The sequence below is a fragment of the Cohnella lupini genome (genome assembly GCF_003386205.1).
In the GTDB taxonomy this organism is placed as follows: domain Bacteria; phylum Bacillota; class Bacilli; order Paenibacillales; family Paenibacillaceae; genus Cohnella; species Cohnella lupini.
In genome coordinates, this window is sequence record NZ_QRDY01000007.1 from 57,015 (window position 1) to 114,685 (window position 57,671).

General features: G+C 48.7%; 56 protein-coding genes and 1 tRNA gene (2 of these 57 cut by a window edge). 44 read left to right on the forward strand and 13 right to left on the reverse strand.

Features of this window, described 5'->3' with window-relative positions; all coding sequences use genetic code 11:
* From DFP95_RS14060 to DFP95_RS14085, 4 genes are all read left to right on the forward strand, one after another.
* A protein-coding gene (locus DFP95_RS14060) for a TVP38/TMEM64 family protein (protein WP_115993277.1) crosses the window boundary here: on the forward strand, window positions 1-512 show its 3' portion. Its footprint begins 106 nt before the window's first position; only the last 512 of its 618 coding nucleotides appear in the window; its start codon lies off the left edge, out of view; it ends in the stop codon at window positions 510-512.
* Window positions 513-588: 76 nt separating this feature from the next.
* Complete coding sequence (locus DFP95_RS14065; protein WP_115993278.1) at window positions 589-2,049, forward strand: amidase family protein; 1,461 nt, start codon at window positions 589-591, stop codon at window positions 2,047-2,049.
* A 284-nt stretch (window positions 2,050-2,333) separates the two neighbouring features.
* The gene (locus DFP95_RS29390) at window positions 2,334-6,281 is read left to right on the forward strand and encodes a fibronectin type III domain-containing protein (protein WP_245987657.1); all 3,948 of its coding nucleotides are present in this window, start codon (window positions 2,334-2,336) and stop codon (window positions 6,279-6,281) included.
* Between the two features lie 213 nt (window positions 6,282-6,494).
* Complete coding sequence (locus DFP95_RS14085; protein ID WP_115993279.1) at window positions 6,495-6,719, forward strand: hypothetical protein; 225 nt, start codon at window positions 6,495-6,497, stop codon at window positions 6,717-6,719.
* 350 nt (window positions 6,720-7,069) lie between these two features.
* Here the strand turns inward: DFP95_RS14085 and DFP95_RS14090 are convergent, their stop codons facing one another.
* Entirely contained in the window at window positions 7,070-8,155 is a 1,086-nt protein-coding gene (locus tag DFP95_RS14090) for a lipocalin family protein (protein ID WP_115993280.1), read from the reverse strand.
* Window positions 8,156-8,322: 167 nt separating this feature from the next.
* On the opposite strand from DFP95_RS14090, the gene DFP95_RS14095 reads away from it, so the two are divergent.
* Both DFP95_RS14095 and DFP95_RS14100 read left to right on the forward strand, forming a co-directional pair.
* Window positions 8,323-8,967, forward strand: coding sequence for a flavin reductase family protein (locus DFP95_RS14095; protein WP_115993281.1), 645 nt, complete (start codon window positions 8,323-8,325; stop codon window positions 8,965-8,967).
* Window positions 8,968-9,076: 109 nt separating this feature from the next.
* Window positions 9,077-10,903: an APC family permease gene (locus DFP95_RS14100; protein ID WP_115993282.1), complete on the forward strand. Its 1,827-nt coding sequence runs from the start codon at window positions 9,077-9,079 to the stop codon at window positions 10,901-10,903.
* A gap of 99 nt (window positions 10,904-11,002) precedes the next feature.
* Here the strand turns inward: DFP95_RS14100 and DFP95_RS14105 are convergent, their stop codons facing one another.
* Window positions 11,003-12,235, reverse strand: coding sequence for an MFS transporter (locus DFP95_RS14105; protein WP_115993283.1), 1,233 nt, complete (start codon window positions 12,233-12,235; stop codon window positions 11,003-11,005).
* 544 nt (window positions 12,236-12,779) lie between these two features.
* Between DFP95_RS14105 and DFP95_RS14110 the strand changes: the two genes are divergently transcribed.
* From DFP95_RS14110 to DFP95_RS14135, 6 genes are all read left to right on the forward strand, one after another.
* On the forward strand, window positions 12,780-13,826 hold the full coding sequence (locus DFP95_RS14110; RefSeq protein ID WP_115993284.1) for a multicopper oxidase domain-containing protein: 1,047 nt from the start codon (window positions 12,780-12,782) through the stop codon (window positions 13,824-13,826).
* A gap of 18 nt (window positions 13,827-13,844) precedes the next feature.
* Window positions 13,845-15,050 (forward strand): ZIP family metal transporter, encoded by a 1,206-nt coding sequence (locus tag DFP95_RS14115; protein WP_115993285.1) that lies wholly within the window; start codon window positions 13,845-13,847, stop codon window positions 15,048-15,050.
* A gap of 30 nt (window positions 15,051-15,080) precedes the next feature.
* On the forward strand, window positions 15,081-15,260 hold the full coding sequence (gene tatA / locus DFP95_RS14120; RefSeq protein ID WP_115993286.1) for a twin-arginine translocase TatA/TatE family subunit: 180 nt from the start codon (window positions 15,081-15,083) through the stop codon (window positions 15,258-15,260).
* 183 nt (window positions 15,261-15,443) lie between these two features.
* The gene (locus tag DFP95_RS14125; RefSeq protein WP_115993287.1) at window positions 15,444-16,010 is read left to right on the forward strand and encodes a cupin domain-containing protein; all 567 of its coding nucleotides are present in this window, start codon (window positions 15,444-15,446) and stop codon (window positions 16,008-16,010) included.
* Complete coding sequence (locus DFP95_RS14130) at window positions 15,989-16,162, forward strand: acetylxylan esterase (protein WP_115993288.1); 174 nt, start codon at window positions 15,989-15,991, stop codon at window positions 16,160-16,162. The genes DFP95_RS14125 and DFP95_RS14130 overlap by 22 nt, the downstream gene beginning before the upstream one ends.
* A gap of 130 nt (window positions 16,163-16,292) precedes the next feature.
* The gene (locus tag DFP95_RS14135) at window positions 16,293-17,582 is read left to right on the forward strand and encodes an ATP-binding protein (RefSeq protein ID WP_342768224.1); all 1,290 of its coding nucleotides are present in this window, start codon (window positions 16,293-16,295) and stop codon (window positions 17,580-17,582) included.
* A 99-nt stretch (window positions 17,583-17,681) separates the two neighbouring features.
* Here DFP95_RS14135 and DFP95_RS14140 read toward each other — a convergent pair.
* Window positions 17,682-17,756: transfer RNA gene (locus tag DFP95_RS14140), tRNA-Lys, on the reverse strand.
* Between the two features lie 170 nt (window positions 17,757-17,926).
* Between DFP95_RS14140 and DFP95_RS14145 the strand changes: the two genes are divergently transcribed.
* The 3 genes from DFP95_RS14145 to bshB2 all read left to right on the forward strand — a co-directional run bounded on the left by DFP95_RS14145 (window position 17,927) and on the right by bshB2 (window position 19,432).
* Window positions 17,927-18,268 carry a hypothetical protein gene (locus DFP95_RS14145; RefSeq protein WP_147304163.1) on the forward strand — a complete coding sequence of 114 codons (342 nt, stop codon included), beginning with the start codon at window positions 17,927-17,929 and terminating at the stop codon, window positions 18,266-18,268.
* A gap of 138 nt (window positions 18,269-18,406) precedes the next feature.
* Window positions 18,407-18,751 carry a YojF family protein gene (locus tag DFP95_RS14150; protein ID WP_115993290.1) on the forward strand — a complete coding sequence of 115 codons (345 nt, stop codon included), beginning with the start codon at window positions 18,407-18,409 and terminating at the stop codon, window positions 18,749-18,751.
* 24 nt (window positions 18,752-18,775) lie between these two features.
* Window positions 18,776-19,432 (forward strand): bacillithiol biosynthesis deacetylase BshB2, encoded by a 657-nt coding sequence (gene bshB2 / locus DFP95_RS14155; protein ID WP_115993291.1) that lies wholly within the window; start codon window positions 18,776-18,778, stop codon window positions 19,430-19,432.
* On the opposite strand, the gene DFP95_RS14160 is transcribed toward bshB2, so the two are convergent.
* From DFP95_RS14160 to DFP95_RS14170, 3 genes are read right to left on the reverse strand one after another with little or no spacing between them, the layout of a single operon-like run.
* Window positions 19,427-20,527, reverse strand: coding sequence for a GerAB/ArcD/ProY family transporter (locus tag DFP95_RS14160; RefSeq protein WP_181907414.1), 1,101 nt, complete (start codon window positions 20,525-20,527; stop codon window positions 19,427-19,429). The genes bshB2 and DFP95_RS14160 overlap by 6 nt on opposite strands.
* Window positions 20,528-20,555: 28 nt before the next feature.
* A complete protein-coding gene (locus tag DFP95_RS14165) occupies window positions 20,556-21,653 on the reverse strand; it encodes a Ger(x)C family spore germination protein (RefSeq protein ID WP_181907415.1) in 1,098 nt (365 codons plus the stop codon).
* Between the two features lie 12 nt (window positions 21,654-21,665).
* Window positions 21,666-23,150, reverse strand: coding sequence for a spore germination protein (locus DFP95_RS14170; protein ID WP_245987659.1), 1,485 nt, complete (start codon window positions 23,148-23,150; stop codon window positions 21,666-21,668).
* 206 nt (window positions 23,151-23,356) lie between these two features.
* On the opposite strand from DFP95_RS14170, the gene DFP95_RS14175 reads away from it, so the two are divergent.
* From DFP95_RS14175 to DFP95_RS14185, 3 genes are all read left to right on the forward strand, one after another.
* Complete coding sequence (locus tag DFP95_RS14175) at window positions 23,357-24,628, forward strand: alkaline phosphatase (RefSeq protein ID WP_115993295.1); 1,272 nt, start codon at window positions 23,357-23,359, stop codon at window positions 24,626-24,628.
* 217 nt (window positions 24,629-24,845) lie between these two features.
* Entirely contained in the window at window positions 24,846-25,217 is a 372-nt protein-coding gene (locus DFP95_RS29630) for a MerR family transcriptional regulator (RefSeq protein ID WP_281273415.1), read from the forward strand.
* Window positions 25,210-26,205 carry an oxidoreductase gene (locus DFP95_RS14185; protein WP_115993297.1) on the forward strand — a complete coding sequence of 332 codons (996 nt, stop codon included), beginning with the start codon at window positions 25,210-25,212 and terminating at the stop codon, window positions 26,203-26,205. Before DFP95_RS29630 ends, DFP95_RS14185 begins: the two co-directional genes overlap by 8 nt.
* A gap of 6 nt (window positions 26,206-26,211) precedes the next feature.
* Here the strand turns inward: DFP95_RS14185 and DFP95_RS14190 are convergent, their stop codons facing one another.
* Both DFP95_RS14190 and DFP95_RS14195 read right to left on the reverse strand, forming a co-directional pair.
* Window positions 26,212-26,820, reverse strand: a complete 609-nt coding sequence (locus DFP95_RS14190) for a LysE/ArgO family amino acid transporter (RefSeq protein ID WP_115993298.1) — start codon at window positions 26,818-26,820, stop codon at window positions 26,212-26,214.
* A gap of 156 nt (window positions 26,821-26,976) precedes the next feature.
* Window positions 26,977-27,345, reverse strand: a complete 369-nt coding sequence (locus DFP95_RS14195; RefSeq protein WP_181907417.1) for a c-type cytochrome — start codon at window positions 27,343-27,345, stop codon at window positions 26,977-26,979.
* Window positions 27,346-27,752: 407 nt separating this feature from the next.
* On the opposite strand from DFP95_RS14195, the gene DFP95_RS14200 reads away from it, so the two are divergent.
* From DFP95_RS14200 to DFP95_RS14215, 4 genes are read left to right on the forward strand one after another with little or no spacing between them, the layout of a single operon-like run.
* Window positions 27,753-27,998, forward strand: a complete 246-nt coding sequence (locus DFP95_RS14200; RefSeq protein ID WP_115993300.1) for a hypothetical protein — start codon at window positions 27,753-27,755, stop codon at window positions 27,996-27,998.
* 56 nt (window positions 27,999-28,054) lie between these two features.
* On the forward strand, window positions 28,055-28,732 hold the full coding sequence (locus DFP95_RS14205) for a DsbA family protein (protein ID WP_181907419.1): 678 nt from the start codon (window positions 28,055-28,057) through the stop codon (window positions 28,730-28,732).
* A 1-nt stretch (window position 28,733) separates the two neighbouring features.
* Window positions 28,734-29,174, forward strand: a complete 441-nt coding sequence (locus tag DFP95_RS14210; protein WP_115993302.1) for a disulfide oxidoreductase — start codon at window positions 28,734-28,736, stop codon at window positions 29,172-29,174.
* Window positions 29,175-29,189: 15 nt separating this feature from the next.
* Complete coding sequence (locus DFP95_RS14215) at window positions 29,190-30,263, forward strand: Gfo/Idh/MocA family protein (RefSeq protein WP_115993303.1); 1,074 nt, start codon at window positions 29,190-29,192, stop codon at window positions 30,261-30,263.
* 66 nt (window positions 30,264-30,329) lie between these two features.
* Here DFP95_RS14215 and DFP95_RS14220 read toward each other — a convergent pair whose 3' ends face one another.
* From DFP95_RS14220 to DFP95_RS14235, 4 genes are all read right to left on the reverse strand, one after another.
* Window positions 30,330-31,232, reverse strand: coding sequence for an NAD-dependent epimerase/dehydratase family protein (locus DFP95_RS14220; RefSeq protein ID WP_115993304.1), 903 nt, complete (start codon window positions 31,230-31,232; stop codon window positions 30,330-30,332).
* On the reverse strand, window positions 31,229-32,368 hold the full coding sequence (locus DFP95_RS14225; protein ID WP_245987663.1) for a glycosyltransferase family 4 protein: 1,140 nt from the start codon (window positions 32,366-32,368) through the stop codon (window positions 31,229-31,231). Before DFP95_RS14225 ends, DFP95_RS14220 begins: the two co-directional genes overlap by 4 nt.
* 114 nt (window positions 32,369-32,482) lie before the next feature.
* Complete coding sequence (locus tag DFP95_RS14230) at window positions 32,483-32,914, reverse strand: hypothetical protein (protein WP_115993306.1); 432 nt, start codon at window positions 32,912-32,914, stop codon at window positions 32,483-32,485.
* Window positions 32,915-33,046: 132 nt separating this feature from the next.
* Window positions 33,047-33,187, reverse strand: a complete 141-nt coding sequence (locus tag DFP95_RS14235; protein ID WP_115993307.1) for a sporulation protein YjcZ — start codon at window positions 33,185-33,187, stop codon at window positions 33,047-33,049.
* Window positions 33,188-33,397: 210 nt separating this feature from the next.
* Between DFP95_RS14235 and DFP95_RS14240 the strand changes: the two genes are divergently transcribed.
* From DFP95_RS14240 to DFP95_RS14275, 8 genes are all read left to right on the forward strand, one after another.
* Complete coding sequence (locus DFP95_RS14240; RefSeq protein WP_115993308.1) at window positions 33,398-34,114, forward strand: MOSC domain-containing protein; 717 nt, start codon at window positions 33,398-33,400, stop codon at window positions 34,112-34,114.
* Between the two features lie 97 nt (window positions 34,115-34,211).
* Entirely contained in the window at window positions 34,212-35,192 is a 981-nt protein-coding gene (locus DFP95_RS14245) for a sensor histidine kinase (RefSeq protein WP_147304164.1), read from the forward strand.
* 140 nt (window positions 35,193-35,332) lie between these two features.
* Window positions 35,333-35,872, forward strand: coding sequence for an NADPH-dependent FMN reductase (locus DFP95_RS14250; RefSeq protein WP_115993310.1), 540 nt, complete (start codon window positions 35,333-35,335; stop codon window positions 35,870-35,872).
* 189 nt (window positions 35,873-36,061) lie between these two features.
* Window positions 36,062-37,024, forward strand: a complete 963-nt coding sequence (locus tag DFP95_RS14255; RefSeq protein ID WP_115993311.1) for an NAD(P)H-dependent glycerol-3-phosphate dehydrogenase — start codon at window positions 36,062-36,064, stop codon at window positions 37,022-37,024.
* A gap of 204 nt (window positions 37,025-37,228) precedes the next feature.
* On the forward strand, window positions 37,229-37,963 hold the full coding sequence (locus tag DFP95_RS14260; protein WP_342768228.1) for a hypothetical protein: 735 nt from the start codon (window positions 37,229-37,231) through the stop codon (window positions 37,961-37,963).
* A 12-nt stretch (window positions 37,964-37,975) separates the two neighbouring features.
* On the forward strand, window positions 37,976-39,664 hold the full coding sequence (locus DFP95_RS14265; protein ID WP_115993313.1) for a vWA domain-containing protein: 1,689 nt from the start codon (window positions 37,976-37,978) through the stop codon (window positions 39,662-39,664).
* A 25-nt stretch (window positions 39,665-39,689) separates the two neighbouring features.
* Window positions 39,690-40,829 carry a toxic anion resistance protein gene (locus tag DFP95_RS14270; RefSeq protein ID WP_115993314.1) on the forward strand — a complete coding sequence of 380 codons (1,140 nt, stop codon included), beginning with the start codon at window positions 39,690-39,692 and terminating at the stop codon, window positions 40,827-40,829.
* A gap of 214 nt (window positions 40,830-41,043) precedes the next feature.
* Window positions 41,044-41,652 carry a YjgB family protein gene (locus DFP95_RS14275; protein WP_115993315.1) on the forward strand — a complete coding sequence of 203 codons (609 nt, stop codon included), beginning with the start codon at window positions 41,044-41,046 and terminating at the stop codon, window positions 41,650-41,652.
* Between the two features lie 64 nt (window positions 41,653-41,716).
* Here the strand turns inward: DFP95_RS14275 and DFP95_RS14280 are convergent, their stop codons facing one another.
* Window positions 41,717-42,718, reverse strand: coding sequence for an ABC transporter substrate-binding protein (locus DFP95_RS14280; RefSeq protein ID WP_115993316.1), 1,002 nt, complete (start codon window positions 42,716-42,718; stop codon window positions 41,717-41,719).
* Between the two features lie 197 nt (window positions 42,719-42,915).
* Here DFP95_RS14280 and DFP95_RS14285 point away from each other — a divergent pair, with 197 nt between their 5' ends.
* From DFP95_RS14285 to DFP95_RS14350, 14 genes are all read left to right on the forward strand, one after another.
* Window positions 42,916-43,932, forward strand: coding sequence for a FecCD family ABC transporter permease (locus DFP95_RS14285; RefSeq protein WP_115993317.1), 1,017 nt, complete (start codon window positions 42,916-42,918; stop codon window positions 43,930-43,932).
* Window positions 43,925-44,968: a FecCD family ABC transporter permease gene (locus DFP95_RS14290; RefSeq protein ID WP_115993318.1), complete on the forward strand. Its 1,044-nt coding sequence runs from the start codon at window positions 43,925-43,927 to the stop codon at window positions 44,966-44,968. The genes DFP95_RS14285 and DFP95_RS14290 overlap by 8 nt, the downstream gene beginning before the upstream one ends.
* Before the next feature lie 17 nt (window positions 44,969-44,985).
* Complete coding sequence (locus tag DFP95_RS14295) at window positions 44,986-45,780, forward strand: ABC transporter ATP-binding protein (RefSeq protein WP_115993319.1); 795 nt, start codon at window positions 44,986-44,988, stop codon at window positions 45,778-45,780.
* 145 nt (window positions 45,781-45,925) lie between these two features.
* Window positions 45,926-47,167 (forward strand): winged helix-turn-helix domain-containing protein, encoded by a 1,242-nt coding sequence (locus tag DFP95_RS14300; protein WP_115993320.1) that lies wholly within the window; start codon window positions 45,926-45,928, stop codon window positions 47,165-47,167.
* 5 nt (window positions 47,168-47,172) lie between these two features.
* Complete coding sequence (locus tag DFP95_RS14305) at window positions 47,173-47,709, forward strand: RDD family protein (protein WP_245987665.1); 537 nt, start codon at window positions 47,173-47,175, stop codon at window positions 47,707-47,709.
* Between the two features lie 214 nt (window positions 47,710-47,923).
* The gene (locus DFP95_RS14310; RefSeq protein WP_245987666.1) at window positions 47,924-48,445 is read left to right on the forward strand and encodes a VanZ family protein; all 522 of its coding nucleotides are present in this window, start codon (window positions 47,924-47,926) and stop codon (window positions 48,443-48,445) included.
* Window positions 48,446-48,468: 23 nt separating this feature from the next.
* Entirely contained in the window at window positions 48,469-49,167 is a 699-nt protein-coding gene (locus tag DFP95_RS14315; protein WP_115993321.1) for a response regulator transcription factor, read from the forward strand.
* Entirely contained in the window at window positions 49,160-50,269 is a 1,110-nt protein-coding gene (locus tag DFP95_RS14320) for a HAMP domain-containing sensor histidine kinase (RefSeq protein WP_115993322.1), read from the forward strand. The genes DFP95_RS14315 and DFP95_RS14320 overlap by 8 nt, the downstream gene beginning before the upstream one ends.
* A gap of 133 nt (window positions 50,270-50,402) precedes the next feature.
* Window positions 50,403-51,275, forward strand: coding sequence for a carbohydrate ABC transporter permease (locus DFP95_RS14325; protein WP_115993461.1), 873 nt, complete (start codon window positions 50,403-50,405; stop codon window positions 51,273-51,275).
* Window positions 51,276-51,288: 13 nt separating this feature from the next.
* The gene (locus DFP95_RS14330) at window positions 51,289-52,164 is read left to right on the forward strand and encodes a carbohydrate ABC transporter permease (RefSeq protein ID WP_115993323.1); all 876 of its coding nucleotides are present in this window, start codon (window positions 51,289-51,291) and stop codon (window positions 52,162-52,164) included.
* 16 nt (window positions 52,165-52,180) lie between these two features.
* On the forward strand, window positions 52,181-53,341 hold the full coding sequence (locus tag DFP95_RS14335) for an efflux RND transporter periplasmic adaptor subunit (protein ID WP_115993324.1): 1,161 nt from the start codon (window positions 52,181-52,183) through the stop codon (window positions 53,339-53,341).
* 40 nt (window positions 53,342-53,381) lie between these two features.
* On the forward strand, window positions 53,382-54,671 hold the full coding sequence (locus DFP95_RS14340) for an ABC transporter substrate-binding protein (protein WP_115993325.1): 1,290 nt from the start codon (window positions 53,382-53,384) through the stop codon (window positions 54,669-54,671).
* 106 nt (window positions 54,672-54,777) lie between these two features.
* A complete protein-coding gene (locus tag DFP95_RS14345) occupies window positions 54,778-55,830 on the forward strand; it encodes an acyltransferase family protein (RefSeq protein WP_181907422.1) in 1,053 nt (350 codons plus the stop codon).
* Between the two features lie 105 nt (window positions 55,831-55,935).
* Window positions 55,936-57,671 carry the 5' portion of a phospholipid carrier-dependent glycosyltransferase gene (locus DFP95_RS14350; protein WP_181907424.1) on the forward strand. Its footprint extends 1,975 nt past the window's final position, so the window shows 1,736 of its 3,711 coding nt (coding positions 1-1,736); its start codon is at window positions 55,936-55,938; its stop codon lies off the right edge, out of view.

Consider the following 57,671-nt stretch of genomic DNA (forward strand, 5'->3'; position numbering starts at 1 on the left):
TGTTCCCCTATACGATTCTGATCGTGCTAAACATTTCGGCTATGGGATTGACGTACGGGCTGCTTACGAGCTGGATTTCCAGCATTATCGTAGCGAATCTCGTTTTTTATTGCTGCAGGTCTTTTTTCTCCGAATGGTTTAACAGCAAGATCAAGAGGAAAGAAGGACGATACGAGAAGTGGCAGAGGTATTTCGAATTGTACGGAGTGTGGACTCTCATCTTGCTGCGGACATTGCCGATTATTCCGAATAACGTCATCTCTCTGATGGCTTCGGTCTCTAGCATTAAGCTGTATGCTTATTTTATGTCGTCCGTCATTGGGAATTTATCGCAAATATGGCTGTATGGAATAATAAGCTCTTCGATCTTGATTCCAGGCCGGGATACCAAATGGTTGATCGGCAGTTACGTGGCATTCTGCATCGTTGTGGTAGTCGCATTCTTCATCAGTCAATTTTTCAAAAAACAAAGAGGAAATAGAATCACCGCGGATAAACAACTGCATTTGTAAGGACCGGGAACGAGGAATGCCGATGAAGGCGTTCCTTTTTGTTCATACGCGGAATTAATGGAGGAGGATGATCGATATGGGATTTGAAATCATCGAAGCGACATTCGCGGACATTCAAGCGGCTTTGACGTCGGGCGAACTGACCTCCAAGAAATTGGTTTTGCAATATTTGAATAGGATAGCCGAACACGACAAGAACGGATTGACGCTGAATTCCGTGCTGGAGATCAACCCGGATGCCTTGTTCATCGCGGATGCGCTGGATTCGGAGAGACTTCGGAGCGGTTCGCGGGGTCCTCTTCACGGCATACCGATCTTATTGAAAGATAATATTAATACCGGAGACATGATGCACACGAGCGCGGGCTCTCTCGCTCTGGCGAACTCTTACGCGAGCGAAGACGCGTTCATCGCGAAGAAACTTCGCGATGCCGGTGCCATTCTTCTTGGTAAGGCCAATATGACCGAGTTCGCTAACATGATGACGGAAGGAATGCCTTCCGGTTACAGCTCTCGAGGCGGACAAGTATTGAATCCGTACAACATCTCAACTCCGACCGGCGGGTCAAGCGCGGGCTCCGGCGTTGCGGTTGCGGCGAATTTCTGCGCGGCGGCTATTGGAACGGAGACGTCGGGCTCCATCTTGAATCCGAGCAATCTAAGCTCGATAGCGGGTATCAAGCCGACCGTAGGATTGATAAGCCGTACGGGAATTCTACCGCTTTCCAATTCACAGGATACGGCAGGTCCGATGGCTAGGACGGTAACCGACGCCGTTCTGTTACTTCAAGGCATGCTCGGACACGATGAGCGGGATGCGGCTATGGGCGGAGGTATTGGCAAGCAATCCAAGGATTATGCTTCTTTCTTGGACAAGGATGGACTAAAGGGGGCGCGAATCGGCATTCCCAGAGACTATTACCAAGAAGAGTTAACGGAGGAGCAGCTAAGCATCTTCAATCGAGCGGTTGAAATCATGAAGGAGCAAGGCGCTACGATCGTTGACCCTGCGAACATTCCGACTGCGCGAAGCATCGTGTATTCCACGGTTATCCTCAACGAATTCAAAGCTTCGATTAATGCGTATTTAGCAAGGCTTGGTCCTCATGCTCCTATGCGCTCGCTGAAGGAGATCATCGAATTCAACAACCGCCACCCGATGGAAACGTTGAAATACGGCCAGAAAACGCTCATCGATACGGAGTACAACACATCCGGCACCTTGACCGAGCCTCGTTATATTCACGATCGCGCTACCGATCTGAAGCTTTGTAAGGAGGACGGAATAGACGCGACTATGCGAGAACATCAATTGGATGCATTGTTATTTCCAGCCGATTTCGGATCCCGAATCACTTCACGCGCCGGATATCCCTCGATCATCGTACCGGCTGGATATACGCAAGCCGGACCTCCGTTCGGCGTAACTTTCTCGGCGCGTGCCTATGAGGAGCCGACGCTGATTAAACTTGCTTATTCATTCGAACAGCATTCCAAGTTCCGCAAGGCTCCTTCCTTGAAAAGCTTTTTAGATTGAAATAATGATTACTGAGGTTAATTGCGGGACATTCGTACGGTGCAACTGCCCGCGAATGTCCTTTTTGATTTGGAAGGATTAGCAATAAAGCTAATCGCAAAATACATAGTCCTAAGCGGATTGTTTCTCGATATGAACAGTAGTCCTCACGGTTATCTCGTGTAAACATGATAGAGGAAAGGAGGTAAACCGCTTATAACCGATTACAAAGAAAGGCAATCCGATCGCAGGGAGGAATTATCGGACAGCTACAAAACCAATCGAGCGAAGGAGATGAAGGATTGATGATGAAAGGAAGAAGAACGAGTGCGAAGAAACGGCTGGTTAGCATTCTGTTCGCAACGGTGATGTTATTGCCGATTATCCCGCTACCCTCGGCTTTCGCGGCGACACTAAATGTAACCGCTTACGGGGCGAACGGGGGAGATACTTCCGACGACTTGCAAGGAATCACGAACGCCATAACGGCGGCTACCAGCGGAGATACGGTTTATTTTCCGGCAGGGACTTATTATATTTCTAGTACTATTGCAGCTAAATCGGGCATTAAGCTGATCGGACAAAGCAAAGATACGACGATTATCAAATATAGCGGAACGACGGACAACAACATGATTACTTTGAGCAATACGACGGGAGTCGAAGTCGCTCAACTGACTTTGGACGGGAACAATAATACCCATGTCGTCTCAGGTATCTGGGGAGAACCTGGCGGCAGCCATAATATCCACCACAACATTATCAAGGATTTGATCAAATCGGATGGATTCGCGCCATTCGGCGTGTTGCTGTCCGCTACGAACAATTCTATCATCGCCGACAATACGTTCACGAACATCGGCGTGAACTCCACTTGGGGCGGCGCGATACGGGCAGGCTGGAATTCCAACAACACGCAGATTCTTCGCAATACGATAACCAACACCGGACGTGGAGGCATCTTTGCGAACGATACGTGCAGCGGCGTCGTAGTCAGAGGCAATACGGTCTTGGGTTCCGGATTGCACGAGCACGGACTAGCGATCGAACTGCATACGGGCTGTAACAATTCCGTCATCGAGGACAATATAACGGATCACTGGATCAGTGCCGTTCGTTCCGCTTATGTCGCGGTGAGAAGGAATACCGTGCACACGACCGATGGAACCGTTCAGGGAATGGGTCTAGAAGTCATGGTCGATCATGGCGTCACGACGGATAACTTGGTAGACGGCGGTCAACAAGTCGGCATGCAGCAATCTCCCGGTACCGGCTATCAATACTGGGGCTACAATACGGTCCAGAACATGGTCATGTGGGGCATGCAGCTTCAAGGCGAAGGCACGGGAGAAATCGAGCAATTCCAATACTTCTATAAGAACATCTTCAAGAACGGAGCGGCCGGACATCCCGCAGCGGCTTATCCCGGATATGACGGAAACGCTATTCGAATTCATGGAAACTCGCAGAACTTAACGTTCGATAGCAACCAAATCATCAACAACGGCAGGAAAGCGATCGAGATCACGAACGCTGCCGGTGTAGATCGTCTTAGTTTTATTAACAACATCATCACCGGTAACGGAGGCCCTTCGATCGATCAATATCCATCCTCCGCATCTCATCTCGAATGGAGCAACAATACGGTAAGCGGCAACGGCACGAACACTCAGTTAACGAGCCGCGGATTCAGCAATCCGAAACCTGTGGCGAATTTCAGCGCGCCGCTTAGCGTGCAGCTCGGTCAACCGATCACGTTCACGAACTCGTCGACGGACAACGGGTCGATCTCAGAGAATCTATGGGATCTTGGCGAAGGGCCGCCGCTGAACACGGTAAGCCCGACGTACACGTATCAGAATCCGGGTATCTACCGGGTAACGCTCGTCGTCTGGGACAATGAGGGACGCGCTCATTTGAAAGAGCAGTCCGTAAACGTGTTCACTGGTCCACCGGATACTCAAGCGCCGACGGCGCCGACGTTAACGTCGCCTTCCAAGTCCAACGTAACCGTTGATCTTGCATGGTCGGGTTCGACCGATAACGTAGGGGTCGTCGGTTACGACATCTACAAGAACGGAACGTTAGCCGGATCCACTACCGGTGCCGGCGCAACGACGTTCACGGTCACGGGGCTTACGCCAAGCACGGCGTATAGCTTCACTGTCAAAGCGAAGGATGCGGCAACCAACGTCTCCGCGGCCAGCAATACCTTGAACGTAACGACGGAAGTCGGCGATACGCAGGCTCCGACGGCTCCGACGAATCTGGCTTCGACAGCCTTTACGGATACGAGCGTGAGCTTGTCCTGGTCGGCTTCATCGGATAACGTTGGCGTAACCGGATACAACGTATTCTACGGAACGACGCTTGCCGGATCCACTACCGGTCCTAGCGCGACGAACTTCAGCGCGAGCGGGCTCACTCCTAACACGGCGTATACGTTTACGGTTAAAGCGAAGGACGCTTCGAATAACGTTTCGTCTGCCAGCAATAGCGTAACCGTGACGACGGATCCTGCCGCGAACTGGGTGTTGTGCGCGGGGGAGAACAATACGTGCAGCTTCTCGGGAACGAAGCAGGTTCGTTTCGGCGCGAACGGTAGCTATGCATACGGGACGTACACGAACTCCGTCATGTGTTCGACGAATCAATTCGGCGATCCGGCTCCGGGGGCATACAAATCCTGCGAAGTTAATCTTGCGGGAACCGGTGGAGGCGGGGATACGCAAGCACCTACGGCGCCTTCGAACTTGACCTCTCCGTCCAAGACGGCGAGCAGCGTGAATTTGTCCTGGTCGGCATCGACCGATAACGTGGCGGTGACGGGCTATAATGTATATAACGGTTCCACGCTTGCGGGAACAGCGATGTCCGGCACCACCTTCACTGTGAGCGGTCTAGCGGAGAATACGGCTTACACGTTTACAGTCAAAGCGAAGGACGCGGCGGGTAACCTGTCCGCGGCCAGCAACTCGCTTAGCGTTACGACCAACAACTCGAGCCAGACCGATAATCAGGCTCCGACCGCTCCATCAAGCCTGACGTCTCCTTCGAAAACGGATACGAGTGTGAATCTGTCGTGGACGGCATCGACGGATAACGTGGCGGTAACCGGCTACGACATCTACAACGGATCGAGTCTTGCCGGTTCAACGACATCCGCTACGACGTTCGCGGTGACAGGTCTTACGGCCAACACCGGGTATGCGTTCACTGTCAAAGCGAAGGATGCGGCTGGCAACGTGTCCGCGTCTAGCAACTCGCTTAGCGTTACGACCAATGCGGCTTCGTCCGCCAATTGGGTATTCTGCGCTGGCGAGAACAATACGTGCAGCTTCTCCGGAACGAAGGAAGTACGTTACGGAGCGAACGGCAGCTATAATTACGGTACTTACACGAATTCGGTTTTCTGCGGAAATAGCACTTTCGGCGATCCTCTAGTCGGAGTCGGGAAATCCTGCGACGTGAACATGGGCGGAAGCGGAGGCGGCGATACGCAAGCTCCAACGGCTCCGGCGGGTTTAACGTCACCTTCGAAGACCAGCACGAGCGTCAGCCTGTCGTGGACCGCGTCAACCGATAACGTTGCCGTTACCGGCTACGACGTCTACAACGGTTCTACGCTTGCGGGTTCCGCGTCGGGCACGACTTTCACGGTGAGCGGGCTAACGGCGAATACTGCGTATTCGTTCACCGTCAAAGCAAAGGATGCGGCGGGCAACTCGTCCGCAGCGAGCAGTGCGCTTAGCGTGACGACGAACGCGTCCGGCGGCGGAGGAAGCGGAAGCGTCGTGAGAGAATACTGGACCGGAATTTCCGGTACGTCGATTTCCAGTATTCCTACGGGTACTACGCCATCCGGCACTTCTACGTTAACCAGTCTGGAAGGACCTACGAACTGGGACGACAACTACGGAGCGAGGATTCGCGGGTATATTACCCCTACGACAACCGGATCCTATACGTTCTATATCTCGGGCGACGACGAGAGCCAGTTATTCCTAAGCACGAACAACAGCCCGTCGAATAAGTCCATGATCGCGAACGTATACGAGTATACGGGAGTCAGGGAATGGAACAAACACACGACGCAGCAAGCGGCCGCTGTTACGCTTACCGCCGGGCAGGCTTATTACTTCGAAGTGCTGCATAAAGAAGGAGCAGGCGGCGATAATCTCGCGGTGGGCTGGACCGGTCCCGGCATCTCGACGATTACCGTAATCTCCGGATCCGTTCTGTCTTCGTACTGATGTATTGAGATTCATGAGGCACTTGCTAGCGGCGAACCCGCTTGTAAGTGCCTTTTTTACTACGGTCTTTTTAACAACGTTATTCGCAATTGCTTTTGTCACTATCCCTTTCACTCAGGAGGCAGGGAATAGCGAGAATAGTTTGAGGAGAGGTAAGGTTGCTTTGGTTAAATATCAGTCGGCAGACTTCAAGCAGGCAGTAGCATAGAAAGAATGGCTACAGCAGCCAACATGCCTGCCGAGCAGACTGTAGCCATAAAAAGTATAGCTGCACCACCAAACCAACTCATCGAAGAGACTGTAGCCATAGAAAGTATAGCTGCAGCACCAAACCAACTCATCGAAAAGACTGTAGCCATAAAAAGTATAGCTGCACCACCAAACCGACTCATCGAAGAGACTGTAGCCATAAAAAGTATAGCTGCATCAGCAAACTAACTCATCGAAGAGACTGTAACCATAGAAAGTATAGCTGCAGCACCAAACCAACTCATCGAAGAGACTGTAGCCATAAAAAGTATAGCTGCACCACCAAACCAACTCTCTGAGAGGAATTTCACGCGAGAAGAGCGGATTGTCATGCAACGGGAGACGGGAGACGTTGGGATTTCGTTTTCAGCCGTATCAGCTTCCTACGTATGGTTTACCCCGCTGAGCAACCATGACGGGACGGGCACGTTTCAATTGATAGGATTGGAAATCATAGTTGCATGATTTTAGATCCGACGGGTTTCTTTCGGGTGTAAGCGATCATTGCGGGGACCGATTCGCGGTCCCCGCATTTTTGGTTACCGGGCATAACCGACCAGTTCGACGAAACCGTATCCGTTGATCGAATAGGGAGTGCCGTAAGGGGATCGGGCTTTGCCTTTGACCGAAACGACGCCTTCCCAGATCGCTTGGAGCGGACCTAGTACCGACATTTCCTGGTTAGCCAATATAGGCGTAACGCACAATTCCATGGCATAGTCGGGCAGGGAAATCATCCACTCCGAGGGATATCGGGCTCCCGTTAGTTGACTTTCCCAATGCTTGGTAGGCTCGATGGTTACCCGGTCCGACGTGATCACCGAGCCGTCTTTCAGAATGAGCTTCGCTACTTTCTCCGATTTGTTCTCCTCGTTCGCGTGGCGTAACTGATTGATAAGCAGTTCATTGCCGTCCTGAAGCTGGATGCCGAACCAATCCCAGCCTTCGCCCAGAAGCAGGCCGTAATTCCTTCCCCACTGATGGTCGAACCAGCCTTCCCCCGAAACCTTCTCGGTAATCTCGCCCGTTATGATTTCACCGGATACGCGGTTACGCGTCGCGGAGTAATACCTCAGGCCATTGAGAACGCCCGCTTCGTCGATGAGGGCAATCGGTTTGGTCGGGGCGTAGTTCAAACGTATGCTGGAGGTCGGGGCAGTCAGTCTCAATTCGAAATCGGAATTCGAATCGTTATCGAACGTCATTCGGTTGTCTCCGTAAGCGATTCTCATAGGGCGGGACTGAACGGCTGCGTTCTTCAAGAAGCGATGGGGCGAAGGCAAGGAACCTTTCAATACTTTGTTATATAACTTCCATGTTTTCTTGTCACGGGGATTCTTGAGAAGATAGGCCGGCAGATAGACGCCCGCCATTTGGTACGAGAGCATCCGATCGACTTCGGAGTGGCACTCGAACCGGCGATCGTTCAGATGGACCAAAGAATGGATCAAATAGTGACCTTTAGGCGCGGCCAATTCTCCAACGCGGAAAAATGAAGCCATCACGGCATATTTGTTGCCGAGGTTTCCGGTCAGAAGCGCATAACAGTACCACCATTCCACGTTGGATATAGGATGGCTAGCCGCATCGTTAGGGAAGACGATAACGCTTGCTTGGCGATTCAAGGGCGTACACCCGCTTTTTTATCTAATAGCGTATGTAGGCGATGTCGATTGAGTAACCTGCGGGCGAATTTCGCAATCTTGCTCTCTCATTCCGAAACGAGTACAAACGGCAAAACCCTGTGTTAGACTCCTTGTGTAAGTAGCCGTTAAACAAGGAGTTGTTGCATATGCATAAAGTCATCAAGCCGAAAATTCTGTACTTCGGATCTCCGGTCGTTCTCATAAGCACGCGCAATGAAGACGGTTCGTGCAACGTAGCTCCGATGTCATCCGCATGGTGGTTAAACGAGTCTTGCATGCTAGGAATGAGCGAAAGATCGCAAACCGTTCAGAATTTATTGAGGGAAAAGGAATGCGTCCTCAATCTTCCTTCGGAGAATATGGCATCGGCGGTCGATAAGCTGGCTCTATACACCGGAAGGAATCCGGTACCCGAGTCGAAAGCGGGAAGGGGTTACCTATACGAGCCGGATAAATTCGGCATCGCCGGGCTGACTCCGCAACCGTCCGATCTCGTAAAGACGCCAAGAATACGGGAATGTCCCGTCCAACTGGAGGCCAAGCTCATACAGGTTCATTCCTTCGAGGAGCCGAGCAGCATAATGGCGATCGAAGTTAAAATAGAGCGGGTTCATATCTCGGAAGATCTGTTGATGGACGGAGAAATCGATTACGTAGACCCGGAGAAGTGGAAGCCGCTGATGATGAACTTCTGCGAATATTTCGGTCTTGGGGGCAAGCTCCATGCATCCAGATTAGCGAAGATATTCGCTCCAACCAGATCGCAATCCGCCGCAAACGCGTCAAGCTGATTTGAAAAAAAATGATTTACAACCCAGACGGCGAGGCGTAATATACTTCGAGGATGGATGGAAAGCACCTAGGGAACTATACAAAAAAAATGCGGCGGTGGATTAACCAGTGTTATCTTCTTTAAAGAGATTTTTAATCGGACGGCCTTTGAAATCAGCCGAGCTCGGAGAGCAAAAGCTGAATAAAACAAAGGCTCTTGCTATTTTATCGTCTGATGCCCTATCGTCGGTGGCTTACGGTCCGGAGCAAATTTTGATCGTCTTGTTTACGGTCGGAGCAGCGGCGTTCTGGTACTCGATACCGATAGCCATAGGAGTATTGATCTTGTTATTAGCTCTTATCGCTTCTTACAGGCAAATCATATTCGCCTATCCTCACGGCGGCGGAGCTTACGTGGTATCGAAGGAAAATCTGGGAATATATCCGGGGCTCATTGCCGGAGGCTCCCTATTGGTCGATTATATCTTAACCGTGGCGGTAAGCGTATCAGCAGGAACGGATGCCATAACGTCCGCGTTTCCGAGCTTGCATCCTTATAACGTGATTATAGCCATCGCGTTCGTCTTATTTATTACGACTTTGAATTTGAGGGGCGTGACCGAATCCGCGTCCATTCTAGCTTACCCGGTTTATTTATTCGTACTGGCGTTATTCGTCATGATCGGAGTAGGCATATACAACATCGCTGCGGGAGACGTATCTTCGGAGCTGCATACTTCGATCGGCACGCCGGTCGCGGGAATCGGCTTGTTCCTGCTCTTGAAAGCTTTTGCCTCGGGCAGCTCCGCTCTGACCGGCGTCGAAGCTATCTCCAACGCCATCCCGAACTTTAAGAGCCCGGCACCCCATAACGCATCGAAAACCTTGATCGCAATGGGCTCGCTGTTGGCCGTATTATTTACCGGAATCGTCTTTCTTGCTTATTATTACGGAGTAACTCCCAAAGCCGAAGTCACCGTCGTCTCCCAGATCGCGGAGCAAACCTTCGGACGCCATTTTATGTATTTCTTCATCCAGGGAACGACCGCTTTGATTCTGATTCTTGCCGCCAATACCGGATATTCCGCTTTCCCTTTGTTAGCCGTTAATCTTGCGAAGGATAAATTCATTCCGCGGATGTTCACGATTCGGGGAGACCGGTTGGGCTATTCTAACGGAATTATAATACTTGGCTTATTTTCCATCATTCTGATCATCGCTTTCGAAGGGCAGACCGAGCATCTTATCCCTCTGTACGCCGTCGGCGTGTTCATTCCGTTCACCCTATCCCAGTCCGGGATGGTAGTGAAATGGATCCGCGAGAAGCCTGCGGGTTGGGTCTCGAAGCTTATCGTTAATTCCATAGGCGCGGCCATCAGCTTGATCGTAACGATCATGTTCTTCTTGACCAAGTTCGTTCAAATATGGTCGATTATCGTGTTTCTGCCCTTGATCATTTATCTCTTTTATCGAATTAGAAAGCATTACGAATCGGTCGGCGATCAGCTAAGACTATCGACCTGCGAACCGGCCATCCCGATCGAAGGAAACGTGATCATCGTTCCCGTCGCCGGAATAACCCACGTGGTGGAAAATTCTTTGAATTACGCCAAATCGCTTCAAGCACACCAAGTGATTGCCGTTTATGTCCCTTTCGAAAGGGAAGACGAAGCGGCGTTCGAAGAAAAATGGAAAAATTGGCAGCCTGACGTCAGGTTGGTAACGCTGCACTCTCCATACAGAAGCATTATTCAACCTTTGTCCAAATTCATCGATACCGTTCAACGCAAAGCAGGGGAATCGAATTACCAGGTTACGGTTATTATTCCCCAATTCATTCCTAAGAAGGGATGGCACAACATCCTTCATAATCAATCCAGTTTATTGCTGCGCACTCATTTGCTGTACCGTAAAAACGTCATCGTAACAACCGTTCCGTATCACTTAAAGAAGTAAAGATATAGATGGCAGGTCGAAGGCGACGTTCGATCGCAAAAAAAACAGGCAGGATCGGATTCATTCCGATCCTGCCTGTTTCGTTATGTTCATTGGAGTCTAGAGATTGACTCCGGATGCGGAAGTCACCCAAGATTTTCTCCACGAACGCGTCACGGCGTAGAAGATTAAGGTCGTCGCGAATACGATGCATCCGACTACGATAAAACCGGTGACGTGCGAACCTGAAGATTCCTTCAAGGGACCGAGGACGTATTTGGGCAGAAGAAATCCGCCAAGGCCGCCTGCTGCGCCGATGATCCCCGTAATGACTCCGATCTCTTTCGGGAAACGCTGCGGAACGATTTGAAACACCGCTCCATTCCCCATGCCCAACGCAGCCATCATGAAGCTTGTGTAGATAAGCATGACGACGAACGAGGAGGGCATCGTAGCGATCGCGAACGCGCATAAGGACACTAGGCCGTATAGCATAAGCAGGAATCGCATCCCGCCGACCTTGTCGGCGATCCAGCCTCCGACGGGTCGAAAGAAGCTTCCGGCGATGACGGTAATCGTTACTAAGTATCCGACTTGTATTTTCGTTATGCCGCCGGAATTCACGCTGTCGCCGTATACGTCATAGAAGAAGATGCTGAAATAGCTGGCAAACCCGACGAAACCTCCGAAAGTGATCGCATAAAACACGGAAAACCACCATGTATCCATAAACTTAAACACGCTTAAGTAATCTTTCATGGATTTCGGCGCCGGAGCATTCGGTGGATCCTTCACGAGCACCGCGTATATGATCAACACCAGGACGAGCGGGATCATGGCGATTCCGAAAACCGTATGCCAACCGTAATACTGTGCGAGCTGCGGTCCGAAGAAAGTGGCGAGTGCCGTACCGCTGTTGCCGGCACCGGCGATTCCCATAGCCAGTCCTTGATATTGAGGGGGGTACCAGCGACTAGCCAGGGAAAGGGAAACCGCGAAGCTCGCTCCTGCGATGCCGAGCAGGAAGCCGATCGTGTGAACCTGCACTAAGCTCGATCCGCCGAGCCAGCCCCATGCTAACGGGATTAGGGAGAGGCTCATCCCGATGAGGCCGGCCTTCTTGCAACCGATTCGATCCGCCAAGATGCCCATCGGTATCCGGAAGAAGGAGCCTCCTAACGTCGGAATGGCGACCATCGTCGCTTTCTGCGTATCCGTTAGTCCGAAATCCTTCGTAATGTAGAGGGATAACGCGCCGCAAAATACCCAAATCATAAAACTTACGTCAAAATAAAGAAAAGCGGACAACAAACTGGGAAAATGACCGGATTTACGAAAACCTTCTGCTTTCATCTCGCACGCCTCCTTGAATGGGAACCATCTCTCTTTTTTCGGTGGCGCATAGGCAAAAAGAGGCCGACTGACAGAATCGCAAACATGCGATTTCCGTTAATCGGCCCCATTGCCAATGCAGCCACGCCGTCGTGACTGACATATCCGTTTAAGTTAACCTGTCGTTGGCACATCATTGTACCGACGAGAATTGAATCTCATACACCGAATATAGATGGCATTCCGATTGATGTCAACAAATATAACGTTAAATTACTGAAAAATAATTCTGATTAGCATAAAGCACTAAATGAATTCGATTACATGTCATCTTGCATTACATATGTTAACTACATTTTGGAAGCCGTTAGACATCCGAAATAGGGAAATTAATTAATCATGAAAATAATGGTTTACAAAGGAGTAGGGGTGACATATATTTAATTTGATCAAAGTTTTGCTCTAGTGCAACATTTTGTCCCTTGACCACAATAAATTTTTTTGGACTATATTTTGCATCAGTCAAACTTAATTTCCCTAATACAAGATAGGAAGGTGTTTCCATATGGCGATAGATCCGAAAAAGCCTGTGTCCAGAAGACAGGTGCTGAAATGGGGCGCGGCAGGCGCGATTGGCGTTCTGGGAACTACGGTTTTGAATCCTGCTTCGTGGTTCTCCAAGTCCGCAAGCGCGGCGGATAACCATTCAGGCCATTCGGCCAAGCAAAAGCTGGAGCATGAATTGATGGCTCACGGATATCAACCGGGAACCGAGTTAACGAACGGGTTAAAAGAGGCCATTAAAGCTCTTACGGCATTCAACTACGGAACCGTAAGCACCAGGGCCGATGGAAAAACGGTACGGGATTACGAAATGATCGCAATGGATACGGAAGTCGAAATCGCCAAAGGAATTAAATTTCCGGGTTGGTCTTACAACGGGACGATACCCGGACCGACCATTCGCTGCACGGAGGGCGATATCGTGCGGGTTAGATTTTGGAACGGATCGACGCATCCGCACTCCATCCATTTTCACGGCATACATTCCCCTAAGATGGACGGTCTTGAACCTGTCGCCTCCGGAGAGGAATTCATCTACGAATTCGAGGCCAAGCCGGCTGGAATGCATGTTTACCACTGCCACATTCCTCCCCTAGCCAAGCATATTCACAAAGGGCTTTACGGTAATTTTATTATCGATCCGAAGATTCCCAGGAAACCGGCGCATGAATTGAACATGGTCATGAACGGCTACGATCTGGATTTGGACGGCGCCAACGAGGTCTATACGGTTAACGGATATGCGTTTGCGTTCCAGGCTTATCCCATCGAGGTGAAAGTCGGAGAGCTCGTTCGTGTGTATCTTAGCAATCTAACGGAATTCGATCTCATTAATTCTTTCCATCTGCATGCCAATATTTTCAAGTATTACGAAGTTGGTGCCGATCCGGACGCCCGCCCGATCGTGACGGACACGATCATGCAATGCCAAGGTCAACGAGGAATTCTGGAGATCGTCTTCCCAGAGCCGGGAAAATACATGTTCCACGCGCATCAGAGCGAGTTCGCGGAGCTGGGCTGGATGGGCTTCTTCGAGGCCAAAGCTTAAGGAAGGAGGAGAACGGGAATGGAATTGCAGGTCGAACCGAATAAGCCGAATAAGCCGAATAAAAAGACTTCAAAAATCATTTGGATATGGGGAGTCGTTCCCCTGATTCTGCTCGTCGCGATCGTATACTTAATCTCGAGCCTAGGTACCGGAATTAAAGATAAGGCCGTAGCTCCGATAGAAGTGTTGGATATTCAGAGGATTATTTTGACGGAAGACGGTTTTACGTTAAAAGTACTGAATACCGGCCCGGAAGAAGTCACGATCGCTCAGGTCGTCGTGAACGACGCGTTCTGGAACGCGGATTTCAGTCCCGGCGCGACGATCGAACGATTCGGTCAGACGGAGATCAAGATTCCATACGGATGGGTGGAAGCCGATCCGTATACGATCGTACTCATTACGACCAATGGATTACTGTTCACGGGAGAAGTGCCGATCGCCGCAATGACTCCGGAAGTCGATACGAATCGCTTCCTGCAGTATGCGCTTATCGGATTCTACGTCGGAGTCGTACCCGTCGGGTTGGGATTGCTGTGGTTTCCGTTTATGCGAAGGTTTTCCGAACGAGGTATTCAAGCCGTATTGGCTCTCACGGTCGGGTTGTTATTCTTCCTCGTTATCGACACGTTTCAAGAAGGCTTCGAGTTGGGGGCAACGGCGCCAGGAGTATTCCAGGGTACCGGAATCGTGTGGTTTGCGGCCTTGTTGAGCTTTCTATTCTTGGTTGCGGTCGATCAGGCGAGCGAGAAAAAAGGCGGTACGTCGGGAAAAAGAGTGGCTTACAAAATCGCGGGAGGGATCGGCCTTCACAACTTAGGAGAGGGCTTGGCGATCGGCGCCGCATTCGCGACGGGAGAATCGGCTTTGGGGACTTTCCTTATCATCGGTTTTACCTTGCACAACGTCACCGAAGGCGTCGGAATCGCCGCTCCGCTCTTGAAGGATAAACCGAACTGGAAAACCTTTCTCACCTTGGCCGTAGTGGCCGGCGGACCCGCTATTATCGGCACATGGACCGGCGGGTTCGTGTTTAATCCAACGCTAGCCGCTCTATTCTTCGGAATCGGAGCGGGGGCGATCCTGCAAGTCGTATACGTGATTAGCAAAATGATATTGCGCGAAGCAAGCAAATCGGGTTCGCCGGCGGTATCCTGGACTAACTTCACGGGACTTACCCTTGGCATTCTGATCATGTACGCAACGGCAATATTGGTGAATTGATGGACCATTCGAAGAAGGAGGAGTTATATAATGCCATTTAATATAGGAGTTACAGGATTCATACTGCTGGCGCTCATTGGTCTATTGTTGTTCGGTCCTTCCAAATTGCCGCAGCTCGGCAAGGCGATCGGAACGACCATACGGGAGTTTCGTACCGGAACGAAGGAGCTGATGGAGCCCGACGAAACCAAGACGGAGAAGAAGGAATAACGAATGTCGCCGACAAGCCATCCCCTCGAATGAGCGGGGTGGCTTATTGCTTGTTATGGGCATATAGCACAGCATAGCCGTTTTACTTGCATGACCATGTCATTAACCGAATATCTTATGTCGATCAGGTTTGACTGGATGGGGCTAAGCCGACCGTCCGATCCGAATGGAGGATTGATACTTATGTCCACGGAAAGCGCAACCGCCGCCCTGCATTCGCCTTCGTTGAATTTGTCATTCGACTTGACCCAGTCGGTCTTCTACCAGCAAAATGAACAGAACTTTATCCTTCAGCAATTCGCCGCTCAGACGCCGATGCTGCAGAACCTAGGCTTGCTCGACATCTATCTGAGCAGAGGTCACAGCATAGAGCCGCACTGGCATCCCAACGCCGCGGAATTCGTATACGTTGTGCAGGGAGAAGCGATCGTTTCCGTACTTAACCCCTTTACCGTTCAATTGATGACGTATCGAGTGAAGCCGCCCCAAACTATATATATTCCGATGGGCTGGTGGCATTGGGAAATCGCGGCGACGGATCATACTCACCTACTTGCGATATTCGATAATGCCGCGGCGCAAACGGTATTCGGCTCCGATGTGCTGATGAAGACGCCGCCTGAAGTGTTTCAGATGGTGTATGGAGTGAATGCGGCTCAGATTGCCCAGGCGCTGAAACCGATCGATCGAACCGTCATTATCGGCCCGCAATCGGCTAGAGGCGTTGAATGGCAGATTGGATCTCGATGATATTGTCCAAGCCAATTACTCAGGTCGCGACGTTCAATAAGATCGCTGCGCCGAAAAGCCTGGAAATCTATCCCGATTACGATCACGAATCGTTACCTGGCTTACAGGACAAAATCTATCTGTTTCTCTTGGGGAAGCAAGGAATAAGTTGAATATATCGCATAATTGACTCAGCCTTCGAAAAAGCTGCCAATCGGCAGCTTTTTTGCCGTTTACCCGGCCGAATTCAACCTTTTCGCGATAACAATAAAGTCTTCCGCGGAAATACCCGGCACGATAAGGATGAGGCAATTTACATGTTATACTAAGAAGATCATAACCCTGGAAAGGGAGGACGACGAAATACTAAAAACAGATTTTATAGATGTATTATCGATTATTTCAACGAGACTTTACGAATCGGCTGCGTACGTGATGGAAACCGCAAGCAGGATGATGCCTGCGAACACTTTCTGCATCGCGAATTTGGATAGTCACTCCACGAAAGTCTTGAAGGTATACAATCGTAGCAAGGTGATACTGGGAGAAGGGCTTGTCGTTGACAACGAGGAGTCTTATTGCGCGCTCGTCACGGAACATGCGCAGGGGCCTCTGATTATCGAGAATAATCTGACTCATCCTCTGACCAAAGATATGGATGCGACTCCGTTCGTAGGAGGATGCTCCTTTCTCGGCGTACCGATCGTTAAAGGAGATGGGGAGCTCTTCGGTTCTTTATGCGCCTTCGATCATGAATTTTATCAATATCAAGAGAAAGACGTGGAATTGCTGCTTTCTTTATCTGCGTTCTTCTCCACGCTTCTGGAGCTGGAAGCAACCGTTCACCAGTTGAAATTAGCGGAGCAAACGGCTTCTAAAGTGTTGGAGGAGAAATCCAACCTGCTGGCGGTGCTTAGCCACGAAATCCGTACTCCGATGAATGGCGTTATCGGTATGGCAGGCTTACTGCATTCTACGGATCTGACCGAGGAACAAGCCGCTTACGTTGAAGTGATCGAGAAGAGCGGAAGCAGTCTGCTCTCGATGATGGACCATATTCTCGATTATTCGAAAATCGAAGCGGGCAAGCTGGAAGTGGAAAGCAGTCCGTTCAATATCCGCGAGGACGTGAACCATGTCTTGCGGTTGTTCGATGCGGAAACGGCAAGGAAGGGCTTGCGGTTGTATGCCGAGTTCGATATGGAGTTTAATTCAATCTTGATTGGCGACAGCAATAAAATACGTCAGATCCTTGTTAATCTGATCGGAAATTCGCTTAAGTTCACCGAAGAGGGAGAGATCGGCGTTTCCGTCCGAGCGATGCCGACCGCTGCCGACGAGTTCGAAGTGTCGTTCGAAGTTAAGGATACCGGAATAGGAATTCCGGAAGATCGGAAGGACCGATTGTTCCGATCCTTCTCCCAGATTCATGCCGCCGAATCTCCGGGCAAATATAGCGGAGCAGGTCTTGGATTGTCCATCTGCAAGCAGCTTGCGGAGCTGATGGACGGTGAAGTGTGGCTGGAGCATTCGAACGAAGACGGAAGCTTGTTCGTATTCAAATTGCAGTTGAAACAACTAGTAAGCGCATAAGGGCAACCACTTCTCATGAAAACATAAAAAAGACGATTCCGATTGTAAACGGGAATCGTCTTTTATTGTATCCGCTAAGCGGACGATCATATTGAGTTATGGTGGGCTCGGTGGGGGTCGAACCCACAACCTACCGGTTAAGAGCCGGTTGCTCTGCCATTGAGCTACAAACCCAGGATTTGAATATCATATCACATTGTGCGCACAAAGGAAATGTTTAAATGAATTTTTTTTCGAACCCATTTTCGCGGATAGAAGGCAGTAATCCATACAGAATCGACTTATCCGCCGTAGTATAGAACAATTCAGGCGAATGTCGCCTCATCTTGGGGAGGAATTAGTCCGTGCAACCTATTCATCCGATATGCCATGAAACCGTCTCCCCGCTAGTCGGCAGGAGAGTATGCGCGATTATGAATGACGGGACGTGTTACCACGGGACGGTAAGCGATGTTAGAGACGGAAGATGTTATTTGACGGACTGCAACGTAGGAAACAACGGAGCTTTGACTTTATCGGCATTGAAATCCAGCGGAAACAAGAAAAAAGCGGCTTCCAAGAAAAAAGCGACTGTATCCGGTTTATACGGCGGTTATGGTTATGGCGGTTATGGCTACGGAGGATCCTATTGGCTTGATTTTGCGCTCATCGCCTCGTTATTTTTACTTCCGTTTTTCTTCTTCTAAGTGATAACCATTCGGCTCTCAAAGCCGCGGATGAACGAATTCGTTCATCCGCGGTTTTGTTGCGGGAGCATAAAGTGTTAGAATAATTCCACGGTGAACTCATGAATAGACGGAGTCGCGGAAATAGGAGGAGTATCGATGCAGCTAATCGACAAAACTGAGCTACAGCCGATGATTGATCGCTTGATCAATCAAGATTTATATATCCACTTGGAAATGACTACGGGAGCCTATGCCGCGCATTTGGACAGTTCCAAACATCCGGCAGCGACTTTCATAACGAATGCGGTCATTCGGTTTACGCATGGCTCGATTTCAGGAACGGGACCCTATAGGGTTGGATTGAAAATGAAACAGGGCTGGGTTTATTCGGAAGGACTCACCCATTTCGACGAGACGGACACTACCCGCTTGATCTTGGCGGGTCACGATGGCCAGGGGAAATTAGTCGTAGCCTTGCAATTAAGTCCGGAACCTTTCTAAGTGGAGAAGAAAAGGAGTGATCATATGGAACGACATATTCTCGTTGTATTGCCGCACCCGGATGACGAAGCATTCGGAATATCGGGAACTCTTGCCAAGTATTTGAACGAAGGGGCGCAAGTCACCTATGCTTGTTTGACGTTAGGAGAGATGGGCCGAAATATGGGCATTCCTCCTTTTGCGAATCGAGTGACATTACCCTCCATTCGAATGAAGGAGCTCGAGGAATCTTGTAGGGCGATCGGCATTCAGGATTTAAGAATGCTCGGTTTTCACGATAAAACGTTAGAGTTCGAAGATCAAGACGTTCTGGACGGACAAATCGAAAGCTTATTGAAGGAGCTTAATCCGACGCTGGTCATGACCTTCTACCCCGGATATAGCGTCCATCCCGATCACGATGCATGCGGAGCGGCCGTTATCCGGGCTATAGGAAGATTGCCAGAGGGTCAAAGACCGCCCGTTCATTGCATGGCGTTTACGAAAGATCATGAGCATTTCATTGGAAGTCCCGATATCATCAATGACGTTAAGAGCTTTATCGGACAAAAAATGGCTTCCATTCAAGCCCACCGTTCCCAATTTCAAGCCGCAGAGCTATTAGGTAGCCACAAGATCAGCGATAAGGAAATATTGCAACGGTTCGGGACGGAGCGTTTATGGACCTACCCGCAACTATAACGAGATAACTTTCTTCTTTAGCCAGGTAATGACGAACACGATCGGGATAAATATGTATATAAAATACAAACCGATATTCGAATAGATCGTCGTTGCTCTCGTTATCTCTTCTTGATTCCCGATAAACCATTGCAATAGGACGAAGAGGGCTAACATTACGATTAAGCTGACGCGAGGCTTAACTCGAAAGCTCAGCTTCAGGCTGTGACAAGCCGCCCATAAGCTTAGCGATATATTGGCGAGTATTTTGATTAACCAGACCGATAGAATGAAATACTCCAATCGCTGCATAAGCGGTATTTCGAGCATCGAGATTAAGTTAAGCGAAGGCCATATCGTGCGGAGAAGCTGACCTTGGCTGAAATACATCATGGCGATAAACAATAGCATGAGATACATTAAAGTTGCCGAGAGTACCCCTAAGTGAGCCCATTTGCGGGATTTCGCCTGCTCTTGAATAAACGGGTACACGATCAATAACGTTTCGAATCCCAAGTAATGAAAGGCCATGCGGTGCGTGGAATGAAGAATCTGCATGGCCGAATGGTCGAAAAGAGGAAACAAATTGCGCGGGTGAAGATAATCGGTAACGAGTAGGGGGAGCGGCACGAAAAAGAATAGAATGCTGAAAAACGACCACAGGCATATTCCTACGATCGTTTGGAAACCGCCCGATACCGTATAATAAATAAGGCCGAGCAACAAGAGACTGAGCGGCCACATGTTCATCATCGGGAATATCCAAATTTTAACGACTTCCAGATACGATCTAAACGATACGAACGCCCCCGCTACGAGATAAATAACGATCGCTATATTTAAGCTCGTACCGATAACCTTTCCGAAATAAGAACGGTTGATGGAAACGATGTCTGCGTTCTCCGGTTTCTGAGCGGACAGAATTCGGAATATCATCCACACCAGGACATGAACGCTAATTCCTACGATCACGATCGATAGCCATGAGTCGGTACCTGCATCCTTAACGATTTCCCGTTGAAAGCTCATGATTCCAACGTCCACGATACTCACGTAAACGACGAAGAACAGGTGAATCGGAGAAACGGTAAATTTATCGCTTACGATCTTGCCCATGCCTTCCTCCCGTCCCATCTATTACGCTTTATTTTCCGATGCCCGTCTGGACAATGTCGAGATCGATTTTGATCGTTGCCTTCATCGTGGAATACGCGGCTTGAAATTGTTCCTCGTTCCAATTCCTTGTTTTACTTCTGAAGAGATCGCCGAATCCGAGGGGGTCGACCTTCTTGGATTGGCATAGCGAGATAAAATCCTCCGTTTCCTTTCGTAATGTCTCCTCTAGCTCATTTTCCAGAAGCGATACGTCTTGCCGCGATTTCAAACGAACGGAGTCGGGAATGTCCTTCACCGATGCCTTTATTTTTATCGAGATGGATATGGCGGGCGTTGAATCAGAAGAGATGACGCGATAGGACGCCTTAGAAGAAATGCTTCTCATGAGCACGTAATCGTATTGCTCCGAATCCGAACCCCTTAGAGGGATCATAAAGGATCCGTTTCGGGAATTTTCGGTGAGCATTTTGACGATAAAAACCTCTCTAATCCCCACGGTGGCAACCCATTTGTCCTCGTTAAACAAAGCGATGCCATCGAGCTTGATCAAGCCTCGCTCCGTGACGAAGTACGGCAAGAAGAAATCCCTTCCCGCTCCGTAATAGCTATACAGAATAGTGTGAAAGTTCGATCGCGGCAAATTGCCGGACTCCATATTTTTCTCGATCATATTCATCAGAAACAGGCTGTCATGGGATTTGATGGTGGCGGCCAGTATTTCTGAAGCTTCCTTATCCGCTACGCCCATCTGGAGCCGGCTTGTAATCTTGGAGTCTCGGGAGAAGCTTCCCAGTATCGGCCCGATTCCTTTTTTGGCGTAGTCGCTTCCGAATAGAACCATTCTCATCTGTCCGTATTGAATGGTTTTGTTGGCTTTCGTTTGCAATCGCGGAATCATGTCGTAGCTGGATTCGGAAACCGTCTCCAGAATTTGCACGGTCATTTTATCCTTTTCCAGATTATTGCCGACGAGAATCGTGCTTTTAACGCGTTTGTCCTGCAGATCGTATCCTGCGCTTTGCGCCAAGTTGATCCTGTCTACGATTTGTTGATTGCTGCAGGAGCTAATAAATAGGCAAGGCAAGATGATCAAGATGGCCCGATTAACGACGCGTACCGATCCCAAGTAGATGACGGATCACTCCTCCTCGAAATCGCTCTGTCGTTTGGCCGCTTTGGGCTTGTAGCGGATCAGGGAATCCGGCTTCAAATATCCCGCTCTCGTATTGATGATTCGATAAGAGGAGCGAATTAGACTATCTTTGAGGTCTTTGACCCGTAAAGGATAAAAAGGCGCCGTATACGGATAACCAAGGGACTGCAGCCGAGTAATATGGACAAGCAGAAATCCGATGCCGATTAAAATTCCAAGCCCTCCCCATAAGGAAGCCAATATAATCATCGGAAATCTCAGAAACCGGATCGTGTTCGACATTTTGTATATCGGAGTCGTAAAGGAGGCTAATGCCGATAACGAGACGATAATGATGAGTATGTTGCTGCTTAAGGATGCTTCGACGGCAGCCTGTCCCAGAATGATTCCTCCGACGATGCCGAGCGTCTGTCCGATTCTGCTAGGCAATCTCGCACCGGCTTCCCGTAGGAATTCAACCGTAATTTCCAAGAACACGGCTTCCAGCACAGGAGGGAATGGAACGCTTTGCCTGGAGAATATCAAGCGATTCAACAAATCCTTCGGAATAACCTCATAATGAAACGTCGTAATGGCTACGTACAAAGCCGAAGCAAAGATAGAGAAGATGACTCCCAAGATTCGGATGATCCTGAAGAAAGAACCTAATATCCAAGGCAAGTAATAATCCTCCGGAGAGAGGAAGAAGTCGAACAGCGTGGACGGACCCATGATGAAGTAGGGAGAACCTTCGCTGATTACCGCTACTTGGCCCATGATCAAGGAAAAAATAACCCTATCCCTTCGTTCGGTCGTCGTAAATAGCGGAAATGGGGATAACGAATTGTCGGAGATGATTTGGTCGAGTTGGGAGGTATCGAACACGACGTCGAAATCGATGTCGGAAATTCGGTTCTCGATCTTAGCAACGTTCTCGTCGTTGGCGACCCCGTCTAAATAGAGTATGACTACGGTCGACTGGGACAGGCTTCCGATCGTTAGCTCCTTTACGATCAAATCGGGCGTATTCAGTTGAGAGCGGATAAGGTGAAGGTTCGTCTCCAAATCTTCCACGAATCCGACCTTCGGCCCGACTACGCTGAATTCGTTTTCCGTCTCGTTGCTTTGGCGAATCCCTTTCTTGCTTTCCAACGGAATTAAAGCGCATGTAGGGTCCTCTTCGCGCAATTGTATGAGGGCGTAACCTTTAAATAACTTGTGCTGGATGATTTCGATTCGATCCGTGATTTCTATTTCATCGTTCGGCAAATAACTTTGAATGTCTTTAAGATGGCGGAGCTTCAACTCGACATCCTGGATTTGGAGGGCGCTCATTAAATATTGCTGCAGCTTATCGCCATCGATTAATGTTTTGTAATAGGATATTTTCAGCGGCGGCTCGGTAATTGCGAGGGTGTTAGTCGTAAAGTCGCTCGAACGACTTGCCAGCGCGAATAATTGCCGGATGTCCTTAACTTCCTTATTCACCATCGCTTTGCTCATCCATCCATCATTTTTCAAGTATTGTTTGTAAAATGACGAGCATTATGCACGAGGGGCGTTAGCGAGAATCCCATAGATGGTAGATTTAAGTAATAGTATCGTAATATAACGTTTACAATTCATATACTTCCAGCAAATACTCTATTAACAGATGAGGTCTAATCTAATAGAGAACTAAATTTAAGGAGGCAATTATGAAAACACGTAAATCAAACAAATTGCTCAAGTCCGCAATTGTCGTATCCGCAGCCGCAGCCCTCGTTATTGGAAGCGTTTCGACAACTCATGAACAGAATCGCGCGGACGCTGCCTCTAAACAAGCCAAGAACGTTATCATCTTCGTCGGAGACGGAATGGGTGCCGCAGCGCGCGATGCCATTAGACTTGCTACGGTTGGAGTAACCGGCAAACTAGCTATGGATTCCATGCCGTACGCCGGAATGATTCATACAAGCTCCACTTCATTCGTTACCGATTCTGCGGCTTCCGCAACGGCTTATGCCAGCGGCGTCAAGACATACAACGGAGCAATCGGTATGGATGCCAATAAGAAATCCGTCAAAACGATCATGGAGTATGCCAAAGAAGCCGGCAAAGCAACGGGAGTCGTTACGACAAGCCAAGTAACGGATGCTACCGGCGCTGCATTCGGAGCGCACGTAGAGGATCGCGCCAAGCAAAGCGATATCGCATTGCAGTATTTGACTAAAGCAAAAATCGATGTTCTTCTTGGCGGCGGCGAAGACTTTTGGTTCCCGGCAGGTAGCGCGGGCGCATTCCAAGATGAGCCTGCGGAAGATCCTTCCGAGAAAAGCAAAGGCACTCAAGGCAACCTAGTAGATAAAGCCAAGAAATTGGGTTACAGCTACGTAACAAGCAAAACGGACATGCAGAAATCCAAAGGCCACAAGCTTCTAGGACTTTTCTCCAACGAAGAAATGTTCCAACAAAGACCGGAAGGCGAAGGAGATATCTACAACCCTATCGTATCGTTGCCGGATATGACCAAAAAAGCGATCGATACGCTTTCGACCAATAAAAAAGGATTTTTCTTGATGGTCGAAGAAGAAGCGATCGACGAGATGGCGCATTCCAATAATGCCGCTCTTACGATTAAAGCAGGGCAACAGTTGGATAAATCGGTACAAATCGCCAAAGATTTCGCCAAGAAGAATCCAGACACCCTCGTGCTTGTACTGGCCGATCATGAAACCGGCGGACTTTCCATCGAAGCCGTAGATGACGCGGACGAGAGCGGCGATGCGATCTCCAAAGAAGACGGACCGTTCGCTATCGTTAAGTCCACGGAAAAATTCGTAGTGGATTGGACGACTTCCGGTCATACGGCCGTAGATATTCCGATCACTGCTTCGGGTACGGGTTCCGAGTTGTTCACCGGAAGCTACGAGAACACCGAAGTGTTTACGAAGATGATGAAAGCTATGGGACTTACGATCAAGAAATAATATCGGTTCAATTAGGAAAGCCCGCGAAATTTTGCGGGCTTTTTGTGTTTTTCGCCTATCTGTCAACGTCCACAACTCGATTATTGGAAATACTTAGACAGAGCGTGTAGCTTGACTTGGAGTATACTCCAAGCGATAAGATTCTTTTTGCAGCGGATTTGCTAAACCGAACAAATACACTTCGGAAGGGGAAGCGGGAATCGAGAATACATTTTCAATCAAGGATATTGCCGACAAAACGGGGTTTAGTCAGGATACGATACGTTATTACGAGAAAATAGGACTACTTCCCTCGCCGAGGCGCAGCATTAACGGACAGAGAGAGTATACCCAAGGCGATCTTCAACGGTTCGTCTTCGTATCCCAACTGAAGCGGACGGATATGCCGTTAAGAGAAATCGAACGTTACATCGACTTCTACACGACGAATAATTACGAGGGTTGTTATCGCGTGTTGAATGAACATAAATCGCATATCCAGACGAAAATGGCGGACATGGCGGCCACATTGGATATCATGAACTACAAATTGGATAATTTCCAACAAATCATTCATTCTACGGATAAGGGAGATCATACAAATGATTAATTCATATCAGGTTACGAAGCAGGCTCCGATTCCATCCGGTTTCGGAGAACATACGACGGCGATCGAAGCGCTCAACGGGCGTAATCTTCTGGGGAAAACGGCGATTGTCACCGGCGGATATTCGGGCCTCGGACTTGAAACCGTCCGCGTGTTATCCGAAGCCGGCGCAACCGTAATCGTTCCCGCGCGCACGCCGGATAAGGCTCGCGCTTCGCTTGAGCATCTGCGGCGGGTAGAGCTGGAGACGTTGGACCTCATGGATCCGAATTCCATTCAAGCATTCGCGAAACGTTTCATCGACTCCGGGAGACCGCTCGATATTCTCGTCAATAGCGCAGGTATAATGGCCGTTCCTCTTATTCGCGACAATAGGGGTTACGAATCGCAATTCGCGACCAATCATTTAGGTCATTTCCAATTAACGGCGCAGCTTTGGGACGCTTTGAGAAAATCCGGGAACGCGAGAGTCGTGTCCGTGTCATCCAGAGCGTTGCAATTCGCGGGCGTGGATTTCGACGATCCTAACTTCGAACGTCGCGATTACGAGAAATGGATGGCGTACGGTCAATCCAAATCAGCCAACTCGCTCTTTGCGGTCGCATTGGACAGGTTCGGCTACTCGAGCGGTGTCCGCGCATTCTCCGTTCATCCCGGTACGATCGTAACCGATCTGTCGCGTCATCTATCCGATGAAGAGATGCGGTCGATGGGAGCGCTAGACGAGCAAGGAAATAGAGTAGCCCATGAACAAAACCGAGGGTTCAAGTCGGTGGAACAAGGGGCTGCGACTAGCGTGTGGTGCGCGACGAGCGAGCAGTTGGATGGAAAAGGCGGCGTCTATTGCGAAGATGTCGATATTGCCAATGTTCTGCCGGACAATGCGACGCCTGGATCGCCGGGCGTTTCGCCTTGGGCAATTGACCTCGATGCGGCCAATCGCCTGTGGAAACTCAGTGAGGAGATGACCGGAGTCAAATTCGGGGGATAAAATCGCTTATAACAGAGTTAGGGCTAGATAAAGAGCGGTTCCCCACATGACGAGGGCGGACACCTTATTTAAGACGGTTAGAAATCTACCCGACTGATCCAGCTTCCCGACGAGTCGTCCGAAGAAGGCTAATCCCATGAACCAAAGCCAAGACACAACGATGCACGTTATGGCGAAAGCGACTTTGTCCATCCCCGAATACCGCAATGAATTCGTGCCAAGCACGCCAACGGTATCCATGATTGCATGAGGGTTAAGCAAGGAAACCGAAGCCGCGAACAAAACTTGATTTTTCGAGCTAAGCTTCTCGGCCGGTTTATCGTTTTTAACGGATTTGCTGGACCAAGTGACCCAGCCCATATAAATTAAGAACAATATTCCGGCTCCGAGGAGCGATATCTTTAACCATGAGATTCCGAGCGCGATAGCAGACACTCCGAAAACGGCTAATAAAATCAACAAAGTATCGCAAATGGAAGCCGTTAGAATAACCGGTAGAGCTCTGTAGAAACGTGAGTGCGCCGCTCCCTGATTAAAAACGAATATATTCTGTACCCCCAAAGGCAAGATTAAGCCCAATGCAAGAATAAAACCGCTAACGATGACGTCGAACATACCGAATAGATCTCTCCTTTCGACAGATTATACTACAAATAGAGTTAGCGTAGGAGCCAAGACCGATTCCCGGGAAAAAACCAGCACAATCATAGAACCGCATGAAAATAGACAACCGCATCCTCGCGGTTGTCTATTTATATCGAATAAAATCCGTTAGTCGCCTTTCTTTCCCGCCAACCAATTCGTTAGCGTGATTAACTCATCCTCGGTCAGCTTACTTTCAAACTTAGGCATACCGCCCCCGCCTTGCGATATCTGCTTATAAATAGTCTCTTTGTCCATCGTGGCGCCGACGTTCGTTAAGTTCGGGCCGAAGCCGCCGGACAATTGATCGCCATGACAGGATAGGCAATTGCTTCTATAGATTTGCATGGCCGCGTCGGCGTCGACGGGAGTGTCCGGAATCGAGACGGATTCCGACGGGACGGCTGCGTTTTCTTTGTTCGGCATATCGTAGACGAGTAAATAGATGCCGAATAAGCAAGCCACTGTAACGATTCCGCTTACGATCCATTTTTGCACGAGGAAGCCCTCCATTTCCGTTTGCCCCCAGTTTAGCACCGTCCCGCAATCGATTCTATGGCCATTTAGAGTCATTATAAGCTGCGATAGTCGCAAAACGGACATAATATAGCCCTTTATAGTCATTCATTGCCTTGATCATAGCGTTTACAATAAAGGTCGATAGACGAAGGATTGACCGGATAAATTAGCCGCATTAAACTATACTGTGTAGTATTACTGCCGGAACGGAGGTAGTCTCATGCTCGAGGTGTTGGTATTTTTCGCGGTCGTAGCACTCGTAGGATTAGTATTCGTTATCGTGCTGCCTAAGCTGACAAGGTCGTCGAACGTGCGGGAAACGGATGAGGATTAGTCGGCAAGTTTCATAGAAAGCAATTAAGCAATCATCGAAAGCAGGGGCAAATTTGGAACAATTCATACGCAAGTGGGAGAAAAAACGCAAACTAGGCAAGCAAAAATATATTCTTTTGTACGGCGTGGTCTTGATCGGCATGTCCGTTACGATACTGTTATCGCTTATTGATTTGATTTTCAACGGAACCGTTTCGATTGTCTATCTATTAGGCCGAATTCTGATCTTTCCCACGATAGGCTCGGTCATTGCCGACAGAAGGTGGGAGAAAAACGAGAAAAAATACATAACGAGATGAGGAGAACCATGTCCAGCCGGAATAGAAACCATAACAGGGGAAAGAAGAGCAAGACGTTGAAGAAAAAGAATCCCGCCAAAGTATTAGTTCTCTACACGTTTGCTTTAATCGTACTGTTATTAGCTATCTTTTTGATAAACCGGGCAACCACGGGTAGCGAGCAGGATATGACTCGCGTGGAAGAGCTTCCGTCTATCGTCAATCAACCGGTGATCGGCCAAGAGAGCGCAAAGGTCACGATGGTCGAATTCGGAGATTATAAGTGTCCTTCTTGTAAACAGTGGAGCGAAGTCGTGTATCCGCAACTGAAAGCGGAGTATATCGATACGGGAAAAATGAAGCTCGTATTTATCAATACGCTGTTTCACGGAGCAGAGTCCGAGCTTGGCGCCATTGCCGGCGAAGCGGTCTTCTCGCAAAATAAAGACTTGTTCTGGGATTTCAATAAGGCCATGTTCGCCAATCAACCGACCGCGGATCACGATGTCAATTGGATAACGGTAGATAAGGTCTTGGAAGTCGCGCAATCGGTTTCACCGACTATCGATCTGACGAAACTGAAGGATGATATCGTCAATAAAACAACAGAGCCTTCCGTGAACATAGATACGGAATTAGTCGCAAAGTATCGCATCAATCAAACTCCGACCCTCATTATCAACGGAATCGTTATTCATAATCCATTCGATATCGAATCGATTAAATCCGTGATAGACAAGGAGATAGGAGCGTAACATGACAACGGAGAAATCGGGAGCCCAGTCTTATCTATTGTATTTCGCATGGATCGTTTCGGTTATCGCCACGTTAGGCAGCCTTTACTTCAGCGAAATTCGCGGATACGTCCCGTGCGAGCTCTGCTGGTACCAAAGGATATTCATGTATCCCATGAGCGTCATTCTTGGAATTGCCGCGTATTATGGCGACGTTTCGATTAAGAAATACGTATTGCCTTTGTCCATCATCGGAGGCTTGATTTCCGTTTACCATTACATGCTTCAGAAAGTACCCGGTTTCGAAGGGATAAAACCCTGTACGAACGGCGTTCCGTGCAATGTGGACTATATAGATTGGCTGGGCTTCATTACGATTCCGTTTCTTGCCTTGGTCGCTTTTATTCTGATTACCCTTGGCTTGCTGCTTTCCAAGGGCGAACCACTACAATCGAATATATAGGAGCTGTTGATATTTATGGGTAAAATCGTATTCGGAATCATCGGTCACGGCTGGCGGGCGGACTTCTTTCTTAGAATCGCGAACGAACTTCCCGAAATGTTCGAGGTAAGCAGAATGCTGGTTCGTCGCGAGGAGACGGCTGCCGAATTGCGCGCGAAGTGGGGAGTAAAGACTTTTCATGATCTGGATTCCTTTCTCGAGGCGTCCGAGCTTGCGTTCGTGGTCGTATCCGTTCCGTGGGATAGCTGTCCGGTCTATATCCGAGAGTTGGCGATGCGTAACGTTCCCGTATTGGCCGAAACTCCTCCCGCGCCCGATTTGGACGGGCTGACCCAGCTTTACGAGGCGGTCGGCGGACAAGCGAAAGTTCAAGTAGCGGAGCAGCTTTTGTTTCAACCGATGCACGCGGCACGAATCTCGTTGGCAAGATCGGGAAAAATCGGTAGCGTGTCGCAGGCACAAGTATCGGTCGCGCACGGGTACCACGGAATCAGTCTGATTCGGCAAATGTTGAACGTTCGCTTCGAGGAAGCGGTCATCTCCGGTCAGCGTTTCCAATCACCGATCGTGCAAGGCCCGGGAAGAAACGGACCTCCTGCGGAGGAGATCATCAAGCAATCGTCGCAGGATATCGTGACGTTGCGGTTCGGGGACAAGCTAGGCGTGCTAGATTTCACCGGAGACCAATACTTTTCATTTATTCGCCGCGAACGCGTTCTAGTCAGAGGAGAACGGGGAGAGATTTCGGGAGACGAGGCCGCATGGTTGGATGACTTCCGAACTCCCGTCATAACTAAGCTTCGAAGAATCGATAACGGTTTCGACGGCAATCTGTTAGGGTTCAACTATAGCGGAATATTACTAGGCTCGGAGTGGCTCTACCGCAATCCGTTCGTTCCGGCACGCTTTACGGACGACGAGATCGCCATCGCGACATCCTTAGCCAAGATGGGTGACTACGTTCAAGGGGGTCCGTCATTCTACAGCTTAGCGGAGGCTTCCCAGGATCATTACTTGAGCATGCTGATGGAGAAGGCGGTCGTCGAAGGGACGACGGTCACCTCCGAGAAGCAAGTCTGGCATTCGTAAGAACGACAAAGAGCAACCAAGACCGAAATTTAGTCTTGGATTGCTCTTTTTGTTCCATATCGGCTTTTATCCGGAAAGAGTATCCTTTAAGCCCTCCGAAATAGAAAAACGGGGAAGCCATCCCAAGGATTTAATGGCCGCATTATTATTCAGAACGCTGTGGAGGATATCGCCAGGACGAGCGGGTTTGTAAATAGGCGTTAACTTCGCGCCAGTGGCGCTTTCGAGCCGATTCAACAATACAAGGATAGAAGTCGCTTGATTACAGCTCACGTTCAAAATCTCTTTGCTCCCGTTGGTTAAGGCGGCTACGTTAGCGGCAACGATATCTTTGACGTATATGAAATCCCTGGTTTGAAGGCCATCGCCATAGATGACTGGGGGAAACCCATTCGCGATCTTATCTAGAAAAATGGAGATAACGCCGCCTTCGCCGAGCGGATCTTGTCTGGGTCCATACACGTTCGCGTAACGAAGAATCGTATAATCCATTCCGTACAAGGCGGCAAAAGCTTCGATATAATGCTCCGGCGAGTGTTTGGAAACGCCGTATAGAGAGAGCGGTTTAATAGGATGAAGTTCATCGACTGGCAAATAGATCGGCGTGCCGTATACGGCCGCTGAGGAGGCGTAAACGATTTTTCGCACGCCGTGATTTCTGCAGTGAATCAGAAGAGCAAGCGTGCCGAGAATGTTGGTTCGCGCATCATCCAAGGGCTGCTTTAAAGAGGCAGTAACATCGATCTGCGCGGCGTGATGGTAGACGACCTCCGGCCTGAACGACCGGAATACCTTATCGACTTCCGGACTCGCAAGATCCAATTGGAAGAAGTCGGCTTGCGGCGGAATCCGGTTTCGTTTTCCATGAGTCAAATTATCCAGTACCGCCACATGGTGCCCGTCAATTACGAAACGCTCCGTTAAGTGCGAAGCGATGAAGCCGGCTCCGCCCGTAATGAGTATTCTCATCGCCGTAACTTGCTTCGATAATACGATTTCAAACGACCTACGGCATTCGCCCAGCCAAAGCGCGAGACGACGCGGGCGCGCCCGCCTATGGAAAGCCGTTTGGCCATGCCGGGATTGCCTATAATTTTAGTCAGCGCTTGAGCGAACGCGGACGGGCTTTTGTACGATTTGACCAATAGACCGCTTCGGCCATGCCGTACGACCTCCAAAATTCCTCCTCGCGCCGATGCGACAAGCGGAATTCCAGATGCCATTGCCTCCGAATTCACGCAGGCAAAGCCCTCCTTGTATTGAGTGGGGCAGACGAATATATCCGCTAGATGGTACATTTCATGTATTTTGCTAGGCGAGACGTAACCGGTAAATCGAAGGGGCACATGAAGTCTTTGGGCAAGCCGCTTCACTCTGCTCATATAAGCGGTCTCTCTCTTGACCCCCGGCCAAGAAGCGCCGACAGCGACGATAGCGATTCGCTTATTCTGTTTGCGAAGCAGGGCTGCCGCTTCTACGAGAGTGTGAAGTCCTTTGCGGGGAATAATTCTTCCGACGAAAAGGAGGTTATAAGACTGGTTTAGCCCGTACCTTTTGCGAATATTGAGTTTGTAAGCTTGGGATCTAGGCGTGAATTTATGGGTGTCTACGCCAAGAAGGACAGGCTTGAATTTCGTCGCGTGCGCGGGATACCTGGCTTTAAAGGTGTTAGCTAGAGAAGAAACGACGCATGTCACTCCATTAGCATGACGAAGCATGGCATTTCCGTGCGTTCGATTCAGTTTGGATAGAAAATGAAGAGAATGAAGGGACAATACGATCGGCGTTCTTGGAAAAGCTCTTCGAATGGCGGGAAGAAACGTCGGCCGGTTATCCACTTGAATAATATCGAATTTATTGCCGCGTAACTTCTTCATGGCCGCCCGGATATAAGTACTCCCGTTAGAGTAGGGAAACCGCATGAATTTAAGCTTCCCGTTGACCGACGTACTCTGTTTGGGTAATCTGGGATGCGTGCAGCTGACCAGCGTAACGTGCTCCGTCTTGGCCATTCTGGTGAAAAAATTGTGCATGACCGCTTCTACGGATCCTCCTTTAATCGGAGGGATCGGCAATTTATCCGGCGCAATCGCTAAAATTTTCATCGAATACATCCTCTTTGACTTTGTCTTGTACGTTCCTCTAACGAGGTCATGTACGAAATAGTCTATGTGAGGACAGTGATCTAGAAACGGCACGTACCCAAGTCCAAAGGAAATTCAGCGATTTCCGCTACCGAATCTGTTCCGCAGAAAGCGGATGACTAAGTACAAGATGATCCCCCAGAAAACCAATCCGAAGAACGAGAAACCTCCGGTTCCTCCGAACCCGAAGGGATTCAACAAGCCTCCAAGGAAGGTCCCGGCCAGTACTCCGCCGAAAAATCCGCCGAACCGATTCGTTGACGCCGCGGGCGTACGGGCGACGGGATTGTTGGTACCCGGCCGTTGGTTACGAATTCCGCCATTGTATCCGCTTCGCGGAGAACGGAAGCTCCCTCTGCCTGCGCGTAACGCCTTGTATTCCCCTTGATCCTCTTTATGTATAGTTGGCGCGACGTGCATGGAAGAGGATACGTTCCCGTCGGGTAAGCCGATCAGTGATTTGGAAAACATTAAATAAGCATAAAGCATGGCAATTCCGATTCGCATGTTGAATTCCCCCTTTATCCATAGCTTTACCAAAGCGAGTATTGATTATCGCTTGGGTAATGCGAGAGGAAGAAGAAAGGCCATGAAATAGAAAAAACCCGGCATTCTGGTTAGAATGCCGGGTAAATCAAGTTAACAGTATCCGGATCCGGCTTTGAGAATGATGACCAGAAGAATGAAGAGCACAAGCGCGAAAGCAGCGGCTCCCATGCCACCGCCACCGTAACCTCCGCAACCAACTCCGCCAACGTTATTTCCGACATAACCACTCATGTTTTATCACCGCCACTTTGTTTATGTTTTCGTTACCCGATCAGTATATGAACCGGAATGAATGCATGGACAGTACGAATACCTAGATGAAAAATATAAACATTAGGACATCGCCCGGTGGCAATGCCGTATTTTTATGTTATAAAGTCGCCTGGATAGTATAATAAAGAAAATAAAATGGAATCCGATGCAGATGGAGGAACTTCGCAAGTGAATTTAACCGTTGGTGAAATTAGTGAAATTAATCGTTATCCCATCAAATCATTTGCCGGCGAGCGACTGGATTTGTGCGAGATAGAGCCGTACGGAATGTTAGGAGACCGGTTCGGCACCTTCTACGATGAGTCGAAAGAAGGTTGGTGGCGCTATATTACCGCAAGGAATATCCCAAACATGCTTACCTATCAAGCGGAGTTCGTCGAAGGAAACATCCGCGTAACAGCTTCCGATGGGCGGACCTTCGGCTGGGACGATAACCTGTTGAACGAAATTCAAAGTCACACCACAACCCCGATTACCATGTCTCGCCTGAAAGATCCGCACCCGGAGCACCCCAGCCTCATGTCTGTAGAAGGAGCGAGTATCCTGCTCGTAACGGATGCCAGCCTGAACAAGCTCGAAGCCATGTGGGGGAAACAATTGGATCAACGCCGGTTTCGCGGAAATTTCGTCGTGACTTTGAACGACAATTCGCTGGACGAAGGCGATTGGATCGGACGCCAGCTCTCCATAGGCGAAGTGCGGCTGCAGGTGGATAGTTATTGCGAAAGATGCGTCGTCATTACGATGGACCCCGATACACTGGATAAGGATTCTTCCCTGTTGCGTAAAGTGAACGAGGAGTTTAATCTGCATTTCGGAGTCTATGCATCCGTCGTCAAGACGGGGCGGATCCGAGTCGGCGATCAAGTGATAATAGCGCCATAAGTCGGATGACAAGAGATGGTTGCTAGAAGTTCGCGAAATATATCCGGATCTTCCGTTAGACTCGAATGAAAACATTAATAATTATTTGGATTATATAATGAATTTAGATATTCCGGCGGAAGACCATCCCATTTTCAAATCCATACCTAAATGGTCCAAGATTTCGTTGGATCGGTATAACTATATCGAATATATTCTCATCACGACGAATATTTGGAGAAAAATGATACTCGAGACCGTTGAGAAGGTCGCCATAAATAACGAGATCGCCATCTACCAATTGATCAAAAAATACATATTCAGGATGGACTTATTCGAGAAACAGGCACGCGAGAATTATTGGAGCTTTACCCGCAACGTTATCATGGAAAAAGACAAGCTGATTAACGAGCTGCACGGCGATCGCCTTACGTTGATCGGGAAGATGGCAGCCAGCATGGCTCATGAAATCAGGAATCCTCTTACCTCCATCCAAGGTTTTCTAAAGCTCATCAAACAAATCGTTTCTTCGGAGACGAACAATAAAATCGCCAGTTGCTTAAAAATCATTGAGGACGATTTCGAGACCATCCACATGCAAATAACGGGCTTTCTCAGCTTTTCCAGAAATCGCGAGCATGACGAATCGTACGATAACATCTCTTTGATTCAAATCATAGATTCCGTACTATCGATGTTAAATCCACGGTTAATACAAGAAGACGTTATCTGCGTTAAGAAATACAAAAAAGATAAAATAATCAGAGTGCAAAGAAAAGGCATCCAACAAGTGATATCTAACCTGATGAACAATGCTGCAGATGCGCTGTTTGACGTTTCCCATAAAAAAGTGATCACGATGTCGATGAAGGAAGATGACGATAACGTATATTTACATATTTCCAACAACGGCCCGAAGATCTCGGACGAGATCGTGGATTTACTGTTCACGCCGTTCGTGACCAATAAAACATCCGGGACGGGGCTGGGATTAACGATTTGTAAACAAATTTTGCAAAAAAACGACGGGGATATTTTGTTCGATACGAATGAAATAGAAACGACGTTTATATTGTCATTTAAAAAAGCCCTTGAATGAGCACGCCGGATTCCCCGTTCAAGAGTCAGAATAAAATCCAAGCCGAAAGGAATTATAACTCAGAGCTCAATTATTCCATGCGTTAGGAATAAGCATTAGGGTTATAACTTTGTAGCCGATTCCCTAGAGGAGGAACGAAAATGTCAAACTTAAAAATCGGTATCATTCTCGGAAGCACCCGTCAAGGTCGCTTAAGTCCGCAAGTCGGAGAATGGGTGAAGGGCGTAGCCGATAAGCGCGGGGATGCGTCTTATGAAATCGTGGATATCGCGGATTTCAAGCTTCCTCTACTGGGCGAAGCAGATGCAACGGAGCAAGCGACGGCTTGGAACGTCAAGCTCGCTAGCTTGGACGGCTTCGTATTTATCGTTCAAGAATACAACCACAGTATAACCGGGGCTTTGAAAAACGCGCTGGATTATGCGCGCGAAGCATGGAACAATAAAGCGGCCGGAATCGTGAGCTACGGCTCGGTAGGCGGAGCTCGCGCGGCGGAGCATCTTCGCGGAATACTGGGGGAGCTGTCCGTTGCGGATGTTCGCATACACGCAGCATTGTCATTGTATACCGATTTCGAGAACGGATCCGTGTTCAAACCGGCGGATCTGCATCTTACGAACGTTAACGGAATGCTCGATGAAGTGTTGGCATGGAGCGGAGCCTTGAAATCATTGCGCTAATGATGGGGAGTACCGATACTTAGCATTCGATAATGGGATGAGCAGAGATTTTCTGTTCATCCCTTTTTCCGTTTGCGGCCAGCCTCCGGGAGGATAGCTCATTGGATATCGCGAATATATCAAGTGCGGTAACTTCTTCGCCGGACTCGGCGGAGATAGCGAAAAACAGCGAGCGGAGATGAAGTCGTAATGAAGGTAGCGGTATTAGGCTGCGGAAGATGGGGATCCTTTATATCCTGGTATGCCGATAAAATAGGACATGAAGTCGCGATGTGGGGAAGAGCGGAGTCGAAAAATTATCGGAGATTGCTGTTGGATAGAACGAACGACTATCTCGTTTTGTCTTCTGCCGTTCATTTAACCAATAGCGTTATAGAAGCCGTAGAATCGGCTGAAATGATTTTTATCGCGATCAGCGCGCAGGAGCTTAGAGGGTTCGCTAATCGGTTAAACGATATGGAATTATCGAATAAGACCTTCGTTTTATGCATGAAAGGACTTGAATCGGAGTCGGGGAAAAGGCTCACGCAAGTGTTTATGGAAGAAATGAAATCACCCGTAAAGGTAGCCATATGGGTCGGCCCCGGGCACGTTCAGGACTTCACCAACGACATTCCGAACTGCATGGTCATCGATTCCGAAGACGCCGATCTTACGAAACGGATCGTAGACAGTCTCGGAAGCGAGACGATTCGATTTTATTACGGGCATGATCTATTAGGAAACGAAATCGGCGCGGCGGCGAAAAACGTAATCGGAATCGCGGCAGGCATGTTGGACGGAATAGGTTACGCGAGCTTGAAGGGGGCGTTAATGGCTAGAGGAACCAAAGAGATGGCGAGATTAGTGAAGACCATGGGCGGAGACGAGCTAACCATTTACGGCTTAGGACATCTTGGAGACTACGAGGCAACGGTTTTCTCCAAGCATAGCCATAATCGGCGGTTTGGCGAAGCATTCGCGAAAAAGGAACCTTTCGAGAAATTAGCCGAAGGAGTAGCGACGGCAAAAGCGTTGTTGAGATTGTCCGAACAATACGGCGTGGAGCTTCCCATCTGCCAAGCGGTTGATTCCGTACTCTCCGAAGACAGCGATCCCAAGGAGCAGCTGGTTAGATTGTTCATGAGGCCGGTGAAATCGGAAAATGTTTAGCAAGCTGTTCAAGCGAATGGAAGGAATACCGCCGAAGAGATACGCCGATTCCGTCTCTTGGCTGAGCCAAATCGAATACACCCCCTAATTCCCCATTTAATCCGAACTCCATACGAATGCGAAAACAGGCTACGGATATCTGTAGCCTGTTTAACATGCGCTAACCTCGAATCACATAGATATAAAGAGCAGGGGGTGCGAGTAGTGAAAGCCTTGAAGCTATTGGGACTCATAACCGGAATCGCGATATTGGACATTGTCGCGCTGTCGCCGGGTTTACTGGGCGTCGAGATCGGAGGCGAAAGCGCCGTTGAGACTGCTTCGGGCGTAACCCTACTGTTCTGCAGCCTTCTAGCGCTTCTTTACGGGAGTTATAACGTATTGTTGAAGCCTCCGGTCGCAACGCCCGTGAAAAGCCTAAAGACGCGAGAGGATTACATAACCGCTCTAAGCTCTTATAGAAAAGTTAAGACGTTAACGAAGGAGATCTCCCTTGGATTGGATCAGCTAGATCGAATGGAGAAGAAGACGATAACCTTGTCGGATGTCCTTAGTCAGAGATTCGATTTAACGGAGTTAAGCTTTAGGAAATTCATCCATGTCATTAATGAAGTCGAAAAGCTTTTTTACCTGAATATCAGGGGAATTCTCAACAAGCTTAGCGTATTCGATGCCTCTGAATTTTCAGTTATAGGGAGTCCGCAAAGACATTCGCAGAGCGATTCTCCGCTTTTTCTAGAAAAAACGAATCTTTACAGAGAATACTTAGACCACTTAATCGGTTATCTGGACGCAAATGAAGAAATTTTGTTGAAGCTGGATAGGCTACTGCTGGAAATATCCCGATTAGGCAACGCGAATTACGAAGATATCGCCAAAATGCCCTGCATGATAGAAATAGATTCTTTGATCAAACAGACAAAATTTTACCAGCAGTAGGGGGAGATGAGCATGTCCGGTAAAGGCAAAGCGGCTTTGGTGCTTGGGCTTATCGCGATCGTCGTTTTTGTTCTCGTGTACTTCGGGATCCGCTTTACGTCCGATTTCGGCAAAACGGAAACTCAGGTCACTTCGGAGAACGCGGCTAAGCAGCTGGATAAGCTTTACAAGAACATTTCCGTAACCGAAGCGGAACAAATCAAGGGACAGATCGACCTCGATCCGGTATCCGTGGGAGAATCCTTGCCGGATATCTCTAAGTTTCCGGTGTCCGTCGACAATTCGACGGAGCAGTTCGTAGAAATCTTCTCCTCCACCGAGAAATCCGGAACAGGCAATGACGGTTGGTTAAACGAGGTGGCGACGGACTTTAATAACGCCAATATCGAATTAAACGGGAAGCGTGTTTCCGTCAGAATCCGCAATATAGCTTCGGGTACGGCAACGGATTACATCCGATCGGGTAAATACGTGCCGGACGCCTTCACGCCTTCGAACGAGTTATGGGGAGAGATGGTTAAAGCGCAAGGAATTCCCATTCAGCTTGTATCGCAACGACTAGTCGGGAATGTGGCAGGAGTTGTGGCCTCGAAGAAGAAATACGACGAGCTGGTCGAGAAATACGGCTCGTTAAACGTTAAGACAATTACGGACGCGATCGCCGACAACGAGCTAGCGATGGGGTATACGGACCCATTCGCTAGCTCCACCGGTTTGAACTTCCTAGTGACGGCGCTCGCCACCTTTGACGGTACGAACATGCTAGGAGAAACGGCGGTTCAAGGCTTCGAGAAATTCCAAGCCAATGTCCCATTCCTCGCTTCTACGACTTTGCAAATGAGGGACGCTGCTAAGACGGGGATGCTGGACGCATTCGTCCTAGAGTACCAAACCTACGTTAACGCGCCGGACCTGAAGGGAAGTTACGTGTTCACCCCGTTCGGCGTTAGACATGATAGCCCGCTTTACGCGCTCGGTAATATTTCCGAAGAGAAGCTGGATATCGTCAAGAAGTTCGCGGAGTTCGTCGCGCAAGAGAAGTATCAAAATCTTGCAGAGGAGAAAGGGTTCAACGGACTGCAGGATTATAAGTCGGAGCTTGGCGTAGTCGAGGGAGATCTCTTATCCTCGGCGCAGAAACTGTGGAAGGAAAAGAAAAACGGCAATAAACCTATTGCCGCCGTATTCGTAGCCGACGTATCGGGAAGCATGGACGGCGAACCTCTGAAACGATTGAAGGAATCGTTATTATCCGGACAGAAGTTTCTGGGGCGAGATAACAGCATCGGTCTGGTTTCTTATTCCACCGACGTTACCATCAATCTGCCGATCGGGAAATACGACACGAATCAGCAATCCATGTTCGTCGGTGCTATCGAAAGCCTTCAGTCAGGCGGAGGGACGGCCACGTTCGATGGAATTCTAGTGGCCTTGAAGATGCTTCAAGCCGAACTAGCGCTTAATCCGGAGGTCAAGCCTTTGATTTTCGTCCTAAGCGATGGAGAAACGAACGAAGGGCATTCGTTAAAGGATATCAGAGGGTTGATCGAGTCTTTCAAGATTCCGTTGTATACGATCGGCTACAATGCGAATATTCAAGCGCTTCAAAGCATCTCGAGCATCAATGAAGCGGCCAGCATCAATGCGGATACGGACGATGTCGTGTATAAGATCGGAAATTTGCTCAACGTTCAAATGTGATCTACTTATTCGAGGAGGGGTTACGTTGTCCTTTACCATGGAAATCGCAAGTCCCGAGAAGCTTAAGACGGCCATTGAAGAAGAGGTTAAACCCGTTCCCGAAGAAGTAAAGCAACTCAAAGAGCTGGCTGCCAACAATGTATCGTCGATACTGGAACTGGATATCGAGTCCGTCGAGAAGCGCAAAGAGGTGCTGCAATCCATCGAAAGCTTTGGCATGGGCTCCATGCGTTCATCCTCGGAGAAGAATTCCTTGCTGCAAGTATCCGTAGGGAAATTATCGAAAACCGGCGATGAAGGGGGGCAGGTCGCCAAGGGATTGACGGAGCTGCATCATCAGTTGAAGGATTTGGACCCGAGCGCGGTCGATTTTGCCAAAAGCGGAATACTGGGAAAGTTCTTTAACCCTCTGCGCAATTATTTCGCCAAGTATCAGAAAGCGGATGCCGTCATATCGGACATAATCGTTTCATTGGATAAAGGCAAGGCGGTCTTGAAGAACGATAATACGACTCTGGAGTTCGAACAACAAACGCTTAGGGAGCTTACCAAAAAGCTTCAGAAGGAAATTCAACTGGGCGTCATGATGGACGAGGAAATCGAGTCTCAGATCGAGGCGGCGAAATTACGGAACGAGACGGAGGACAAAGTCCGCTTCATCACCGAGGAAGTGTTGTTTCCATTGCGCCAGCGGGTAATGGATTTGCAGCAAATGATGGTCGTTAACCAACAAGGGATCATGGCTATCGAGGTGGTCATTCGAAACAACAAAGAGCTGATCAGAGGCGTAGATCGGGCAAGGAACGTTACCGTTTCCGCTCTCAAAATCTCGGTCACCGTGGCTAGCGCGTTATACAATCAAAGGATCGTCCTGAAGAAGATCGAGCTTCTCAACCAAACGACGGACAGTCTAATCAGCGGCACTTCGAGAATGCTGAAGGAGCAGGGAGCGGCCATTCATAAGCAATCGTTGGAATCGAGCATTTCGGTGGATACATTGAAGCAAGCGTTCACCGACGTGCTATCCGCGCTGGATTCCATCAGCACGTACAAACAAGAGGCGCTTCCCAAGATGCGCGATACCATCAATCAGTTCAGAGAGCTGGCGGATAACGGGGAGCGGCAAATTCAGCGGTTAGAGAAAGGCCACAAGCTGGGATTATGACTTCATTCAACTAGAATGATCGCTTACGTTTAAGCCGAGAAAAGTCAGGTACATACCTGACGCATCTCGGCTTTTTTATCGTTCGCAAGCTTTCGATAATAATAATTTGAAACCTATTTGCATGTTGCATCGTCAAATAAGTGTCGACACGAAAGCAAGCAGGTAAGTATGCAGTCATCTAGGCATCATCCACCAACAAGGAGGAATTACGATTATGAAGAAATACAGTCCATTAAGAAAAGCAACCGTTGCCGTTATGGTTACCGTGGCGTTAACGCTAAGCGCCGTCGGAATCTCTCATTATATTGCTCCAATCCAGTCTGCGGCTGCCTCGGCTCCCAAAGCCTCGGCCGCTGCCGCCTCGCAAGCGGCCGAGTCCCAAGCGCATGCTTTACAGACGCTGAACAGCTTCTATAAACCCGCGCTTAAAGGCCAATTTCCGAAGCTGCCGGGATTGACCTTAGGGACGAGCACTCGGCAGGATGTCGTTAAAGCCATCGGCAAGCCTGAAGTGCCGGGCAAAGATTCCGACGCATTCGACGTCTATGGCGCGGAGATGGGGAATCCCGGGTATGCCATCTCTTACAAGCTTAATAAAATCAGGGAAATGCGTTATTTCGGAACGAACGTCGAGCGTCAGACCAATATTGGCGGGATTACGCTGAAAATGCTCGTTCAGCAATGGGGAGCGCCGAAATCGTCAACGTTGTTCTCGACGGGTAAAATCAAACAGAAGAAAGTCGTCTATATTCGCGGCGACTATAAGCTCGAATTCATATTCAACGACAACACGCATCTCGATCACATTAATTTGACGAAGTAAATCGCATAAAAATAGAAAAACAGCCGGAATTTACGCTCCGGCTGTTTTTCTATTTCAACATTCATTATTTTTGAATTTCAAAGATTTTGTACATTTCGTCAAGCATGAGATTAGCGGCGATTACTCCTCCGGCCGTATTCCATATGGCGTCGCTCACTCGAAACGCGTTGTTGTTCTTGACGACCGATAGGCTTTGCCATAGCGGATCGTTCAGCATGTCTTTTTCCATTTCGGTTGCTTTTCCATCGCCCGTTTCATAGGTAAAATAGAAAAGCATGTCCGCATCGACTTCCGGAAGACGTTCCTTCGTAATTTCCTCCGCGAACGTGTCCGTATATTTATTTTGATTATCGGGGCGACTGAGACCAAGCTTGGAGAAGGCGATTCCCGTGAAAGAATCGGCTAAGTAGATTCGAGTTTTTCCGGCCATGAAACGCACGACGGATACTTTCCGGTTCAGCTTATCTCCGGCTTTGCTTTTGAAATCGGCGATTCTGGCGTCATAGTCGGCCATTACCTTGTCGCCGTCGGAACTCTTGCCTAACGCGTCCGCATAGAGCATGAAATTCGATTGCCATTCTCCGCGAAGCGTTTCGGAGAATACGGTAGGAGCGATGGCTTTCAATTGCTCGTACACTTTCTCCTGACGCAATTTATTGCCGATAATCAGATCCGGTTTAAGGCTCGCGATGACTTCCAGGTTCGGCTGACTTTCTTCGCCGACGACCGTTACGCCTTCCATATCCGCGGCGATGTGTTCGTACCAGGGGTTGCCGGTCCAAGATTTAACGGCTCCGACCGGTTTAATTCCGAGCGCAAGCAACGCTTCCGTTCCTTCATTCGTTAATACGACCACTCGTATCGGCGTTCCCGTAATCGTTGTTTCTCCCATAGCATGCGCGATCGTCCGAGTGTCTCCCGATGCGCTCGAATTCGATTCGGCAGGGCTTGCGGCGGCGTTCTTGTTATCATTACCTGATTGTCCGCATCCCGTTATGATAATACTTAATGATAGCAATACAGCAGAGACGGTCCAGACGAATTTCTTCTTTACTGCGGATAACATTCTGTTTGACTCCCTTTCAATATGAAAATGATTCTCAATAGCAACATTTGAAACTATATCAGGGCATGAAGACGAAGTCAATATTCGTGATAATGAGAATCATGTTCATTGACAGTCTTGGTGAGATCACCTAAAATAATCTAATGTCGACTTAACGCATCATTATTAACGTAATTGGGATTTGGAAAGAGGATAGGATGAACTATTTACTTGCAAATCGCTCGCGCAAAATTGTTGGATTGCTAATCAGCTTACTACTATTAATAACCGGAATCGTATGTAGCATTGCATACGGAGTAACCGACATCAAGTGGCATACGATCGCGGAATCGTTCACCGCCTTTAACGGTTCTCAAGAACATCTCATCATTAGAACCGCGAGAGTGCCGCGTGCATTCATTGCAGCGATCGCGGGAGCAAGCTTAGCGGTTGCCGGCTCGCTCATGCAAGGAATAACTCGAAATCAGATTGCGTCTCCAAGCTTGTTCGGAATTAATGCAGGCGCTGCGTTCTTCATTGTCGTAGGCTCGGCATTCTTCGGAGCGAGCGCATTGTCCACTTTTGCAACGCTTGCCTTCATGGGAGCGGCTTTTACGGCGATTATCGTATACATACTAGGCTCGATTGGCAGCGATGGGTTAACTCCGCTTAAAATTACGCTCGCAGGAGCTGCCATGACCGCGTTTTTCTCTTCATTGTCTCTCGGGATCCTGTTGACTGGCGGGCAAACCTTCGATCAGGTTCTGTATTGGTTCGTTGGATCGGTAGCGGGACGCGATATGGATATATTCACTTCGGCGGCACCCTATATGGGGATTGCTCTTATCGGTGCATGGGTGCTTGCCCGACATATGAATTTACTTACGTTAGGAGAAGACGTTGCAACCGGTCTCGGCCAGAAGACCATTTACATTAAACTGGCTGCTGCCGTCGTCATCGTTCTGCTAGCCGGCGGTTCCGTATCTATCGCGGGACCGATAGCGTTCGTCGGAATTATTATTCCGCACATCACGCGTTATTTGGTCGGGATCGATTATCGCTGGGTCCTGCCTTATTGCGCTACGCTTGGAGGAATCTTACTGCTTGCCGCGGATATCGGGTCGAGGTATATTTCTTTTCCCAAGGAAGTGCCCGTCGGCGTCATGACCGCTATTATCGGCGTCCCATTCTTCGTCTATATCGCCAGAAGAGGGGGGAACGCCAACAATGAGTAACTGGCTAACGCTTAGAGGACGTCGTCATTCCTTTCAATTCGACCGAAGACTGCTTATCGTTGTCTCGCTATTAATAGCCGCAAACGTAATCGCCATGATCGTATGCGTGGGTTTAGGCAGCACGTTCATCAGTCCGCTCGCCGTCATTCGTTCGCTTATAGGCATTGGAGATTCGTCGAACTCGATGATTATTTTTTCCTTAAGGATGCCTCGCGTCGTTATCGCGGTTATGGTCGGGGCAGCGCTTGCCGTCTCGGGAGCCTTGCTTCAAGGAATCGTGCGCAATCCGCTCTCATCCCCGGACGTCATCGGGATCACGGGCGGGGCTTCCCTGGGTACGATTATCTTTATCCTATATTTCTCCCATCTGAGCATCAGATACATGCCGATTAGTTCGATAGCCGGAGCTTTCGCCGCCGCGTTCCTGGTATACCTGTTCGCCTACCGCCGAGGTATTACGCCGCTGAGACTCGTGCTTATCGGTATCGGGATGGCCACCGCGTTAACGGCGTTTTCTTACATGCTGATCCTCACGGCATCCTTCACTCCGACGGCCGTAGCCGTTAAAGCTTTTACGTTCATGACGGGAAGCATATACGGCGTTTCTTGGGAAAGGGACGTCTTCACGCTTTGGCCATGGATGGTCGTATTATTGCCGATTGCCCTTATTTACGCAAGGCATCTGAACGTTCAAGAGCTTGGGGACGAAGTCGCGACAAGCGTCGGAAGTTCCGTACATATCAAAAGAACGGTTCTGCTCCTCATTAGCGTTGCGCTTGCCGGAGCGGCCGTGGCCATAGGCGGAGCGATCAACTTTATCGGTCTGATGGCTCCGCATATCGCGCGCAAGCTTGTGGGACCGGCTTATGGCGGCGTCATTCCGGTTTCGGCTCTTATCGGCTCGCTTGTATTGCTGTTATCCGATCTTATCGCGCGAATAGCGTTCATCCCCCTAGACATTCCCGCCGGCGTGTTTACAGCGGCAATCGGGGCGCCTTTCTTCATTTATTTGTTATACCGTCACCGCAAATCGTAGAAATGGGAGTGAAACGCGTGTCCGTCCTTCAAGCGGCAAACCTTACTTTATCCTATGGAAAAAAACCGATCTTCTCGAATCTCGATTTGCAAATTCCCGAAGGCAAAATATCGGTGTTCATCGGCAGCAACGGTTGCGGTAAATCCACATTGTTGCGTTCGCTCGCCAGGCTGTTGAAGCCTCAAGAAGGCTCCATCCTTCTGGACGGAAACGAAATCGCCAAATTATCCGGCAAGGAAGTGGCTAGAAGGTTAGCCATTTTGCCGCAAGGACCGATCGCTCCGGAAGGATTGACCGTGCATCAGCTCGTCAAGCAGGGCCGGTATCCTTATCAAAGCTTCCTCCAGCAATGGTCCCAAGAAGATGAACGATGGGTTAAGAAGGCGCTTGAAGTTACTCATATGGACGAGTTGGCGAATCGTTCCGTAGACTCGCTTTCCGGAGGACAACGACAACGGGCATGGATTGCGATGACTCTTGCGCAGAATACGCCGACGATACTATTGGACGAACCGACGACCTTCCTCGATATGACGCATCAGATCGAAATTCTCGATCTACTGTATGACCTTAACGAGAAAGAAAACCGTACGATTGTCATGGTGCTTCATGACATTAATCTGGCATGCCGCTATGCGCATCATATCGTAGCCGTTAAAGACGGAGGCATCTACGCGTTAGGCAAACCGGAAAATATCGTAAACGAACAATTTATCCGCGATGTCTTCGACATGGAATGCCAAGTGGCTACGGATCCGATCTTCGGAACGCCGCTTTGCATTCCGTACGGCAAAGGACGCCGATTGATTTGAATAATCGTTATCCGAGCGATAGAAGAGGAGCTGCTAAGCAGAGCTTCTCTTTTTTGCGCGCGCGCAAAAGTCGACGTTCAATTATGGTAATATATGAGAAGAGTCGGACGTTGTATTTGAGCGAGGGACTAACGGAGGTATGCATATGACATCTATTCGAATGACGAAACGTGCCTTACGGCGATTTTTATTGGAGAAGCAGCTCTTGCTTCACACGCCGGAAGTACAATTAACCTCTGCGGAGTCCCTGCACCGGCGGGTTCTCGACACCGTCCGGCAGTTGGAATGCGTTCAGATCGACCCGGTGTCCGCCGTACGGCCGAATCAACATCTGACCTTGGCGGCTAGAGTGGCCGGCTACGAGCCTATGGTGCTGAATGAAATGCTTCGCAATAGCGAAATCTTTGAATATTGGGCAAACGCGGCGTGTTTGATTCCGATGGAGGATTACCCGATATTCGAACCGACCCGTCAACGAATGAATCAGCGAGTCGAATCGCATATCGAGAAGATTCGACCTATCGCCGAACAAGTGATTCGGAGGCTGGAGAGCGAAGGACCGCTGCCCGCTAAGTCTTTCGACTCCTCCGAGCGGGTACACGGCTATTGGGATAACGTAAACGCAAAGACGAAAGCGACATCCCATGCATTGAACCTGCTAACGGATTCCGCCCATATCAGAATCGTCGGCAGAGAAGGAAACCAACGACTGTTCGACGTGACCAGCCGAAGCGTGCCCGATGAGCTGCTTCGTCAAGCGGAGCGAGTTGACAGGGATGAAGCGCTTGGAGCGATGATGAACAAATATTTTCGGGCATATCGGGTATTCGAACCGAGCGATATTCGTTTCGGTTGGCAGAACCTAAACGCCAAAGAACGACGGAACGCGATCGAATCGCGCTTACACTCAGGAGAAATCTTACAGGTCGAGGTGGAAGGGCTAAACAAGCCTTATTACATAATATCTTCGGATAGAGAACGTCTATTCTTCCACGAAGAAGATCGGATACGCGCTAACGGGAATGATGAGGAGTTGTCGATTCGCTTCCTGCCGCCTTTGGATAACCTGTTATGGAGCCGTAAAAGGTTAGCGGACTTGTTCGACTTCGAATACCGCTGGGAAATCTATACGCCGGCAGTCAAGCGTAAGTATGGTTATTACGCGATGCCGATTCTAGCCGGTGACAGGTTGATCGGTCGAATGGACCCTCGCTTGGATAGAAAACAAGGCCGGTTAACGGTGCAATTACTGCAAATAGAGCCCGAAATCGACTTTAACCATTATCTTCGCGATCGCGTGCTGAGAGCGCTGGAAACATTCGCGACCGTACATGGGGCGAACGAGGTAACGATTGATACGTTGATCGCCAATGGGGAAAGGAGCTGAAACCGTTGGCGGAAAAGGAACGGACCGATGGTCGAAAAGTCTCGTTTGGCATTCGCGTAGGCGCTTTTCTATGGGATTATGTTATGATTTCGGGTTATATCCTTTTCCTGATCGGGGTATCTTTTCTTATACGGCCGTTGGCTAATCCATTATTTACGACAAATCCATTGTTAGCCGAGCTTACCGGGTTTCTATTCCTCACGCTGCCTATCTATTTGTATTTCGCGTGGCTTGAGGGATCGAAATCGAATGCGACATGGGGAAAACGAAAAATGGGCATTAGGGTTGCAGGCATTCATGGGCAAACCATCGGACTAAGCACCTCGTTGCTGCGTTCAGCCATTAAATTCTTTCCATGGGAGCTTGCCCATTTCACCATTTGGCATATGATTATTCCGTCGGGCTACTCCGATTTTACCTTTTATTCGCTATTGGCTATGGTTTACGGTCTGGTACTTTTATATTTGATAAGTCCGTTATGGAGCAAAAACAATCAAACGGTGTACGACTCGTTAGCGGGAACTATTGTACGGTATAAATAGAAGTAAACGCGTGATCGAATAAAGATTCCCCAAGGAAGTCCGCTTACAAGCGGGCTTTTTTCCGTTGTTTTCCCGATCACGGGAGAGTTTAAGAAAAATTTTATATTTAGCGGTATTTCTTCTTAAACTGTTTTCCTTATTCTAAGGGGGTAGATGACGTAGAAGCGAAGTTAAGCGAGAAAAATATGGCTTTCAAGAAAGGCGAGGATGGGGAATGGAACAAAAAAACGGGTACAAAGATTTCATGGTCCATTTATTGTTTGCCGTGTATATATACGGGTTATTCAAGGTTATCTTATTTAAGTTCCGCGCGGTTGATCCGTCGTGGCTATGGCAGCATCTTAAACTAAGCTTGTCGAGCCCTCTTTATATCGTTCAGGGCTTGCAGGACGGCAATCTGACTCCGTTCAAAGAAATATCCAGAACGCTGCACGTTTTAACGAATCATGATCTCATCAACCTATTCGGGAATATCGCCATTTTTATCCCGTTCGGCATTTTCATCGGTGTAATGTTCAACAACAAGAGCTTGTCCTTTACCGGCGCTTTCGCATGCTCCTTTGCTTTAAGTCTATGCCTGGAAAGCGCGCAGATCGTATTTGCAATCGGAAGCTTCGATGTCGACGATCTCATCTTGAATTCCGGAGGAGGCTTAATCGGCTTTGCGGCTGTTCACTTCGTAAAATGGATGGGGAGAACTCCGAGTATAGTACAGGCGAGCGATAGGCCAATATAACAGCATTGAACGGAGAGTTGCCAATGAAAACGATATCGATATTAATAGCGGACGATGAACCGGAAATTGCCGATCTAATCGAGTTGCACTTAGAGAAGGAAGGTTATCGATGCATTAAAGTAGCGGATGGACAGGAGGCTTTGCTCGCCTTTCAGACGAACTCCATCGATTTGGCCATTTTGGATATTATGATGCCCAAGCTCGACGGTTACGAAGTTACGCGTCGAATTCGAGAGCAGCATCATTTGCCCATCATTTTTCTGAGCGCCAAAGCGACGGATCTCGATAAGATTGCTGGGCTGGTAAGAGGCGCGGACGATTATGTTACGAAACCGTTCAATCCGATGGAGCTGGTTGCCAGAGTGAATGCTCAGTTAAGGCGTTCGATGCAGTTCCAGCCTTCGGCGCAAACGAATAAGCTTGCTTTGGAAGCCGGAGGACTGGTTATCTACCCGGAAGAACGCACGGTATTTCTTTATGGCGATCCGATTGAGCTGACTCCGAAAGAGTTCGACATTCTTCTGCTGCTGGCCGAGCATCCGAAGAAGGTGTTCGGTTCGGAAAATATATTCGAGCAAGTATGGGGCGAGGCGTACTATGAAGGAAACAGCAATACGGTCATGGTGCACATTCGTACCTTACGGAAAAAACTAGGAGAAGACGTTAATAAAAACAAACTCATCAAAACCGTTTGGGGAGTAGGTTATACTTTCAATGGCTAATACGATCCGAAGCTTCAGGTTTACCATGATCATGCTGTTCGGCTTAAGCATGGTTTTCTCCGGACTCATAACCTTTCTGATCTACAAAACTCTCACGATTTATTACCATACGACCAAGGTCGAGAACCCGTTGACTAAAATTCGCATTTTTATTAGAGAAGTCGGGGACGTCAATTTCTTTCTTATTTTTTTCATTCCGCTTTCGATTTTATTTTTCTTTCTGCTTACCAAACGATATGTCGCTTATTTTCGAGAAATATCGAACGGAATCAATCAGCTTGCAAACGGCGAATTCGACAATCGCGTGCTGATTCCGTCCAAGGATGAATTCGGGGACATTGCCAGAGACATCAATCTGGCAAGCGAAAAATTGCGGCAAGCTTTGGAGCGAGGGGATTTCGCGGAAAACAGCAAGGAGCAATTGGTATTGAATTTGGCGCATGATTTACGTACGCCGCTGACTTCCGTATTAGGTTATTTGGATTTCATTCTTCGCGACGAGCAGCTGACCGCGGAGCAAATGAAGCATTATGCGAGCATTGCTTTTACAAAGTCTCAACGCTTGGAGAAGCTGATCGAAGAATTGTTCGAGATCGCCCGCATGAACTACGGGAAGATTAACCTTGAAACAAACCCGATCGATATAAGCGAGCTTCTCGATCAATTAATCGAGGAGCTATTTCCCGTATTCGAGAAAAACAACTTAACGGTCCGATTGGACGCGGTTCCGCATTCGATTATTCGAGGCGACGGCGAAGTATTGGCTCGCGTTTTCGAGAATCTTCTGACGAATGCCGTCCGCTATGGAAGCGATGGCCATTATATCGATATTCGTTGCTTTCATGATTCCGATGAAGCGGTGATTCAAATCGTCAATTACGGAGACTGCATTCCTCCGGACGAGCTTCCTCATATTTTCGATATGTTCTATACCGGCGATCAAGCGCGAACCTATCGCGAGGGGGGCACCGGTCTAGGTCTCTTCATCGCGAAGAACATCGTAACGCAGCATCAAGGGACGATAACGGCTGCAAGCAGCGTGATTCGGACGCAATTTGAAATCCGCTTGCCACTTATTAAAGATTCCGAAGCGCAAAGCTAACACGAGCGCCATTTTAAGGAAAATTTAAAATCGACCCTACTTCTTATTTTATTTTTCCGCCTTATTCTAAGAGCATGAAAGGCGGGGGGAAGAATTGAAGAAGTGGGGTTTTTGCCATGCGTATACATGGAAGATAAAAGTAGCCGGATGGCTTCGCAGGGATGCGGCTGCGGCATGGTTGTTTCTCGCGCCGAGCGGTGCCGGATTTGCGTTGTTCTTCCTTATTCCATTTGCCATGGGTACGATGTATTCGTTTATGGACAGTGTCGTAGACGGACATTATACGGGGCTTGATAATTACCGCGAGCTTCTGCAGAGCGGCTCCTTCCGCAAAGCGGCGGCCAATACCGCCTATTTCAGCGCGGTTAGCGTTCCGTTAAATCTAACGCTGTCGCTTATTTTCGCTTTACTGCTGAACGGAAATCTCTATTTGCGCAAATGGCTGAGGACCGCATATGTACTGCCACTTGTCGTTCCGGTCGCCTCGATCGTGCTGATCTGGCAGATGCTGTTCGATTGGAACGGCTCCTTGAACGCCTGGCTAAGCGCCTTCGGACTAGAACGCGTGGATTGGATGAAGACCGATGCTGCTAGAAACGTAATCATCGTCGTTTATTTATGGAAGAACATCGGCTACAACGTGATTTTATTGTTGGCAGGGCTGCAACGGATACCGAAGGATTATTACGAAACGGCTCAAATCGAAGGAGCGGGTCGTTTACGGCAGTTCGGAAGTATTACGCTCGTCTATCTAACGCCTACGATGATCTTCGTAGTCATCATGTCTATCATCAATTCATTTAAAGTATTTCGGGAAACGTATTTGATCGCGGGCGATTATCCCCATGACAGTATTTACATGATGCAGCACTATATGTACAACATGTTCGCATCGCTGGATATTCAGAAGCTGACCGCGGCGGCTAACTTGATGGTCGTGGGAATACTTCTGATCGTTATGGGATTGTTCGCGCTTGAACGCCGTTACAGGCAGTTCATGGAATAGGGGGAAGAAGTCCGTGCAAGTCGTCAAATTATTGCAAAAAAGCTCGTTAACGTTCTTCATGTTCGTAATCGCGGTCCTCTTGTTATTCCCGATCGTGATTACCTTCACGAATTCGCTAATGACGGAGCAGGAAATGGGCATCAATTATGGACCTATCGGGGAGTTGATCCAAGCCGGCGGCGGGAAAACGAATCCTTACGCGAATCTGAAATTACTGCCGGACCGAGTGACCTTGGAGCAATACGGCAGGGTGCTGATATCCAGTCCGGTATATTTGACGATGTTCTGGAATTCTGTAGGGCTGGTGGTGCCGATCATCGCTGGACAGACGGCGGTAGCGGCACTTGCAGCATATGCGTTCGGTAAGTTGAGATTTCGCGGCCGCGATCGCTTGTTTCTCGTCTATGTCCTGACGATGCTTATGCCGTTTCAAGTAACGTTAGTTCCGAATTATATAATGGCGGATAAGCTCGGGTTGCTGAATAGTCCTTACGCGATTATTTTACCGGGAGTTTTCGGCGCTTTCGGCGTTTTCATGCTCAGGCAGTTCATGTTGGATATTCCATATGCTTACATAGAAGCGGCCAAGATGGATGGAGCCGGACATTTGCGAATTTTCTTCAAGATTATCGTTCCGATGATCAAACCGGGCTTGGCCGCGCTCATTATCCTCTTGTTCGTCGATTATTGGAACATGGTGGAGCAGCCTCTGATTTTTCTGGACGATCCGCTCCGGCAACCGCTGTCCGTTTATTTATCCAGAATCAGCGGCGAGCCTGGGATTGCTTATGCGGCTTCCATGCTATATATGGCTCCGATGGTTCTGTTGTTTCTCTATGCGGAAACGTACTTCATCGAAGGCATTCAATTGTCCGGTATCAAGGGTTAGGGGGAAAAGACGAGAGATGGAGTTGGACAAAGTAAATCAAGATCGAAGAAGGAATAGAATCCTGCTAGCCATAATGATCGGGTTCGTCGGGTTGCTCGTTTTCTTCACCCTGTTCAGTAATACGCTGATGTCTATGAACTTACCGAAAGCGATAACGGAGCAACCTAATAGCGGAAGTCTCGTTGTTGCTCTCGAAGGCAGCGGTACCCTGCAACCGATCACGGAAACGCAATTATCGAATCCTGCAGGCTGGAAGGTCTTAAAGATTCGCGTGAAAGAAGGGGATCGCGTAGAAAAGGGACAGGCGTTAATCCTGTATGACGGATCATCAGTCGAACTGGAAATGGCAAACGAAATGACGGCATTGGAGAAACAAAAAATCGAGCTGCAAAATCTCCAAGACCAATTCATCCAGTCGGTTCAAGAAGAAGACGAACTCAAAATCCGAAATGCGAAACGCGCTATCGAAACGTTCATGCTGGATCTCGGCACGCAGGAACGTACGATTAACGAGCTGCGAAATCGAATGAATGACCAGCGGGAAATAACGTCTCCTTTCGATGGAATCATAACGGAAATAAATGCCGTCGAAGGGCAAATATCGTCGGGAGAGCCAGACATTCGCATGGTGAACGGCAATCAAGGTTATCGGCTGGAAATAGCAGCCGATTCAACGCTGGTATCCGGTTTAGGTCTTGCAGCCGGAGAGAAAATCGACATAGATGTACAACGCGAGCTAGACCGACAGTCCCGAGTGATTCAAGGCAAGATTGAAGAAGTAACGAATGCCGAGCCGCGAAGCGAAAGCTCATACGGCGTACAATCTGACCAGACTTTAACGATACCGAGAAAAACTCTTCGCATTAAGGTTGTTGATTCCGAGCTGAAGGGGGGTGAACAGGCAGAGATTAAGCTCGAGAAACGTTCAAGCAAAGAGGGATTGGTCGTTTCCAGCGAGGCCGTCCATTATGACAGAGATGGGATGTACGTGTTCAAAATCGAAACTCTCAGGGGGGCACTAGGCAATGTCTTCGTTGCACGTAAGGTCAGAATTCAGTTCAGCGAAACGAATGACAATAAAACGATGATTCAAACGGATAACCTCTTCGAGGAGGACCTGATTATTCTCGAAAGCAGCGAGCCTTTACAAGACGGTGAGCGCGTTCGGCTTCAATAGACTAGCAAACATTCGATAACATCCAGGGGGAATCCATTCGATGAAAAAGTGGACTTATATGATGACAATCGGTCTTTTAATGACGTTAATGACAGCTTGCGCTTCGGGGAGCGCAAATGAATCGACAAGCACGAAGACGCCGGCAAACAATGAGGGTAAAACAGTTGTTACATTGGCATTGCAACAAAAGAGTCCGTATTTACAGACGGCCGAGAAGAAGTTCGAAGCGAAGTATCCGGATATCGATCTGCAGATACAATTAACGGAGGATTATGAAAAATACCAGAAATCGACGAACGCGGCATTGTTGTCGGGGAACGGCCCCGATATTTTCGAGGTAAGCAATTTACCCCTCGAAGCTTACGTGAGTAAAACGCTTCTTCTGAATATGGATGAACTCATTGCGGACGATGCAACGCTGAATAAAAGCGATTTACAAACGAACGTTCTGGATGTATTGAAGTTGAACGGCGGTATGTATGCCATACCTTCGGGGTTTAGCCTGCGGGCATTCGTAGGAGATGGGGATGTTCTTAAGAACGCGAGCTTCGACGATAAGAAATGGACCTGGAAAGAGTTCGAAGAAACCTCGAAGAAGCTAGGCGAGAGCGGCACGGAACGCCGTTATGCCCTAGCCAACGATCCGCCGGAAATCCTTCTTCAGGAAATGGTCGTGGATAAATACGCTGAATTCGTAGATAAATCGGCGAAAAAAGCAAAATTCGACTCTCCTGTTTTCATGGAAGCGATGAAGCAAATCAAAAAAATGTACGACGATAAAGTCATGACATCGGAACCGGCGGAGATAGGCAAGCAGATGTTCTACTCCACCGTATTGCAGTCGCCGGCCGACTTCATCGACGGTTTACATCTATTCTTCTCGAATCCAAAGCTGCTGCAGAAGCCTGAGCAAACGGGTGGAACGAGGATAGTTACGCCTTCCGAGCTCGCCATTCGAGCCAAATCTCCTGTGAAGGAGGAAGCATGGAAGTTCATCGCTTACCTGCTTTCCACTGAAGGCCAATCCCTGCAGGAGAGAGAAGGTTTCTCGTTGCTTAAATCCGTGAACGAGGAGCAATTGAACGTCATTCAGGAACAAGTTAATAACGGAACTTATAAGCTTTCGGATGGGAAAGCGGCTAAAGCGACGGACGAAGAATTTATGCAGTTTAAGCAACTGATCAATACGGCGGACAACTATTCGGGAGCGGACGGGAGCGTGCTTTCCATCGTCGGCGACGAGGCCAGATCGTTCTTCAGCGAGCAAAAGTCCGTAGAAGAAGTCGCAAAGTTAATCCAGAACCGTACGACTACTTATTTAAATGAATAGGAATGATTAAGAAAAACTTTACTTTTTACCGCATCTCTTCTTAATTACTATTCTTTATTCTTATGAGGTTGGGGGAATGATTTTGGAATAAAGGGAGATGCTCGTATTGCTGCAACGTTCAAGTAGAATACTTAATACCCGAAAGACGGACAAGCCGAATTTCGGCGGATTGGATTGGATCAAATTATTGGCCGCCTTATTGGTCGTCGCCAATCATACCAGTCCGTTATTATCTTTCGGTTCCGATATCGCCGTAGTGCTAAGCGGAATTGTTACCCGAATCGCCGTACCTATCTTTTTCATGACATCCGGCTTTTTCTATTTCCGCAAGCTGACTCGCGATCCCCGAACGGATAATAGAACTCTTCGCGGCTATTTGGGGAAAATCGGTAAATTATATGGGATAGCGATCTTGTTATATGTTCCGTTTAATTTGTACACGGGATATTTTAAGGATGACTTTAGTGCATATTCCCTGTTTAAGGATATCGTATTCGATGGCACCTTCTATCATTTGTGGTATTTACCGGCTTTATTAATCGGTATATCGCTGACTTCTTATCTCTATAGGAAGGTGTCCCTGGACTCGTTGTTGGCGATCTCCGGTATGTTGTATATCGTAGGACTGTTAGGCGACAGCTATTATGGCTTCATAGCGAGCAGTCCCGGGATTTCGGACATTTACGACAGTATGTTTACAGTATTCGACTACACTCGCAACGGATTGTTTTATGCGCCAATTTATATTGCTTTGGGGGCATTCGCGGCTAGGCGCAAGCAGAGAGTAAGAAGTCCGCTCGCCAATGCGTGTTTGTTCTTCGGTTCGCTCGTATGCTTACTTGGAGAGGGAATGCTCCTGCATTCGACGGATATGCCAAGACATGACAGCATGTATGTGTTCGCCTTGCCTGCGACTTATTATTTATTCCAATGGGCTTTGCAATGGAAGGGGAAATCGAACAAAGTATCCAGGGATTGGAGAGTATGGATTTATATTTTGCATCCCGCCGCCATCGTGTTCGTTCGCGGAGCGGCGAAGGCCGTTAAGCTGGAATCTATATTCATAGCGAATAGTCTTATTCATTTTGTAAGCGTGTGTCTATTGTCCATAATCATGGCTGCGGTTGCCGTCAAGATACTCGGCTTTAGAAGGAAATGAAGTCGGGGTTGTTGAATCTTCTATATACAGAGTTGATTTCCTGGAGATGATAACCCCGTAATGGCCAAAGATTCGATGTCAACCGCGCTGAAACGATGCTTCTTAATGTTTATTTTATTAACGACGTTAATCATTCCGGCAAAGCATGTATTCGCTGATAGCGGAGATGCGAATCTCGTTCTTAACGGAAGCTTCGAAGAAACGACCGCCGATGAGCCTGCGAATTGGCTAAGGGATGCTTATTTAGCGGGAGAAGAAAATAGTCGATTGACAGTCGTGGAAGGTGATGCCCATGCGGGATCTCGATTTGCGACCATAGAAAACCTTCAACCGAATGACGCCAAATGGACTCAAACGGTTTCCGTTCAACCGGAAACGTTGTACAAGCTATCTTGTTGGGTGCGGGTAGGAAATGCGGGAGAGGGTGCAACCGGTGCGAATATTGGCGTGCTCGGTATCGGCACGACTTCGCGGGATTTGACAACCCCTTCCGGAAGCTGGGAGCTTCTCGAGCTTGTCGGCCGAACGGGAGAAGAGCAACAACAACTTACCGTCGCCGTACGAATAGGAGGCTATGGGAGTTTGAACGCGGGAAGGGCGGATTTCGACGATTTCCGTTTGGAAAGGCTCGACGAAGTTCCTACCGGATCTGACGTAGTATCGTTTGATCCAGGAGTCGTCGACCAGGGCTCGGCGGGGACTATGAACGTCGATGCCCCTCATTCCGCCTATTCGGGTTGGATGATCTTCTACGGTACGGCTTATGCCGCTTTATGCTTGTATTTGCTATTTCGCTATCTGCGTCCGCAATCGAAATCATCGGATCCGATTTCCGGATCGAATAGTAATCGCAAGGGGCTAGTCCTTATTACGTTCGGAGGTGCGTTCCTGCTAAGAATCGCGTGCGCGCCGATGATACAAGGGCATCCGATAGACGTAATGGATTTCCAGGCTTGGGCGGACCATGCCTATCTTAACGGATTGTCGGGCTTCTATAATGGCGAGGTGTTCGCCGACTATCCTCCGGGGTATATTTACGTGTTATACGTGCTGGGACTGATTAAATCGTGGTTTGGCTTGGAACCGGGCTCGTCGGCCTCCTTAATTCTGATTAAATTACCGGCCATGTTCGCCGATCTCGCGATTGGTTGGGTGATATACAAAACGGCCTTACGACTGACGGATGTGAGGACGGCACTGCTAGCGGCTGTTATCTTTATACTAAACCCGCTTGTTTTCTTGGACTCCGTCATTTGGGGGCAGATGGATTCCGTATTTTGCTTATTCATTGTATTGATGATCCTATCGCTTCAGAATAAGAAGCTGTCGGTTGCGTCGGTCCTATTCGTGGGCGCCGTCTTGATCAAACCTCAATCGCTTATTTTCGCTCCTCTGCTCCTCTTTTCTATTCGATCATGGAGAGAAACCTTAAGAGCATCGCTGTATGCGCTAAGCGCTTTTATTATCATCACGCTGCCGTTCGCCGTTAATCAAGGACCATTGTGGATATTTAAACATTACCAATCGATGTTCGGATTGTATCCTTACGCGACCTTCAACGCGTTTAATGGATATGCGTTGCTCGGTGCCAATGGCGTGGAAACGAATCAAAAGTGGTGGGGGATCAGCTACGCAAGCTGGGACGTCCTATTTATTGCGTCTATTGTATTAATTGCGGGCACATTCCTGATTCGAAGCGCTAGGGACGGTAAGCTCGTCTATACGGCACTACTCATCGCTTTGCTCGTTTTCGCGTTCAAAACCGGTCTTCATGAGCGATACGGATACGCTGCCGTGCCTTTGGCTCTTATGAGCTGGTTGTGGATTAGGGACGGGAGAGT

Bases quoted from the DNA above. Each gene is read 5' to 3' on its own strand.
- DFP95_RS14065 (WP_115993278.1), top strand. From the start codon at position 589: ATGGGATTTGAAATCATCGAAGCGACATTCGCGGACATTCAAGCGGCT.
- DFP95_RS29390 (WP_245987657.1), top strand. From the start codon at position 2,334: ATGATGAAAGGAAGAAGAACGAGTGCGAAGAAACGGCTGGTTAGCATT.
- DFP95_RS14085 (WP_115993279.1), top strand. From the start codon at position 6,495: ATGGCTACAGCAGCCAACATGCCTGCCGAGCAGACTGTAGCCATAAAA.
- DFP95_RS14095 (WP_115993281.1), top strand. From the start codon at position 8,323: ATGCATAAAGTCATCAAGCCGAAAATTCTGTACTTCGGATCTCCGGTC.
- DFP95_RS14105 (WP_115993283.1), bottom strand. From the start codon at position 12,235: ATGAAAGCAGAAGGTTTTCGTAAATCCGGTCATTTTCCCAGTTTGTTG.
- DFP95_RS14110 (WP_115993284.1), top strand. From the start codon at position 12,780: ATGGCGATAGATCCGAAAAAGCCTGTGTCCAGAAGACAGGTGCTGAAA.
- DFP95_RS14115 (WP_115993285.1), top strand. From the start codon at position 13,845: ATGGAATTGCAGGTCGAACCGAATAAGCCGAATAAGCCGAATAAAAAG.
- tatA (WP_115993286.1), top strand. From the start codon at position 15,081: ATGCCATTTAATATAGGAGTTACAGGATTCATACTGCTGGCGCTCATT.
- DFP95_RS14125 (WP_115993287.1), top strand. From the start codon at position 15,444: ATGTCCACGGAAAGCGCAACCGCCGCCCTGCATTCGCCTTCGTTGAAT.
- DFP95_RS14130 (WP_115993288.1), top strand. From the start codon at position 15,989: ATGGCAGATTGGATCTCGATGATATTGTCCAAGCCAATTACTCAGGTC.
- DFP95_RS14135 (WP_342768224.1), top strand. From the start codon at position 16,293: ATGAGGCAATTTACATGTTATACTAAGAAGATCATAACCCTGGAAAGG.
- DFP95_RS14150 (WP_115993290.1), top strand. From the start codon at position 18,407: ATGCAGCTAATCGACAAAACTGAGCTACAGCCGATGATTGATCGCTTG.
- bshB2 (WP_115993291.1), top strand. From the start codon at position 18,776: ATGGAACGACATATTCTCGTTGTATTGCCGCACCCGGATGACGAAGCA.
- DFP95_RS14160 (WP_181907414.1), bottom strand. From the start codon at position 20,527: ATGGGCAAGATCGTAAGCGATAAATTTACCGTTTCTCCGATTCACCTG.
- DFP95_RS14170 (WP_245987659.1), bottom strand. From the start codon at position 23,150: ATGGTGAATAAGGAAGTTAAGGACATCCGGCAATTATTCGCGCTGGCA.
- DFP95_RS14175 (WP_115993295.1), top strand. From the start codon at position 23,357: ATGAAAACACGTAAATCAAACAAATTGCTCAAGTCCGCAATTGTCGTA.
- DFP95_RS14185 (WP_115993297.1), top strand. From the start codon at position 25,210: ATGATTAATTCATATCAGGTTACGAAGCAGGCTCCGATTCCATCCGGT.
- DFP95_RS14190 (WP_115993298.1), bottom strand. From the start codon at position 26,820: ATGTTCGACGTCATCGTTAGCGGTTTTATTCTTGCATTGGGCTTAATC.
- DFP95_RS14210 (WP_115993302.1), top strand. From the start codon at position 28,734: ATGACAACGGAGAAATCGGGAGCCCAGTCTTATCTATTGTATTTCGCA.
- DFP95_RS14215 (WP_115993303.1), top strand. From the start codon at position 29,190: ATGGGTAAAATCGTATTCGGAATCATCGGTCACGGCTGGCGGGCGGAC.
- DFP95_RS14220 (WP_115993304.1), bottom strand. From the start codon at position 31,232: ATGAGAATACTCATTACGGGCGGAGCCGGCTTCATCGCTTCGCACTTA.
- DFP95_RS14225 (WP_245987663.1), bottom strand. From the start codon at position 32,368: ATGAAAATTTTAGCGATTGCGCCGGATAAATTGCCGATCCCTCCGATT.
- DFP95_RS14230 (WP_115993306.1), bottom strand. From the start codon at position 32,914: ATGCGAATCGGAATTGCCATGCTTTATGCTTATTTAATGTTTTCCAAA.
- DFP95_RS14235 (WP_115993307.1), bottom strand. From the start codon at position 33,187: ATGAGTGGTTATGTCGGAAATAACGTTGGCGGAGTTGGTTGCGGAGGT.
- DFP95_RS14245 (WP_147304164.1), top strand. From the start codon at position 34,212: ATGAATTTAGATATTCCGGCGGAAGACCATCCCATTTTCAAATCCATA.
- DFP95_RS14250 (WP_115993310.1), top strand. From the start codon at position 35,333: ATGTCAAACTTAAAAATCGGTATCATTCTCGGAAGCACCCGTCAAGGT.
- DFP95_RS14255 (WP_115993311.1), top strand. From the start codon at position 36,062: ATGAAGGTAGCGGTATTAGGCTGCGGAAGATGGGGATCCTTTATATCC.
- DFP95_RS14265 (WP_115993313.1), top strand. From the start codon at position 37,976: ATGTCCGGTAAAGGCAAAGCGGCTTTGGTGCTTGGGCTTATCGCGATC.
- DFP95_RS14275 (WP_115993315.1), top strand. From the start codon at position 41,044: ATGAAGAAATACAGTCCATTAAGAAAAGCAACCGTTGCCGTTATGGTT.
- DFP95_RS14280 (WP_115993316.1), bottom strand. From the start codon at position 42,718: ATGTTATCCGCAGTAAAGAAGAAATTCGTCTGGACCGTCTCTGCTGTA.
- DFP95_RS14285 (WP_115993317.1), top strand. From the start codon at position 42,916: ATGAACTATTTACTTGCAAATCGCTCGCGCAAAATTGTTGGATTGCTA.
- DFP95_RS14290 (WP_115993318.1), top strand. From the start codon at position 43,925: ATGAGTAACTGGCTAACGCTTAGAGGACGTCGTCATTCCTTTCAATTC.
- DFP95_RS14300 (WP_115993320.1), top strand. From the start codon at position 45,926: ATGACATCTATTCGAATGACGAAACGTGCCTTACGGCGATTTTTATTG.
- DFP95_RS14310 (WP_245987666.1), top strand. From the start codon at position 47,924: ATGGAACAAAAAAACGGGTACAAAGATTTCATGGTCCATTTATTGTTT.
- DFP95_RS14315 (WP_115993321.1), top strand. From the start codon at position 48,469: ATGAAAACGATATCGATATTAATAGCGGACGATGAACCGGAAATTGCC.
- DFP95_RS14320 (WP_115993322.1), top strand. From the start codon at position 49,160: ATGGCTAATACGATCCGAAGCTTCAGGTTTACCATGATCATGCTGTTC.
- DFP95_RS14335 (WP_115993324.1), top strand. From the start codon at position 52,181: ATGGAGTTGGACAAAGTAAATCAAGATCGAAGAAGGAATAGAATCCTG.
- DFP95_RS14340 (WP_115993325.1), top strand. From the start codon at position 53,382: ATGAAAAAGTGGACTTATATGATGACAATCGGTCTTTTAATGACGTTA.